This window comes from Marinomonas lutimaris (assembly GCF_019426345.1).
GTDB lineage: Bacteria > Pseudomonadota > Gammaproteobacteria > Pseudomonadales > Marinomonadaceae > Marinomonas > Marinomonas lutimaris.
The window spans coordinates 1-57671 of the sequence record NZ_JAHLLW010000001.1; the positions used below are offsets into that span (position 1 = coordinate 1).

The window sequence follows — 57671 nt, forward strand, 5'->3', positions numbered from 1 at the left end:
AGCCGGTTAATAAAGTGTCCAACTTTATGGGGTCACTTCACTTAGAGGGCTATTTAATTATTGCCTGTTAGGTATAACAATCAGTCAAACTGACCATCACCCATAGCAAGACGAATTTTCTTCATCGCATTCTTTTCAAGCTGGCGAATACGCTCAGCAGAGACACCGTATTCATCAGCCAAATCATGTAAGGTAGATTTAGCATCAGACAACCAACGCTGTACTAGAATATTTCGGCTACGCTCATCAAGATCAGCCATCGCCACTTCTAGACGCTGGTTGGAATCTTCTTCCCAATTACCATTTTCAAGCAAGGTGGCAGGATCTGAACGATGATCTTCTAAATACTGTGATGGCGCTTGGAAAGCACTGTCGTCATCATCGTCGGCTGAAGCATCAAACGCCATATCAGAAGAACTTAAGCGCCCTTCCATTTGACGAACCACCTCTGGCGTCACACCCAAATCACTAGCAACAGATTCAACTTCTGAGTTGCTGAACCAAGACAGAGTCTTTTTCGCACTGCGCAAATTAAAGAACATTTTGCGTTGTGCTTTTGTCGTCGCCACTTTAACAATGCGCCAGTTTTTCAGAATAAATTCATGAATCTCTGCTTTAATCCAATGCACAGCAAAGGACACAAGGCGAACACCAACTTCTGGGTTAAAACGTTTAACCGCTTTCATCAAGCCAACGTTGCCTTCTTGGATAAGGTCGCCTTGAGCTAAACCGTATCCAGAGTAACTTTTCGCAATATGCACAACGAATCTCAAGTGCGACATAACCAAAGTACGCGCTGCCTCAAGATCTTCTTGATAATAAAGACGTTCCGCCAACGCTTTTTCTTCGTCTGCGGTTAAAATCGGAATTCTGCTGACGGCTTGTATATAAGACTCGAGGTTCTGACCAGGAATCATCATATCCGTAGGCTGAAGAGCTTTACCCATCTCTATTTCCACCTTTCTAATTGTTCATACTGTGTATGACAAAATACTAACAAGTAAATTCTGCTTGTGTGTGACATAAATGTGAATAAACCATGGCTATTATCTTAGTAGTGATATTAGCCTTTCATTGTCACTGCAGTTCAATAGTTGTGATATGTCGGTTAACGGCAATCCATGCGCCAAACACACCAACAAATGCACTAATAGTTAAACATAAAACAATTTCATCCGCATTAAAAGTCTGCAGTTGAAAACCGCTTTGATAGAGATCAATCAACCGTTCTGCTGGAGCACTTACCCACCAGCTAAGCACGAGAATACAAAGGCTGGCGAAAAAACCACCCAGTACACCGAACCAAAACCCCATGTACAAAAATGGGCGGCGGATATAAGCATCGGTTGCGCCAACCAATTTCATCACCAACACTTCATCACGGCGACTTTCGACCGCCATGCGAATGGTATTACCGACAATCAGTAGTACAGCGACAACCAACAAAACCGACAAAGCATAGACAAATCGCTGCCCAAAACTCAGTATATTCGCAAGACGCTGTAACCATTGTGCATCAAGTTCTGCATAATCCACTTCTTTTTGCGCCGCTAGCTGGTCTCGCAAGGCCTGCAAACTTGATAATGTTGTGATATCGACCGCTTGTTTAGGAATAACACGTAAAACAATCGGCAATGGGTTCTCTGGTAGAGAAGACATAATCTGCTCATAACCACTCGAACGTTCAAAATATCGAAGCCCTTCTTCCTTAGAAATGTATTCCACCGACGCCACATCCGCTTGCGCAGAAAGACGGTGTGAAAGGGCAAGAGCTTGCGTGTCTTCTAGATTAGGAAAAAGATACAAGGTAATAACAGATTGCTGCTCCCATTGATCCGTCACAGATTGCACGTTTTTCAGCAAAACATACAAGCCACCCGGTAAAGACAAAGCAATAGCAATCACCATTATGGTCATAACGCTCGCCAACGGATAATTTACAAGGCGCATAAAGCTTTCGGTTAGCGTCGTTTGATGCTGACGAAAATATTTACTCGGACTAAAAGACGTTCGCGTCGGCCAATTATGCTTGGTTGCTTTAATTGATTCTCTTGTCGCACCGCGTTGATTTGGCTTCTGAACCATCAACCAAACCCTCCGTCATTGACCATTCGACCCTGATTTAAGGTCAAAACACGATGACGCATACGAGCTACCAGCGCTAAATCATGACTGGCTACTAAGACTGTCACACCAACGCGATTGAATTCTTGAAATAGGTTCATGATTTCTGCTGACAATTTGGGATCCAAATTACCCGTTGGCTCATCAGCCAACAAGAGTTGAGGCTTGTTCACGACAGCTCGCGCAATACCAACACGTTGTTGTTCGCCGCCCGATAATGCCATTGGATTGTATTTTTCTTTATCCAATAAACCGACCTTATCTAATGCTGCACGCACTCGCTTGGCAATTTGCTGAGAATCTGCTCCGCTTACCAGTAACGGCAAGGCAACATTATGGAAAACACTTCGATCTAATAGCAACTGATGATTTTGAAATACCACACCCACGCGACGCCGATGATGAGGAATCGCTCGGCGACTCAAAGTCCGTAAATCGACACCATCAACCAAAATTTGGCCTGAGGTTTGGCGCTCGATCATCATCATGAGTTTCATCAAGGTACTTTTACCCGCACCAGAATGCCCAGTAAGAAAAGCCATTTCACCTTGCTGCAAATGAAAGCTCACCTGCGACAATGCTTCTTGTCCACTCTCGTACTTTTTACCCACTCGTTGAAATTCGATTTCCACGCTAATCCAGCATCCTTAAATTAGAAAGAAGAAAGGTCTAATCACCACTTATTCGCTATCAAACTATTTATTATCAAACTATTCACTATCAAATAAGGCGTCGACAAACTCTTTAGCAACAAATGGACGTAAGTCATCCGCTTGCTCACCTACACCAATATAACGTATAGGAATGCCGAACTGTTTGGCGATGGCGAAAATAATACCGCCTTTTGCGGTTCCATCCAGCTTAGTTAGTGTGATACCGCTCACACCAACCGCTTCGGAAAACAGCTTAGCCTGACTGATAGCATTTTGACCAGTACCAGCATCCAAAACCAACATAACTTCATGTGGCGCGTTTTCATCTAGTTTTTTCATCACACGAACGACTTTAGACAGTTCGTTCATCAAATTCGCTTTGTTTTGTAGACGACCAGCGGTATCTGCAATAACGATATCGATGCCTTTAGCTTTGGCGGACTCAATCGCATCATAGATAACCGACGCTGAATCTGCACCAGTATGCTGCGCTACAACAGGAACATTATTGCGTTCGCCCCAGACTTGAAGCTGCTCAACCGCCGCAGCCCGGAAAGTATCACCTGCCGCCAACATAACACTTTTGCCTTCTGCCTGATATTTTTTGGCTAACTTACCAATGGTTGTCGTCTTACCAACACCATTTACGCCTACCATTAGAATCACAAAAGGACCGTCTTTACTGACAGGCTCAAGTACTTGCTGAGACTGGCTAAGAATACCTTCCATGTCGGCTTTTAAATGATTTAACAATGTAGCCGAATCTTTTAGTTCTTTGCGATTTAGCTTGTCGGTTAGCGCACTAATCAAGGTTTGTGTAGCATCGATACCAACATCCGCCATCAGCAACTGAGTCTCTAGCTCTTCCAGCAGATTATCATCCACTTTTTTATGACCACCGATAACAGAAGACAGACCATTACCTAGACCACTACGTGTGCGAGACAAACCAGATTTAAAACGCTGAGACCAGGATAACGTAGGCTGCACAGGCTCACTTGGTGCTTCTTCAACCGTTTTCGTTGTCGTTATGACGGCTGACTTATTAGCATCCGTGGTTTGATCGTCAGAAGTCAAAGTTTCCACTTCATCAGATTCATCCTGAACTGAATCTGGCGTATCTATATCCTTTTTCTTGGCAGCGGCAATATCTGCATTCATTTTGTTCACAAAACGACGGCGAACAACAAAAGCAATAATGGCTAAAAGTGTTCCAATCGCAATAGGAACATAACGCGCATATTCACCAAGATACGGTGTAAAAAAAGCAATAATTTGATTAACAACTTCCATTAAATCAGTCTCTTTATTTTGACTGATGCGATAAACATCAGTGAAATGCTATGATTAGACACAGCGCCACATACATGGACACTTAAAAACGATTATTTTAACATCATTCTGGCTCGCAAACAGGCTTAGTTTTAACCAAAATACTCTTAACACGCACCACTCAAGGCTCATTATGTCCGATGATAGCAAACCTCTATTTAGCCGACCCGTTCTGGCTGCGGTCATGTTGTTCTGTACTCTGGCTATTTGGTTATTAAATCTAACCGCTCCGAGCAGTAAATTACCCACACCACAAATTGAAACTTGGACGACTAAATCCGGTATTCCGGTTATCTGGTTAAAGCAAGCACAATGGCAAGGCAGTAACAAACTCGAAGTTCGTTTTTCATTTCGTTCGACTACCGACAACCTAGCATTGACCCAAGCGACCCTTGCCATGTTAATGAGTGATTCTCTACCACTTAGCACAGCATCGATAAACCAAAGATTAGCGCCCTTGGCAGCCAGCGCGAGTAGCTATTATGATCATGAAAATCAAACTATTGGTTTAACTCTGAGTAATGAACCTAGATATTTAGTGCCGACTCTTTCTTTGGCAGCCAACTGGCTCAAGCAACCAGATTTCAAACGCCGTACTTTTGATGTGTGGCAAACACAACAACAAGCTAACCCACCGGTTCAACATGAACTCGAGAATGTTTTGTTTTTTGATAAAACTCACGAACAAAATGACTCAACAGTACCTGTAGTATCATTAGACCAAATCGCAGACTACTACCAGAGCTTAAAAGCATCCACCGCTGCGATTTTTGTTGTGGGTGATATGTCGCCAGAAGCGAAACAAACAGTCCAAGATGCGATTAACACCATCAGCCAAGATTATCGACTATCAAACACTTCAGCCGAGGCCATTTATTACGAGTCAGTCAGTTCAACGATTCAACAAAATGAAGGTGAGCTTTGGCAAACCCGCAGCGCCATTGCATTAATGCAAGTGTCTTCAATCAAAGAATGGATCAGTTTGCAAATTTGGGGCGCAGACTTGGTTTCTACGCTCAACCAGCAACAACATATTGATTTTGTTCAACTAGCCTTAACGCTTTCGCCACAACGTCCTTGGGCATGGTGGAATATCCAATACGCCGATAACATCACAGAAACAGCGAACGACCCCAGCGATAATGACAGTCGCTTCATGAATGCTAAAAGCCTTGTATTTGTAGAACAAGTTCCCTCAGCAAACGACAAAAAAACCTTTGACACATTGCTGGATAATTTCAAACAACAACTCGAACAGCAAACACTATCACCAACATGGTGGAGCTATATTGCCACACAAGTCACTCATCAAGATGGCCCGCTCACCGTGAAACAATTCGCCGAAGGCTACAAAGAAGCCGTCGACAGCTTCACCATAGAAGATTATCAAGCGGCTCTACAGCACCTATTAAAGCCATCGTCCTATCAAGAGATTCAGGTTTACCAATGAAGAAGAAAGTTCTAAGTAACGTTTCGAATAAAAGCAAAGCAAAGGCATCAAGACTTCGTATCATCGCCGGTGAATGGCGCTCACGCCAATTGCCGATTCCAGATATTGAAGGCTTACGTCCTACTCCAGACAGAGTAAGAGAAACCTTATTCAACTGGATCAATGCTTACCTTCCAGGCGCGGTATGTGGCGACCTGTTTTGTGGCTCTGGTGCGCTAGGATTGGAAGCGCTATCACGTGGGGCAAAACACATGACCTTTGTCGATAACTCTCGCGTAGTGTCACAACAGATGCAAACAAACTTAGCGACATTAGACGCGACAGATAAAGCTAATGTGATCGCACAAAACGCGGCAGTCTTTCTTGATACGGTAACGCCACATGCTATGGATATTGTGTTTTTAGATCCACCATTCCGCAAAGGCTGGTTGGCACAAATTATTCCTTTACTTGAAACCGGTTGGCTCGCGGACCGTGCGCTTGTTTATATCGAAATGGAAAAAGAAGCCGACCTACCCGCACTACCAAGTCATTGGTCTTTATTGAAAGAAAAAGTTGCTGGTCAATTGGTCTATCGGCTATTTGAAATTTCTAAATAACAAAATCACCAAGCCCTATCCAAAAATAGGGCTTTCTGATTCACCGATACACGCACCGCACCAAAAATACGCAAAACTACCTTTTCCCTCCTATACTGCTTTCATCAAAACAAGCTATATCAGCCATCGTGATTTGAGCACGATACTTGCATAGCCTAGTAAAATATGTGCTCTGAATGAGCACTTCACAAAAACTTCGCCACGCGATGAAGGTGCCTATGCTGTCAAACCTATCCTTTAAGACAAAACTACTCATACTTCTTATCACCGCGATTATGGGATTAATTATCGTCACCTTTGTTGCAATGGAAGGGCTTTCTTCTCAACAAAGCGCTAATAATGAACTGAGAAACCTTTCAAAAATTCAGGCATCTAATGATCAACTCAGCATTCACATGCTAGAAATTGCAGATAGTCTGCGATCTATTTCTGTAGAAAACTATCAAGACTATGTTGCTAGCGCAAAAGAGCAAATTGCACAGAATGCCAACATCATCGCTACGAATATCGAAAAAGCTCAGAGCCAAAATTTAAAGCAAACCCTCGAAGAAAACCTAGTAGAACTCAATGACTATAGCCAAGCACTTATGGCTCTTATTGAAAAACGCTACATTATTGGCTTTGACTCGTCTTCAGGCTTACGAGGCAGCATAGATAAAATGGGCTCAGAGATAAGCGAAGACATTCAAAAGCTTAGCTTATTAAAACGCGAGTTTACCAATGTTCGTAAGGCTGAAGCAGGCTATCTATCAGATCCAACCGAAAGCAATCTAGAAGAATTCACCACAAGCTTCGACCGCTTTGATAATCGAATTCAAAACTTTGGTTTTCAAGATACTCACGGCGTTAAGGCCAACGCTTATCGTGATGCCATCTTCCAATACGGTAAGGAATACGCGTCACTTAGTGATACTGAGAACACGTTTACCACACAAAAAAATCGCTTCACAGAAAGCCAGCTAAAAGCCAATCAATTAATTGAAGACAAGGTTCAGCAAGCAGAAACCAGCGCAGAAGAAAGCTCGGCTCAAGCCAATGCCACCCTATTGGCCGTCAGTATCGCGATCATTCTCGTCGCAGCCCTTCTTATGCTTGCTATTGGCCGCAGCGTCAACAGCACCTTACAAAATATCATTACAGACCTTAATAAGGTCAAAAAAGGCGACATGTCATCGAAAGCGTCTGTTAATACCAAACGCAACGACGAATTCGATCAATTAAGCCAATCACTCAATGAAATGACAGGCGGTTTGGGTGATGTATTAAAAGACGTTGTCTCCACTACAGATAATGTCAGTACTATGTCCACCGATTTGAACAACACCATCAGTAGCATTGCCAGTAGCAACCACTTGGTTAATCAGCGCACACATTCATTAGCGTCCGCCACTGACGATATTTCGAGCCGTTTAACCGAATTGTCTAGCACCACCAATACGCTTCAAGCGCATTCCAATGAAACCTACCAATCAGCTAAGTCTGGTGCTGACACAATCAAGATGGTGTTAAGCAGCATCACCGACACAGTGAATATTGTAAACATGACTAGCCAGCAACTCGATGAACTTGGTCGTTTATCCAAAAATATCGACAGCGTCATTGCAATGATCAACGACCTTGCAAGCCAAACCAACTTGCTTGCGCTAAACGCCGCGATAGAAGCGGCTCGCGCCGGCGAAGCGGGTCGAGGATTCTCTGTGGTCGCAGACGAAGTACGAGCATTAGCAGAGAAAACCGTCGACGCAACATCAAAAATTACGGACATCGTCAATACCATTCAACAGTCGACCCAAACCGCGATAAGCACGATGGAAAGCGGACAAGATAACTTAAGAATCATCGGTGAAAATGGCAGTAAGGCCGAAGAAGCCATGCGTGACATCGAAAACAACGCCATGACAGGATCGAAATCCACAGACTCAATGGCAAGCGCCATTCAAGATGTTGCTAGCACCGCCATCCAAATGAGCACCGAGATGGAAGAAATTGCTCAACAGTTAAATCAAGATACACGCTCTATCGATATTTTAGCGGATAAAACCAAGCAAATTCAGCGTATTTCTGAACAACTTGCTGTTAAAACTCAGGTATTCACTCTCGTTTAACGCCTTATTACTCCATAGATATCAGTAATAAGTAAAACGCTTCTGTCATTAACAGAGACAGAAGCGTTTTACTTTCAGCCTTCTAATGCCATACACAGATTGATGGCGACATCCGCCTCTTGATGACACTGTACACAAACGCTAGACTGTGTAGCATCTTTCATCGATGAGCCTTCCCACGTTTCTTCACGGGAATTCGAGCACTTTCTTTAGGACTTTACTTTAGGATAACAACAAACCTATGCCGGACGTCATTCCAGCCGACTCTGTTGGTATTGTTACGCCACAGATTGCGCAATTCGACACACCGTTGGCGCTTTCCTGCGGACAAACCTTGTCATCGTACCAACTGATTTACGAGACTTATGGAACCCTGAATCAAAGCGCTTCCAACGCTATCTTAATTTGTCACGCACTGAGCGGAGATCATCACGCTGCAGGCTATCATGCCATGTCGGATACCAAACCAGGTTGGTGGGATACGGCAATAGGACCTGGCAAAGCCATCGATACAGATAAGTTTTTTGTTATTGCACTCAATAATTTAGGTGGTTGCTGTGGTTCAACAGGGCCAACCAGCATTAATCCAGAAACTGGACAACGATGGGAAGCCAGTTTTCCTATTGTCACAGTAGAAGATTGGGTTGAAAGCCAAGCACGTTTAGCCGATTTATTAGGTATCCAAACCTTTGCCGCTATCGTCGGAGGTAGCCTTGGCGGCATGCAAGTACTGGAATGGAGCATTCGCTTCCCCACTCGCTTGAAATCAGCGGTAATTGTCGCGTCAGCTCCGAAGCTATCGACACAGAATATCGCCTTCAACGAAGTCGCCCGTCAGTCTATTCGTCGTGATCCAGACTTTTTTGATGGCAACTACATAGACAACGATTCGGTGCCAACTAATGGCCTTGGGTTGGCGCGCATGCTAGGTCACATTACCTATCTTTCAGACGATGCCATGGGTGCTAAGTTTGGCCGTCAGATGCGCCATGACAGCTATCAATACAATTACGGCATTGAGTTCGAAGTGGAAAGCTACCTGCGTTATCAAGGCGAAGCATTCACAAAACGCTTTGACGCCAACACCTACATGTTGATGACCAAAGCGCTGGACTACTTTGATCCCGCCTCACAAACCAATGGCGACTTATCCGCGGTTCTAAGCCGCGCACAATGTGAGTTTTTATTGGTTTCCTTTACCACCGACTGGCGTTTCTCCCCAGAGCGCAGTGAAGAAATCGTCAACGCGCTAGTCAAAGCTGGCAAGCAGGTTTCTTACGCCAAGATCGAAGCGGCAGAAGGTCATGACGCCTTTTTGTTCCCAATACCGCGCTACATGGCCGTGTTAAACACCTTTTTATCCCGTGTTGCCAATAGCCTTACAACGGAGGTCAAATAATGCGCTCGGATTTAGAAATGATCGATGAATGGGTTCAGCCCAATATTCGAGTGCTCGATTTGGCCTGTGGTCCCGGTGAGTTGCTTCACCATCTCATTCAAAACAAACAGGTGAAAGGCTATGGTTTGGAAATCGGCCCTGACGATTTAAATACCTGTATCGAAAAAGGCATTCCAGTTTTAGAGCAAAACATCGACGAAGGTTTGCAAAACTTCGATGACCAAAGTTTTGACTTAGTCTTGATGACCCATGCTTTGCAACAATTTCGTCGCCCAGATTTGTTGATCGATGAAATGCTGCGCATCGGCAAAGAATGCATTATCACTTTCCCGAACTTCGGACATTGGCGAAGCCGTTTGCATTTGGCGTTAAAAGGCAGAATGCCAGTATCGGATTTCTTGCCGTATAATTGGTACGACACACCAAACATTCACTTTTTCACCTTTCAAGATTTTGAGCGTTTATGTCGTGAAAAAGACATTAAAATCTTACGTTGGGCTGCCGTAGACGGCCAACTAAAAGACCATTGGTGGATTCGCTCCATGCCTAACTTATTCAGTGAAACGGCTATCTTCCATATCAGTCGTTAACTCACCAACAGCAAATTAAATAGAACGATCAACAAGGCGGCGAATCAGCCGCCTTTGTTTTAGAAAATGAAGGAAAACCGATGAACAAGACCATCGTACTAGCCAGTAACAATGCTGGTAAAATCAAAGAATTCAATGCGTTATTGGGTGACATGGGCATTGATGTTAAACCGCAAAGCGAGTTTAACGTCGAAGAAGCCGAAGAAACAGGCTTGAGCTTTATTGAAAACGCTATTCTAAAAGCGCGCAATGCTTGTGCTCACACTGGCTTGCCTGCTTTGGCCGATGATTCTGGCATTGAAGTGGATTATCTCGACGGTGCACCAGGCATTTATTCGGCGCGTTTTGCAGGCGACCACGGTAATAACGCAGCAAATAACAAGCTGCTATTGGAAAAACTAGACGGCGTACCTGAACTAGAACGTACAGCTCGTTTCCATTGCGTATTGGCTTATATGCGCCATAAAGACGATCCAACACCACAAGTGTTTCATGGCGTCTGGGAAGGCCGTATTTTGACCTCTACAGAAGGCCAAGAAGGCTTTGGTTATGATCCCGTATTTTATGTACCGGAATGCGCTTGCAGTGCGGCTAGCCTACCAAAAGAAGTGAAGAACCAAATTAGCCATCGTGCCAAAGCCTTGAAACAGCTTTTCGCTGCTTTTCAGCAACAAGGTAAGTCATTTTGAGTTCTCAGTTACCACCACTAAGTTTGTACATCCATTTGCCTTGGTGTGTGCGTAAGTGTCCTTATTGCGACTTCAATTCCCATCAAGCAGACCGTTTTGAAGCCAATGGTAAACTGCCAGAAGAGGCCTATTTGGCGCAACTTTTGGCAGATCTAGATGCTGATCTACCTTATGTCGCTGGACGAAAAATCCAAACCGCCTTTATTGGCGGTGGTACGCCAAGCTTGATGAGCGAAGATTTCTATTATCGTTTAATGGATGCGCTACGCGACAAGCTAACTTGGACTGAAAATGCTGAAATCACCATGGAAGCCAACCCAGGGACCTTTGAGCAAGAAAAATTTCGCCATTTTCGCCAAGCGGGCATTAATCGATTGTCCATTGGTATCCAAAGTTTTCAGCCAAACCTGTTGAAAACCCTAGGAAGAATCCACAACCGTGAGGAAGCGATACACGCTGTGGATAAGTCTAGAGCCGCGGGTTTTGACAATATCAACCTCGATTTGATGCATGGCTTACCAGATCAGAGCCTAGAAATGGCGCTAGAAGACTTATCTCTTGCTATCGAATTGAACCCTGAACACTTGTCTTGGTACCAACTGACTATCGAACCAAACACTGAGTTTTATCGCCGCCCTCCAACACTTCCTGAAGACAATACCTTGTGGGGAATTCAAGACGCAGGGCAAGAGCTGCTAACCAAACATGGTTACGCTCAGTACGAAGTTTCAGCAAACTCGAAAGAAAATCGTCGCGCGGAACACAATCTTAATTATTGGCGCTTCGGCGATTACATAGGAATTGGGGCTGGCGCTCACGGCAAGATCACATTAATTAATGGTCAAATATTTCGTACACGAAAGACTCGGCATCCAAACCATTACCTAAACAACCTACCTGAAGCCTTGGTGATTAAAGAAGCCATCGAGCAAGAAGACCTGCCGCTTGAATTCATGATGAACCGTTTACGCTTGTTCGAAACCTTTGATTTAAAGGACTACGAGCGTTTTACTTATCAAAGCGTGCCAAGTTCTCTGGTCAAAGCCTGTGAAATAGCATTAAAACAAGGCTTGTTAGATGCCGATGAATGGAAAAATCAGCGCGTCAAAACCACTGAAAAAGGCAAATTATTCCTCAATGAATTGCTTGAATTATTCCTCCCGTAGCGCGTCATTTTATTTACTATAATTTGACATCTAAGCATTTAGATGTAACTCTTATTAAGTTAAGAACAAAAAAGGCCATCTTTGATGGCCTTTTTTGTTCACGTTAGCAACACAAAAAACTAGTGACTTTTTAACAAAAACGATCTTTTTAAACGAAAGAAATCGCCCATTGTTTCGTTCTAACTCAACAATTTACAGCATTCTATATCTCGTATTCTCGTTAAATTATTGAGACGCAATAAGGTGCTTACTTAACAAGCAAACTTATCAAACTAGATTATGTAGTAATTGTGAAAATAGGACAAAATACGTCGTATTAAGAACAATCCAGTAATAGGAATTCTTTTACGGTTAGGTAGCGGAATTGTGTAAAAAACGCTCATGTTGATTTTCGTTTAAAAAGATTTGAACAGACCGTTATAAATTCAGTGATCCAGCAAAGGTCTTGGGGAAAGTTTTCACTAATTCGGGAGAATGTTTATGAGTAATAAAGTACCTGACAATGGTCGGGCAGAATACAACACATCGTATAAGGTAGGCCAAGATAACATCAAGTTTCTTGGTCTTGACGTACTAAATCCAGTGTTTAGTACCAGCGCTCTTATTATTTTTGCATTTATCATTGGCAGTATTTTATTCCCTGCCGATGCAAGTGCAATTTTATCTGGCGCAAAGAATTGGTCGATTAATAATTTTGATTGGTTCTTCATGGTTGCTGGTAATATTTTTGTCCTCTTTTGTTTGCTTCTGATCCTTCTTCCTCTTGGTAAAATTCGCCTTGGCGGCACAGAAGCCAAATCAGATCACTCTACTATTACATGGTTCTCTATGCTTTTTGCAGCAGGCATGGGTATTGGCTTGATGTTCTGGAGTGTCGCTGAACCAGTTGCTTATTATACAGGTTGGTACGGAACACCATTTGATGTGGTTAAAAACACGCCAGAAGCAAGAGACTTGGCAATGGGCGCAACTATGTTCCATTGGGGCCTTCATCCTTGGGCCATTTACGCGGTAGTCGGCCTGTCTTTGGCCTTTTTTGCGTACAACAAAGGTTTACCTCTTACTATCCGCTCTGCTTTTTACCCATTATTTGGTGAAAAGGTGTGGGGGGTAATTGGTCATGTAATCGACGTTATTTCGGTTATTGCGACTATCTTCGGCTTAGCTACATCACTAGGTTTTGGCGCACTACAAGCAACAAGTGGTCTGCACTTCTTATTTGATATTCCAAATACGCTAACCACACAAATTTTGGTAATCTGCGGTGTAACCGCTGTTGCGATTTTCTCTGTAGCTCGTGGTCTTGAAGGTGGCGTAAAACTACTGTCTAACGTCAACATGATCATTGCTGCAGTATTAGCTATATTCATTGTGATTGTTGGAAACACAGGCGCTATCCTTGCTGCAATAGGTTCTTACTTCCTGAATTATGTTGAATACATTATTCCCCTAAGTAACTGGATTGGCCGTGACGACACAACTTTCTACCATGGCTGGACTGTGTTCTATTGGGCTTGGTGGATTTCCTGGTCACCATTTGTTGGTATGTTTATCGCACGCGTTTCACGCGGTCGTACTGTTCGTGAATTCATTGTTGCGGTTCTATTAGTACCAACCGTCGTTTCCCTAGTATGGATGGCTATTTTTGGTGGGTCAGCTCTAGACCAGTCTGCTAATGGCATTGGTGCTTTGGCAAACGGAATCTCTGATTCTTCTCTAGCTATGTTCCAAATGTTTGCAAACCTTCCAATGACGTCTGTGATTTCCTTCATCGGTATCATTCTAGTATTGGTGTTCTTTGTAACCTCTTCTGACTCTGGCTCTTTGGTTATCGATGGTATTACCGCTGGCGGTAAAACAGATGCCCCAATGATTCAGCGAGTTTTCTGGGCCGTTCTAGAAGGTATTATTGCGATTGCATTGTTAATTGGTGGTGGTTCTGAAGCACTTGGTGCAATTCAGGCTGCAGCAATCACTATCGGCTTACCATTTACCGTACTCATGTTAATCATGTGTGTGAGCTTGTGGAAAGGCTTGAATAGCGATATGCACCTCTATAAATAAGCGTAGATTTATAGCAATTTTATAGAGATCCATAACAACCCAAAAAACAGCGCGAATGACAATTATAGAGTGTTCGCGTTGTTTTCTTTTTGTAAGTACTCTATTATCAGCACCCTCTTAGGGGAGTAATCTTCTTTGCACATACCCATTGGCGTACTGCAAAGATTCTTTGTCAACATAATCGAGCCTCAAGCTCGTGGCAAAGAAGTCCTGATCCGATAAAGTATCGACAGGGTTGATGAGACTTAAGGCAATGACTTGGCTCAGGTGGGCTCAGGTTCGTTGTCTTTTGTTTATTGCCCACCTAGGACCTATCAAAAATGGAAGCACTACTCACTTCTATCTCTACTGTTGCCCTTGCTGAAATGGGAGATAAAACCCAACTTTTAGCCTTATTCCTTGCTACGCGTTTTGCGTCTAAATCTTCTATTGTTCTTGGTATTCTTGTTGCGACATTACTCAATCACGCACTGTCCGCATGGCTTGGCGTTGAAGTTGCTCAATGGATTCCAGAAAGTGCTATCAGTTGGGTCGTTGGTTTAAGCTTTATCGCCGTTGGCTTATGGTTATTGATCCCAGATAAAGACGACAGTGAAGACAATAACATGCTGAAATATGGTGCGTTTGGTGCAACATTTGTGTTGTTCTTTCTTGCCGAAATCGGTGACAAAACTCAAATCGCAACCGTCTTATTAGGCGCTCACTATGGCAGCGTCTGGATGGTCTTGCTAGGCTCAACAATAGGAATGATGTTGGCAAATGTACCTGTAGTGTTTGCAGGCAATTGGATAATGGAAAGAATCAATGCCAACCGCATGCGTCTGCTTGCTTGTTTACTTTTCCTGATCATGGGAATCGTGACAATAGCGACACCACTGCTTCAATAGGTAAATAGATAGGCATTTCATAAACTGGCTCGTTAAACCGCCTCTAATAAATAGGAATGAAATAATGGATGTCGAATTAACTGAAATACTCGAAGCACTTTGTCAGCACGCGCCATTCAATGAGATTGCTGACGATCCGCAGCTCAATGATATGACAAAAGAAATTGAAATTCGTTATGTTCGTACTGGGGAGTGGGTCATTGCACCGAGTGCGCCGAACAATACTCTTTTCTTTATTCGTAGTGGTGCTATTGAGGTTCTTAGTAAAGAAGATAAGTTAATTCGACGTATGAATGAAGGCGAATTATTCGGCTATTATTCCTTACTACGTGGCGGTAAATCTTCACAGTCCATGCGAACCATCGAAGACAGCTTATTGTATTGTATTCCTGCTCGATGGTTTCTTAAGCTCTATGAAGAAAACGATATTTTTTCTGATTTTTTCGAATTGGCTCGCGAAGTACGTTTGCGCGTTGCGATGGAATCGCAAAACTCAGATGTATCCTTAATGACCTGCCCTGTCGTTAGCCTTCTAAGACGGCCACCAATTAGCGCAGACATCAGCTCAAGCATTCTTAATGCTGCCCAAATTATGGCTGAACACCGTGTCTCTAGCCTGCTAATTACGGATAAAGATGAGTTAATTGGTATCGTCACAGATAGAGACTTACGCACTCGGGCCGTTGCCGAAGGACTTGCCTACGACACGCCCATTTCAGACATCATGACTCGCAATCCGATTGTCATGGACAGCGGAGACTACGCCTCTGAAGCGGTGTTAAAGATGATGGAACGCAACGTTCACCATATTCCCATCGTCAAGAATGGTCGTCCTATTGGTGTGGTGAGTACAGGAGACATCATCCAAAAAGAAAGTCACGGCAGTGTGTATTTGATTAGTGATATTTATAAGCAAACCAGTATAGAAGGCTTACAAAGTATCAGCCGTAAGATGACGCACACCTTCACCCAACTTGTGCTCGCGGATGCCAATACACAAATGATTGGCAACGCGATGTCGCACATAGGCACTGCTTTTGTGAAACGACTGTTGCAACTAGCCGAAGAGAAATACGGCCCTCCGCCAGTACCTTATTGCTTTATCGCCCTAGGTTCACAAGCAAGAGAAGAACAAACCATTAAAACAGACCAAGACAATGCGCTGATTTTGAGTGACAAATACAATAAAAAACTACACGGCGAGTATTTTGAAGCCCTGACAGATTGGGTTTGTAATAATCTTGATAAATGTGGTTATGACTTATGCTCTGGTGACATCATGGCATCGAATCCTCGTTGGCGCCAACCGCTCAGTGTTTGGAAAGATAACTTCAGTGAATGGATACAAAAACCTAAGGCCGAGGCGCTACTACGACTGTCTATCTTTTTTGATCTACGTGGTGTCTATGGCGATAAAACCCTTGCCCTACAGCTAAACCAGCACATACGTAAAGAGGCTCAAGAGCATTCGGGCTTTTTAACCTTTATGGCAAGAAATGCCAACCAACGTAAACCACCTCTAGGCTTTTTCCGGCAGTTTGTGTTGGATGGCGAAGGCGAACAATCACGTACTTTCAATCTAAAAGAGAGAGGCATTGCGCCAATTATCGATATCGTTCGAGTTCATGCCCTAGCTTGCGGTAGCGATAAGCTCAACACCCTAGAGCGCATTGAAGACATCGAGGCCGCTGGATTATTGCCAGGAGGACGAGCCAAAGACCTTACGCTTGCTTTAGAAATGATTGGTATGATTCGTATTCAACACCAAAGAGAACAAATCGAGAATGGTGAAGAACCGAATAACCACGTCAACCCTGAAAACCTGTCCTCCTTTGAAAAACGTAATCTTCGTGATGCTTTTCACATTGTTTCGCGCCAACAGGAATTTATTAAATTCCGTTACGCAGGGAAGCGCAGCTAAATGGGAAAGTTACTCATGAAGAATCAGTCCAAAGAAGGCATTCAAGACTGGCAAGCCATGTTTGCAGAGTGGGCAGAAGAAGCGCCAGAAGGCCCACTGAAACGCTATTATCAAGCGGGAATGATTGCGCCACAAACGGCATTAAAAGATACGCCTTTGCTGGCCTTAGATTTAGAAACAACAGGACTTGATCCGAGCCAAGACGAAATCATTAGTCTTGGGATAATCCCTCTCAACAACAAAACAATACGTTGCCAAGGTGCAAAATACTGGATGGCAAAACCCGAACGATCACTGAACGCCGAATCCGTCACCATCCATGAAATCACTCACTCTGAATTGGAAGAGGCACCACGACTTCATGCCATTTTAGATGAAATTTTAATGGCGCTCACTCATCAAGTCATCGTCGTGCATTGCGTTGCTATCGAACGTCAGTTTTTGCTGGAAGCGTCGATGAAAATCTATGGATTCCCACTGTATTTTCCTGTGCTAGACACCATGGACATTGAACGACAAGCCACTTTTAAACCTTGGTGGCAGCGCTTTGGCAGACGTCCTTCGTTACGCTTAGACGCATGTCGCCAACGCTATAAACTACCTCGCTACAAAGCCCATCATGCACTCACCGATGCTTTGTCATCAGCGGAATTATTACAAGCACAAATTTCCTACCACATGGACCCAAATGCCAATATTTCCAACTATTGGGTTTGAGCACTTTCACTTCGTTGCCAGCCCTATCGGCGTTTGCGATTAAGCAAGCACCGATTCGGCCGGTACGGATTCCACACTATCAGCAACAGATGGACAGCTCTCGCGAATCACTAACTCGGTTTCTAGCACAACGTCTTTGGCCTCTCGCAGCCCTAAAAATACCTCAGCGGCAACACGACCTTTTTCCACTGTGTGCTGGTGAATTGTCGTAATAGAGGGGTGAATGTTAGCGCTTTCAGCAATACCATCAAAGCCAACCACTTGCAGGTCTTCTGGCACACGCAAACCTAAATGCAAGGCGGCTTGCACCGCTGCAATAGCAATACAATCACTCATACAAAGTAATAGTTGCGGGCGCTTAGCCATAGTCAAAGCTTCACGGGCGGCCTGATACGCCAATTTATGGTTGTTCTCAGGAATATTCCAAATATGCTCGGATGCAACTGACAACTGATGCTCTTCCAAGGCTTGAAAATAACCATACAAGCGCTGAATAGAGATGGATGCGGCACGATCAAACAATTCGTCTTCACGTATGCGGCACACGCGATCTGTCGCTAGCAGACTCAAACCCAAAATAGCCACGGCTTCAGGCTTATGCTTTAAAGCATGACTAGCAATTCGATAGGCGCCACTGTGGTTTTCAATGTTGACCGACGTCGTACCAGGAATGAAACTATCGACGGTAATGATGTTCTTATTTGGCATCAGCCAAGGTGCATTAATACATTGCTGTGGTTTGTGACCATAAACAATAAAGCCATCCACCATAGAAGATTGCATACGGCTTTGTGCATCTTGCTCCACTTGATCCGAAGACAGTAGCAACATATTGTATTCGTTAGCTTCAAAGACTTCCGCCATGCCTTTTAGAAACTGATTCGCAACAGGATCAGTTAAGCTGTAACTAAGATCATCCGACAGTACAATTCCAACGATACCCGTGCGTCCCGTACGCAAACTACGTGCGGCGGCGTTTGGACCAAAGTAGCCCATTTTCTCGCATTCGCTCAAAATGTTTTCGCGCAAAGTCGCCGACAATTGATCTGGTCGATTAAAAGCATTTGAAATGGTTGCCGTGGAGACTTCTAATCGTTCAGCAACGTCTTTTAAAGTCAGTTTTTTTATGTTTTTTGTCATACTAACTACTCGCAAACCAAAAGAGCTTCGACAAACAAGCCGATTTACGCAAAACGCAAATCGGCTTGAGGTGACAAAGCTCTATTAAAAAGCTCAATGAACTAGGCTATGACCTAATGCAGCTTAGCAAAGAAAGCTTGATAAGCTGGTAGGGTCAATGCCTCACCATCCAAAGTCGATTCAAAACCATGCCCCTGCATCACTTCTGCAACATCAGCATTTAGCCTTGCTTGCTGTACTTCGCCTGTCATGTTCAAAACAACCAGAAGGCGAGAACCTTCGTATTCACGCACCAAAGCGATTAATTGCTCATTACCAAGATCAAGCTGAGACAATTCGCCATTCATTAAAGCTGGCTGTTGCTGACGCCAATGAATCAGCTGACGCACCTTATGCAACAAAGCCTCAGGATCGGCCTCTTGTTCAGCCACACTCAATGGCAACTGCTCTTTAGAAACAGGCAACCACGGCTCAACCGTAGAAAAGCCACCTAATGTCGATTTATCCCACACCATCGGCGTACGGCAGCCGTCACGACCTTTAAAAACTGGCCATAGCGGAATCCCATAAGGGTCTTGAATACGCTCAAACGGCACCTCAGCCTCAGGTAAACCAAGTTCTTCACCTTGATACAAACAAACACTGCCACGTAGAGACAAAATCAGCGCTAACGCGATTAGAGGATAAGCTTTGCCATCTTCGTCTGCACCCCAACGAGTGCGAGAACGCACCACATCATGGTTCGATAACGCCCAGCAAGGCCAACCATCACCCACAATGTTATTCATGTCCGCCAAGGTTTTGCGAATGTATTCAGGCGAATGTGGCTTATTCAAAAAATCGAAGGTATAAGCCATGTGCAACTTATCGCCACCAGATGTGTATTCCGCCATACGTTTCAAAGGGAAATCATCACCAATCTCGCCCACCATAGTGCTGCCTGGGAATTCATCCATCATGGCACGTAAATCCTTTAAGAAGTCCAAGTTTTCAGGACGACTCAAATCATAAACATGTCGTTGATAAGTGTAAGGATTATCGTGTGGCGCACCCATGGTTTTTGGCTCACCAGCTGGCACAGGTGGATTGTCTTCCAAGCCTTCACTGTGGAAATAGAAGTTCACCGTATCTAATCGGAAACCATCCACACCAAGCTCTAGCCAAAAACGCATATTATCTAAATGCGCCTGACGAACGTCTGGATTATGGAAGTTAAAATCTGGCTGAGACTCTAAGAAGTTATGCAAATAATACTGCAAACGACGGCTGTCCCATTTCCATGCACTGCCACCAAAGATAGACAACCAGTTATTCGGCGGAGAACCATCCGGTTTCGGATCAGACCATACATACCAATCGGCTTTCGGATTGGTTTTGTCTTGACGACTTTCTTCGAACCAAGGATGAACATCAGCCGAATGGCTAATCACCTGATCGATCATGACCTTTAAACCTAGCTCATGGGAGCGATCAACCAAGACTTTAAAGTCTGCCAACGAACCAAACATAGGATCGATGTCACAGTAATCCGATACATCGTAACCAAAATCTTTCATTGGAGAAGTAAAGATAGGCGACAGCCAAATAGCATCAACGCCTAATGAAGCAACATAATCCAGCTTGCTGGTAATACCAGCTAGATCACCAATACCGTCGCCATTTGCGTCCATAAAACTACGTGGGTAAATTTGATAAATAATCCCACCTTTCCACCAGTTCAGATTGGTTGTCATCAGACTCTCCAAAAAAGATAAAACGTGGAGCAATACCCAAAAAGTACTGCCCAATTAAAAGAATAACAGGCTGACTAGCCTATTAGCCTTTACGTAAATAAGACTGCTCGTTTTCATCAAACAAATGCATTTTTTCAGCAGGCGCGGACAAATATACTTTATCCCCACGCTTAATGTTCAATGTACCAGCTTGCTTGGCAATCACCATCTCGTCTGCGCCAGGGATTTTCACATACAGTAAAGTCGCTTCACCAAGGGATTCGACAAAGGATACGTCACCAGAAAAAAGACTTTCTTGCTCAGCAGAGACAACGACCAAATCTTCTGGACGAATACCAAAGAAGGCAGGTTTCGCTTGCTCACTTGATTCCGTCACGATAGGCGTTTGAATAGACGCAGAAGCCGACAAAGACACCAAGGTTTGAGCGCCAGTTTGTTCAATACGACAAGGCACTATGTTCATCGCTGGCGATCCTATAAATTTCGCAACAAAAACATTTGCAGGATGCTCATAAAGCTCCAATGGCGAACCCACTTGTTCAATATCACCGCCAGACAACAATACGATGCGATCTGCCAAAGTCATGGCTTCTACCTGATCATGGGTCACATAAATCATGGTTGAGTCAGGCATGCTGTCTTTCAAATTGGCGATTTCCATACGTGTTGCCACACGAAGTGCCGCATCCAAGTTAGATAAAGGCTCATCAAACAAGAAGACTTTCGGACGACGCACAATGGCACGGCCAATCGCCACACGTTGACGCTGACCACCAGAAAGCGCCTTAGGTAATCGATCTAAATACGGCGTTAATTGCAGCATATCCGCGGCTTTACGAACTTGTTGGTCAATATCAGCTTTACTTGTTTTAGCAATTTGCAAACTGAACGCCATGTTGTCATACACCGTCATATGCGGGTACAAGGCGTAGCTTTGAAACACCATCGCAATACCACGCAATGCTGGCGGCACGTCATTAACCACTACGCCATCAATTTCCAATGTACCAGCAGAGATTTCTTCTAATCCTGAAATCATCCGCAATAACGTAGATTTACCGCAACCGGATGGACCGACGAAAACAATAAATTCGCCCTGCTTGATGTCCAAATTGATGTCTTTTAATACTTCAACATTATTGGAATAAATTTTCTTAACATTGGTGAGTTTTACATCAGCCATGATTCTACTGCCTCAATCTAAATTCATACCTTAGGTGAGGAGCAAACGCTCGACTCACCTGCCTAGGTTTTGTTATTTCACCGAGCCTGCTAACAAACCGCGTACTAAATAACGCTGTAAGCCAAAGAAGACACACAAAGGAATAATGATGGTAATAAATGCAGACGCAGTCAGGATTTCCCAGTTACCGCCACGAGAACCCAACAATTCACGAAGCTGGCCCGTTAGCACCATGTGTTCTGCATCATTACCAAGGAATACCATGGCAATCAGCAAATCATTCCACACCCAAAGGAACTGAAAGATGGCAAATGACGCCAATGCAGGAAAAGACAGCGGTAATACAATCTTACGGAAAATATCAAAATCAGAAGCACCATCAACACGCGCTGACTCAATAATTTCTCTTGGTAAACCAACAATATAGTTGCGCAGTAGATAAATCGCCAACGGCAAACCAAACCCCGTATGCGCTAACCAAATCCCCACGTAAGTTTTCGACCCAACGCCAAAAAACTCACCGATCAAGTTATAAGTTTTCAATAGCGGAATCAGCGACATTTGTAGAGGCACAACCAACAAGCCCACCACAGCAGCTACCAGCAACGCTCGGCCAGGAAAACGCATCCACGCCAAAGCATAAGCCGCAAACGCCGCGACAAGAATCGGAATAATAGTCGCTGGAATAGTGACGGTTAACGAGTTTATAAACGACTTACCCAAACCTTCGGCATTCAAAACTTCACGATAGTTTTCTAAGGTAAAGCGCGGTGGAATCTCGGCCGTATAGAAAATACGGTCGCCTCGAGAACCTTTCCACTCCACAGGAGAAGAAAATGCGTAGTCGCCGTTTTCCATGACTTGCAAAGTCTCACCTTTTTTAAGCTCAGCCACGGTTCCAACCTCAAACTCATCCGGTCGTAACGAACTAGAACCAAATTGAGTGATTACCCCTGGCGCCCCTTCGAATAGGTTTCCGCGAATAACAAAGCGATCACCCTCTTGAACTTGTTTTTTCGGTTCATGGGCACGCGCCACAAGGCGCTGCTCTGAGGTCGCCAGTGCAGTCCACCAGCCAGACGTAGAAAGCTGATTTTTATCTCGAATAGAAGAGATGAACAAACCCGCTGTCGGGATCGTCCAGATAATCACCAGGAACAAAACTGTTGCATGAACTAAAAAAGTTAACGGAGTGCGTTTAGATGACGTAATCATATTAACGCCCCTCCATTTCGGCATTAGCGCGGCGAATATTCCACACCATAATTGGGATAACCAGAACCATAATAACCAACGCAATCACCGCGCCACGACCAAAGTCGCCACCGCCATTAAACATCCAACTAAACATCTGGTTGGCCAACACTTGGGTGCCCCATTGAGCATTCGTCATAGCCAATACGATATCAAATACTTTCAAAACCAAAATGGTAATCGTGGTCCAGACCACCGCAATGGTTCCCCAAATTTGCGGTACCATAATTTTGTAGAAAATCTGAAAGCCATTGGCGCCATCTAACACTGCCGCTTCAATGGTTTCATCTGGAATACCACGTAATGCAGCCGATAAAATAACCATGGCAAAACCGGTTTGAATCCAGATCAAGATGACCATCAAGAAGAAGTTGTTCCAAATCGGAATCGTTAGCCATGTCTGAGGTTCTCCACCGAAGAAGACTACCAAAGCATTTAACAAACCAATTTGATCTTCGCCGCCAGTACGAAAATCGTAAATAAACTTCCAAATAACCGACGCGCCTACAAAGGAAATCGCCATCGGCATAAAGATCAAGCTTTTCGCAATATTGCCCCACCAAATGCGGTCTGTCATGGTCGCGATAATCAAACCAAAAAACGTTGCCGCCGTTGGTACAACAATTAACCACAACATGTTATTACGAAAAGATTCATAGAACTCATCGCTACCAAATAGCCATTTGTAGTTCGCTAGGCCAACAAACTCTTCGCCACTGCGGCCATAAAAAGACAAACGAATAGAATCAATAACAGGATAGAAAAGATAAAACGTCAGTAGTAAAACCGCTGGCCCCAAAAACAACCAAGGACGAATATTGTTCGCTACACGTAAATTACGAGCGACAACAGCAGCAGCGCCACTTTTGGTTGGGAACAGTTTATCTAAAAGGAAATTTGAACCGTAAAAATACGCGGCACATCCCATAACACCTAGAATCATGGTCACTAACGCCGAGGCAAGCTGTCCCATAGAATCTCCAAAATATTAATACAGTGACTATTAAAAACGGTCAACCGCTTTACTTAAAACAAAAAGCCCTAGAGCGAGAATGCGCTCTAGGGCTTTTAAAAGAATTACTTTAAGGCATCCCATGTTTTTTGGATGTCATGAGCCACTTCTTTAGCGTCTTTACCGCCAGTGTAGTCAACCATCCCAGTCCAGAAAGAGCCAGCACCGATTTTACCTGGCATCAAGTCAGAGCCGTCAAAACGGAACGTCGTCGCGTAGCGTAAGATCTCGCCTTGTTTTTTCGCCGCTTCACTTGAGTAAACTTCAGGGTTTGCTTTCAAGTGTGCAGAGATAAAGCCAGTTTGCGCCATCCACAACTCATGAGCGATTGGTGAACGAATGAAGTCGATAAAAGCGCGTGCGCCTTTAGAATCATTCGTCACACTCATCAAGGTTCCAGCACCCAATACTGGGTTACCTAAATCTTTAGACGCATAAGATGGGAAGTAGAAGAAATCAGCGTCTAGACCCAGTTTCGTTCCTTCAGGGAAAAACGCAGGAATGAACGACGCTTGACGATGCAGGTAACATTTAGGCGGAGATTGGAACAAGCCTTTAGGGCTATCGCGGAAGTCAGTAGACGCTACAGCGCCTGCACCACCATCAACAAACTTGTCATTACGAGCAAACCAACCAAATTCTTCGATGGCGCCCACTACGCGTGGATCATCAAACTTAATTTCGTTAGTTACCCATTTATCATAAACCGACGCTGGCTGTGTACGAAGTAGTAAATCTTCAACCCAGTCAGTTGCTGGCCAACCTGTCGCCGCACCAGAACCCAAACCAATACACCAAGGCGTTCCACCGTCTGCGACGATCTGTTTGGTTAAAGCTTTTAAGTCTTCCATGGTTTCAGGAACTTCGTAACCAGCATCTTCAAAGTTATCTGGTGAATACCAAACCAATGACTTCAAATCTGCACGATAGAAAACACCGTAAAATTCTTTTTCACCTTTCTTGTCTTTAAAGGTCGCTAGGTCCACCCAAGACTGGCCCGCTGCGTAATCTTTTTTCACGCCATCTTTTACAGTATCGCTAAGTGGCGTTAAAAAGCCTTTTGCCGCTAAATCTGCTGCCAAACCTGGTTGAGGGAAAACAGAAATATTAGGAGCGCTGCCCGCTTGAGTATCAATAACGATTTGTTGTTCAAAAGAATCAGAACCAGCGTATTTCACTTTGGCGCCTGTGGCTTCTTCGAAGTAAGCAACCACTCGCTCAAAATTAGTTTTTTCGTCACCAGTCCAAGGACCAAAAATAGAAACAGTTTCACCAGACAGCTTGGTAGATTTCAGAGCTTCATAGCTGCTCCAACTAAAACGAGAATCTTCACCAGGCTTAAACAAGAGGTCAGCTGCGTGCACAGCGTTTGCGGAAAGTGTCAGGGCAACAGCCACAGACAAAAGAGATTTTTTCATCATTGCTCCTTACAGGCCCGCTTGGGAAAACCCTAGCACGCCTTTGTTTTTATTATCGTAGGTCGAAACAAGGTAAACATATCTTCTATAAGGATTAAGAAGGAATTAGATTATTAACAAACAAAACCCGCGCTTCAAGCGCTTCACCTCCTTAATATTGACTTAATTATTTTTAAAATTTAGTAAATGTACCAAAAATTACAAATCTTATTTACACAACCCAAACAGTATAAAAAACCAACAAAATCAGGTTTTCATCATGAATTCAGCAAGTTAATGAACAATTTTCAACCAACTAACGCTTCTTTAATTCTTTATTTTTACTCAATTAAAGGGCTTTTTTTAGACATAAAAAAAGCGTGGCTAGCCACGCTTCTTGTTAGTATAAATAGACTTAATATTCTCTTAACCGTTTTACCAAAATCTAAGCAGAACGCGCCTTACTTAAAACTGGCTTAACTGCACTTGTGCTTCACTCAAGGAGGGCAAAGAAGGATACGCCCCCAATTTCGTCACAGAATTCGCACCACACGCTGCAGCAAAGCGCACAATATCCACTAGCTGTTGTTTGGCTAAAGCAGATAACGCAGCACGATCACCACCTTGTTCTGCCAGTTTATAAAGCAAACCGCCAACAAAAGCATCACCTGCCGCTGTGGTATCTTTCACTTCAACTTTTGGCGTAATTACTTCGCTTACGCCATGAGTCGCGGTATAAAAACGAATTGAGTTGCCGCCATCAGTTAACACGAACAAAGTCACGCCAGCAGCAAGAGACTGCTCAATTAGCGCAAATGGATCTTCTGCTAATACAGTCAACTCTTCTAGGCTGGCTTTCACCACATCACCGCTTTGCATCCAATCGATGACGCGTTTTGTATCCACTTGCCCGTTTGGCCAAAGGTTCATGCGCAAGTTTACATCGATACTCACGATCCAATTCGACGCACGAGCCATGCTCACACCCGCCAAAGTAGCCTTAGTAATATCTGCATCGGTCAGAGTGTTAGAACAAGTATGGAACACACCTTTGCTGTCTGCAAACCAAGTCGCATCAAAATCACTTTCGCGGAACAGAATATCCGCAGAAGGGCTACGATAAAATTCAAAGCTACGCTCGCCAGTTTGATCTAAACTGACAAACGCCAGCGCTGTTTTGGCTTCTTTGGTCATCAGCATATTGCTCGTATTGACGCCGTAGCCATCAAGAGACTCTTTTAAGAAATGACCAAACGCATCGTCACCTACTTGGCCGACGAAGTGACTATTGCCACCTAAGCGAGCCACAGCAACGGCAACGTTCGCTGGCGCACCGCCAGGAAATTTAGTAAAAGATTCAAGCTCTCCCGCTTTAGTTGCTCCATTAGAAAGGAAATCGATCAAGGCTTCGCCGAACGCCATTACTTTTGTTGTCATTATTGTGTTCTCTTGTTGATTCGCAGACTAAGCTACGCTGATAAAATAATATTAGGCGAAAAATTATGCAGGGGAGAAAGCATTAAATCAATTTAATTTATTTAAAGGCTATTTCTCTCAAGCTTATTATGGGCAATTGGTTCACTGTAAGTTTCTTGCTAGACTCAAAGCCTACATAACAATTTTTATAATTACTTTCTTATAATAACTAACAGACCTTAACCTTCCACTGAGCAAGATAATGACCAACGCAAAATGTATCTATGTTGTAGACGATGACGACGAGATTCGCTCCCTGCTCAAAACTTACTTAGAAAAACATCAGTTTACGGTGCTAACAGCCGATTCTGGTGAAGCTTTTTTAGCCAATTTTCGAGCTGAGCAAGACGTTGACCTTGTCATTTTAGACATCATGCTACCAGGGCAAGATGGTTTTGCGGTTTGTCGCTCTCTACGAACGCAGTCACAAGTTCCGGTTATCATGCTGACGGCAAATTCCGATGAAATGGATCGCATTATCGGCTTAGAGATTGGTGCTGATGACTATCTTGCAAAGCCCTTTAATCCGCGAGAGCTTTTGGCTCGGATTAAGGCTATTTTGCGTCGTATGGAACACACCGAAGTCATCGAAGCTGCACCGGTTGCTCATCGTTTCTATCGCTTTGCGCAATTTACTTTAGATACGCTGTCGCGTGAACTGCACTTTAAAGACGAAAAAGAGTCGTTATCCGGCGCAGATTACAACCTTTTAATGCTGTTCTTAACTCATCCTGGAGCTGTGCTCACCCGCGAACTTATCGCCGAAAACACGCGTGGACGCGACAGCGCCCCACTGGATCGCTTCATCGATGTCCATGTTAGCCGCTTGCGTCAACGATTACGCGAAGATGCTCGCCAACCACAGTTGATCAAAACCATTCGTGGTCAAGGTTATATATTAACCGCTAGCGTCGAAGCCATTAGTGATGCCCGTTAATACACCGATCAGTAAACGCTCACGGATTAAGCGCTGGTCACAATCGCTTACGGGGCAAATTCTAATCATCATGGCGCTGGGTGTTGCCAGCGCCCAGTTCATCAGTTCAACAATCTGGTTGCGCCAACTGGAATCCGATACCGAAGAAAACGTGCGAGAAGTGTCTAAACACATGGCATTTCGTATCGCCGCGACCGTCAGCTATTTCACCTCTTTACCAACCAATTATCGCCATATTGTCATCGATCAATTGCAAGATATGGGTGGTACGCGCTTCTTTGTAACACTAAACAAAGAAGAAATTCGTATCAATAACATCCCTGATTCTGCGCTTAAAGACATCGTCAAAAATGAAGTTCAGTCGACTTTGATTAAACAGCTGGGAATCCATAATGCCAAAATTGCCTTTTCCAGCCCAAGTGATTTGCATGTTATCAACAACCAGATACGCCTTGTAGACTTGCCCGAACGTTGGGGGCACCACAGTTTATTGGTCAAACCTCTTACGCCACCGATCATTGTTATTCAAATCCCCATCAACGACAAAGATTGGCTGTATTTGGCGAGCCTTATGCCAGATCCGTATTTTCTGGATGGTAACTCAGCGCTAACTGGCGACCGTTTGTTTTCCATGGCAATGTCTGTGGTGACTGTGCTACTTCTTAGCATCATCATATTAAGACGCGTCACTCGTCCACTGGCTACCTTGGCGCGAGCTGCAGAACGTTTTGGTCAAGGTGATTGGAAACCCATAAAAGAAGTAGGCAGTGTTGAAGTGCGTAATACAGCTAAAGCCTTTAACGATATGCAACGGCGTATTCAACGTTATCTCAATGATAGGGAAAGGCTGTTTGCGTCAATATCCCACGATTTAAAAACCCCCATCACTCGCTTACGGCTGCGCGCTGAAATGTTGGACGAAGACGATACTCGTGATGCCATGATCCGTGATCTTGAAGATTTGGATATGTTGGTAAAAGGCGCTCTACAGAGCGTAAAAGAAACCGATATTCATGAAAATCGTATTGAAGTAAACATTTCTAGAATGCTCAGGGACATGCAATCCACAGCGAACTTACACGGCATCACACTAACCGTGGTAGGTGAGTTACAGCACCCTTTTATTGGTAAACCTCTTGCTATAAAGCGCTGCCTTGGCAACCTTGTCGACAATGCCTTGTATTACGGAAAAACGGCCATTGTGTACATTGAAGACGATGAAGATGAAGTCTGTATTCGTGTTTGTGACCAAGGGCCAGGTATTCCGATAGATAAAATGGACAAAGTTTTTCAGCCTTATACACGTCTCACACCAGATCATTCAGGACACCCTGGCGGCATGGGATTAGGATTAAGCATTGCACGAAACATTGCCCGCGCTCACGGTGGTGAAGTCACCTTGAGTAACCATATACAACAAGGCTTAGAAGCCAAACTATGGTTACCAAGACATTGATTTTGAGCCATCAAGGCGACTTGTTTAGTGATCTAAAAACGAAATAAATAGGCATGTAAAAAGCAAACAAAGGTCACGCCAAAAAGCATTCTTGCAAGACTTTGTTACAATTGGTTGCTCTACTTTACCCTCCCTTGTCAAATCCTTTGCTAAATTCAGTAACTCGAACACTCGCTTAAGCTGACCTTCAGGAAGCGAAGTCGACATAAAAAATAACGCGACATCAAAGTCTATAAAATGTCTTTGATTGGATGATATAACAATAACAAAGGTTCCTATCATGAAAAAAATTGCTTTCGGTTTAACCACAGTTGCACTTTCTCTAGCCGCGGCTACTGCTCAGGCTGGTGAAGTAGAAGTTCTACATTGGTGGACATCAGGTGGCGAAGCCGCTGCGATCAATGTACTTAAAGAAGAAATGGTAGAAGCTGGCCACACTTGGAAAGACTTTGCAGTCGCTGGTGGCGGTGGTGAATCTGCCATGACAGTTCTAAAATCTCGTGCTATTTCTGGCAATCCTCCTTCTGCCGCTCAAATCAAAGGCCCAACCATTCAAGAATGGGGTGATTTAGGCTTCCTAACAAATCTTGATGATGTTGCTAAAGCGGGCGAGTGGGACGTTATCCTTCCTCAAGTTGTTAGTAACGTAATGAAGTACGACGGCCACTACGTAGCGGCTCCAGTAAACGTTCACCGTGTAAACTGGATGTGGGCTAACCCTGAAGTATTCCGTAAATCAGGCGCGTCTATCCCAACTACTTGGGAACAATTCATTGTTGAAGCGAAAAAGATCAAAGCAGCTGGTTTCACACCACTCGCTCATGGTGGCCAAAACTGGCAAGACGCTACTTTGTTCGAAGCAATCGCTTTGTCTAAAGGTTCTAAATTCTACAACAGCGCGTTTATCGGATTGTCTGACAAAACCCTTCGTAGCCAAGACATGATTGACGTGTTTGATACTTTCAAGAAAATGCGCGAGTTCGTTGATCCAGGTTTCTCTGGTCGCGATTGGAACATCGCAACGTCTATGGTTATCAATGGTGATGCAGCAATGCAAATCATGGGGGACTGGGCGAAAGGCGAGTTCACGGCAGCAGGCAAAAAAGCCGGCATCGATTACGTTTGTTACCCAGCGCCAGGCACAAGCGGTTCTTTTACTTTCAACATCGACTCTCTAGCCATGTTTAAAGTGGATGGCAAAGACAAGCAAGCGGCTCAAAAAGACCTTGCGCGTTTGATTCTTGAACCTAAGTTCCAAGAAACATTCAACTTGAACAAAGGCTCTATTCCAGTTCGCTTGAATATGCCTCGCGATAAGTTTGATACTTGTGCACATTCTTCAATGGATGCGTTCCTAGCAAGCTCAACGACTGGCAACCTAGTACCAAGTATGGCTCACGGCATGGCTGTGAACTCTATGGTTCAAGGCGCTATCTTTGACGTAGTGACTAACTTCTTCAATGACGAGTCTATGACGTCTAAAGAAGCAGTAGACAAGCTAGCTCGTGCTGTTAAAGCAAGTATGTAATATCTAAATCTGCAAAGTCCTCGTTTGCAGTAAACATACGAGGCTGGCATCTGGTCAGCCTCGTCTTAATACCTCCGAATAGTGAAGCATCAACTATGAATACTAAAGCCGCCAATTCTGGGTCAGGACAGACTCAGTCAGGACGTCCTGCGCGCCTAAGCTTGGCCGATTGGATGCCTAAAATCGTCATGGCACCAACGGTACTGGTTACCTTAGTGTGCATTTACGGCTATATGATTTGGACAGCCGTACTCTCTTTCACTGGTTCTCGCATGTTGCCGTCGTACAATTTTGTCGGCTTCGAACAATACGAGCGCCTATTCAACAACGACCGCTGGATGGTAGCCCTATCCAACCTTGGTATTTTCGGCGGCCTGTTTATTGGCATCTGTTTGTTCCTTGGCGTTACCTTAGCTATTTTCTTGGATCAAAAAATTCGTGCTGAAGGCGCGATCCGTACTATTTATCTTTACCCAATGGCGATTTCCTTCATCGTGACAGGTACCGCTTGGAAATGGTTGCTTAATCCGACCAACGGTTTAGAAAAAATGATGATCGACTTTGGTTTTGTAAACTTCAAGTTCGACTGGTTGATCAATCCAGATATGGTTATTTACTGTTTGGTTATCGCGGCTGTTTGGCAAGCATCTGGGTTCGTTATGGCGCTGTTCTTAGCTGGCCTGCGTGGTGTTGACGGCGATCTTATCAAAGCGGCACACCTTGATGGTGCCAGCACATTTACCACTTACCGTCGTATTATTCTGCCTTCTTTGAAGCCAGTATTCTTTAGCGCCTTGGTTGTTCTGTCGCACATTGCCATTAAGAGTTTCGACTTGGTCGCGGCATTGACCAATGGCGGACCAGGTTATGCATCTGATTTGCCAGCTAACTTCATGTATACCTACACATTTACTCGTAGCCAAATCGGCTTAGGTTCGGCGTCTGCTATGGTGATGCTAGGTTGTGTATTGGCGATTTTGGTTCCTTATTTGTACTCTGAATTGCGAGGTAAACGCCATGAGTAACCTTAATTCTACAAGTAAAAATGCCGTTGGCCGTAAAACGTCTGGCCTAGACAAACTATTACGCGTTGCCTTGTACACTGTACTAATCGTCGTTGCGGCGTTTTATCTGATGCCGTTTATCGTCATGTTGATTACTTCCCTAAAAGACGTTGAAGAAATTCGTACAGGTACGCTACTTTCTTTGCCTGCTTCCTTGCATTTCGACTCTTGGTCAAAAGCGTGGTCAAGCGCTTGTACAGGTAGTAGTTGTGGTGGTATTTCGCCTTATTTCATGAACTCGTTTCAAATCGTGTTACCGGCAGTGGCGATTTCTACTTTAGTGGGCGCCATTAATGGTTATGTTATTTCCCTATGGAAATTCCGTGGTAGTGACTTTTTCTTTGCGGCGATGCTTGTAGGTTGTTTCATTCCGTTCCAAGTTATTTTGTTGCCAATGGCACAAACACTAGGCTGGTTAGGTATTGCCAATACCACTTCAGGTTTAGTCTTCGTGCACGTGGTTTACGGTGTGGCATTTACGACTTTGTTCTTCCGTAACTTCTACCAGTCTATTCCTGGTGAATTGGTAAAAGCGGCTCGCCTAGATGGCGCTGGCTTCTTTACCATTTTTTACCGCATCATTTTGCCCGTTTCTACGCCTATTATTGTGGTAACAGTGATTTGGCAGTTTACGCAGATTTGGAATGACTTCTTATTTGGTGTGGCGTTCTCTGGTTTTGACACTCAACCAGTAACGGTTGCCTTGAACAACTTGGTAAACACCAGCTTCGGTGGCAAGGAATACAACGTCGATATGGCCGCAGCCATTATCGCCGCTCTACCAACACTGGCCGTTTACGTGTTTGCAGGAAAATACTTCGTCCGAGGCTTAACAGCTGGCGCGGTAAAAGGCTAATAACGCTGCTAAGCAACCTAGCGAACATCGATAAAGACAAAATGCACTCGTGCCTTTTTACCTAACACAGTACGAGTGAACTAAAAAATTCGGAGTAATAACATGGCAAACCTAGTCATTGATAATGTTAAAAAACGCTACGGCGAGACTGAGATCTTAAAAGGCATCAATATTTCTATCAAAGCAGGTGAATTCCTGATTTTGGTTGGCCCATCTGGTTGTGGTAAATCCACGCTGATGAACTCAATTGCCGGTCTTGAAGACGTCACTGAAGGCCGCATTCTAATCGCCGACAAAGACGTGACTTACACTAGCCCAAAAGATCGTGATATCGCGATGGTGTTTCAGTCTTACGCCTTGTATCCAAATATGACCGTAGAGCAAAACATCTCTTTCGGTTTGGAAATGCGCAAAGTGCCAAAAGAAGAGCGTGACGTGGAAGTACAGCGCGTCGCCGAGCTTTTACAAATTAGCCATTTGCTAGACCGTAAACCAGCGCAATTGTCTGGTGGTCAGCGTCAACGTGTTGCCATGGGGCGCGCCTTAGCGCGTCGCCCTCAGCTTTACTTGTTTGATGAGCCATTGTCTAACCTAGACGCTAAATTGCGCGTAGAGATGCGTACAGAGATCAAGAAGCTACATAAAAAGCTGGGCACAACCATCGTTTACGTAACCCACGATCAGATCGAAGCCATGACACTGGCGGATCGCATCGCGGTAATGAAAGATGGGCAAGTTCAACAACTTGGTACACCACAAGAAATCTACGACAACCCAGCGAACTTGTTCGTTGCAGGCTTCATGGGTTCACCAGCGATGAACTTCATTCCAACCAAGGTCGTCGAACAAGGTGGCGTACCTATGTTGGAACTGGCCACCAGCACAACCGTTGCACTGCCATTCCCAAAACCAGAATCACTAAAAGATTACGTAGGCAAAACCATCCTACTTGGCTTGCGCCCTGAAATGATCACTGAGCCTCAGCCGCACAAAGAAGGTCAGCCTTTTGTGACAACGACAGATGTCGAAGTCGAAGTGACTGAGCCAATGGGTGCTGACACCATGATTTTGACTCGTGTTAACGATGCCGAAATCAACTGTCGCTCTAACCCAATGTACCCAGCGGATGCTGGCTCAATCATCAAAATGATGTTTGATACGTCCAAAGCGGTTGCCTTTGACAAGGAATCTGGCCGACGTCTGGATCTTTAATCGCTCACAAAGCTAACGGTTAGACACTTTTAAGCAAGCCTGCCACAGAATGTATTTCACTGCGGCAGGCTTTTTTTTGTGAAAAACGTCAGGTTTTTGCACAAATGGTCAAAATTACTGCACAGTCTCTCGAACTTGTCACAAATTTGAGATACATTTTGAGAACTGTAATCAAAAAAGCGACTCCATAGTGGCATTTGGTTATCTCGAATCGAAAAACTGCCGACTAATATCATGTAAAGGAATCAAACCATGAAATTTACCAAGCGTTTTATCACGCAACTGGCCATTACTGGTGTCGCATTATCTGTGACAGCATGCTCTATTATGGGGCCACAAAAGCCAGATTGGAAAGAAGACAAAGAATATCGAGTCACCATCTTACACACTAATGACCATCACGGTCGTTTCTGGCAGAACGACAAGGGCGAATACGGCATGGCCGCTCGTAAAACCTTGATCGATAACATTCGTGAAGAAGTAGCGCTAGACGATGGTAACTCTTTGTTGTTATCCGGTGGTGACATCAACACGGGTGTACCTGAATCTGATCTACAAGACGCCGAGCCAGATTTCCGCGGCATGAAAATGCTCAAGTACGATGCGATGGCGTTGGGTAACCACGAGTTCGACAATCCACTTTCTGTACTGAAGAAGCAACAAGAATGGGCTGGCTTCCCTTTCCTTTCTGCCAACATTTTAGATGCGAAAACAGGCAAACCTTTGTTTGACGCCTATAAAATTTTCCAAGTTGATGACCTAAAAATAGCGGTTGTTGGATTCACTACAGACGACACGGCTAAGCTAGGTAACCCTGAGTTCCTAGATGGCATCAAGATCGAATCTCCTATTACTGTCGCGAAAAAACTGATTCCTGAACTCCGTAAAAAAGCTGACCTAGTCATTGCGGTCACTCACATGGGGCATTACCAAGATGGTAACTACGGCGGCAATGCACCTGGCGATGTAACGCTAGCCCGCACTGTTCCTGGTATTGATGTAATTGTGGGCGGTCACTCACAAAATCCTCTGTTCCAGCCTGACGAACAAAACGGCACCCTAATTCTACAAGCGCACGAATGGGGCAAATACGTTGGCCGCCTAGACTTCGTCTACAAAAATGGCGCGATTGTTTGGTCTCAATACAAACTTATTCCAGTTAACTTGAAGAAAAAAGTCACCAATGCTGATGGCAAATCTGAGCGTGTTTTCATCGAAGACGAGATAGTCCAAGATCCAACCATGCTTGAGATGTTAACGCCATTCCAAGAAAAAGGTCAGAAAGAGCTTAATATCGAGATTGGCTTCTCTAATACAGATTTTGTTGGTGACCGCGATATCGTTCGTACTCAAGAAACCAACTTAGGTAACTTGATTGCTCTAGCAATGAAGCAAAAAGTGAATGCGGACATAGGCGTCATGAACTCTGGTGGTATCCGTGACAACTTAGAAAAAGGTGTCGTTACTTATAAAAGCGTTTTGAAAGTTCAGCCTTTCGGCAACATGGTGTCGTATGTTGATTTCACGGCTGATGAGCTAACGGATTATCTTTCTGCTATTGCAGCGAAACAAGCGGGAACTGGCGCATTTGCTCAGTTCAGCGGTGTCGCTCTGACACTAAAAGATGACAAAGCGACTAACATCATGGTGAACGGTAAAGCGCTAGACGCAGGTAAAACTTACCGCATCGCGATGAATAACTACTCTGCATCAGGCGGTGATGGTTACCCAAAAATCGTGGATCATCCAAACTACGTTAACTCAGGTTATGTAGATGCAGACGTTCTAGTGGAATATATCCAAAAGAATTCACCACTTGATGGCGCTAAATTCGCTCCAACAGGTGCTGTGAAGCGTTAATAGAAAGGCAAAGCCCACAAGAAAGCCCCAATAGGCATCTATTGGGGCTTTCTTATTAGTCACCTTAAGAGAAACGGCTTAGCAAAAGAGTTACTCTTTTTTATAGGATAAGGACCATGTCAAAGGTGTCGGTAGTTTTTCAGATTCTAACTTCACTGTGAACAGCAATTCATCATCACTTACTTGTTTCCAAGTATTGGTGCGTTTACCTCGCTCGGACTCAAGAATCACCACCACGGAATCAGCTGTTTGCTGGTAGGTGCCTGATATCTCAATATCTTCTTCGTCTTTCTTAATCACTTCGCCATTAGCGGTAAGCGGTATGTTATCGGCTTTAGCATCGTCACACTGCCACTGGAACTGTTCGGTTTGCCAACCTAAAGTCCATTGCTGACAAATTTGCGTTTGCTTTTTCAACACAGGTCGCGCCAAAGCACGAATAAAAAAATTCATCTCTTGCGCCACATTTTCAACCGCTTCGTCCAACTTGGCCTGCGTGCTATCTGCGTCTTGCAATATCCACTTCCCTGCCAAAACATCGCCCGATGCTTGCGCACCTGAACTAAGCGCCATAGCGGCAACTATTCCAACACCAATCAGTTTCTTCACCTTGCTTCTCCTTATTTTTATTGTGAATAGATAATCGCAGAGTCAAAGAAGCTTGTAAGGCGCAAAAACGCGCACAATGACTGACATTTAACGCCATTCTTGCTATTAAGCGTTTTGGGACTGCAATGGAAACGTGATATCGCCAGAGAGATATTGTGTTGCAGTGTCGGCTTTTACAGGTTTAGAAAAGAAATAACCCTGATATTTCGAGCAGCCCATGTTTTCCAGAATGTCCTTTTCTACTTGATGCTCTACGCCTTCAGCCAGTACTGATAAGTTCATATGCGTCGCCATAGACACGATTGTATTAATGATCACATGGCTCTGTGGATCGCTCGTTAAATCACGTACAAACGATTGATCGATCTTTAATTGCGTAATAGGAAAGTGCTGCAAATAACGCAATGAAGAATAGCCCGTGCCAAAGTCATCTATGGAAAAACGTATATTGTGTTCTTTGAGTTGCCACATTTTTTCAGCAACAGAAGCAATATTTTCGACCAACATACCTTCGGTGATTTCTAAATCGAGCAAGCTTGAATCAACTTCAGAGCGAGCGATAACATCGCAGACGCTTTCAACAAAGCTCTCCTTAACAAACTGATACGGACTGATGTTTATTGCCACGCCTTTAAAAGTCGGCGGAAGGCCAATATCTTGCCACGCCTTTAATTGCTGACAAACATTGTCTAACACCCAATTACCAACACCATAAATTAAACCGACCTCTTCAGCGACTGGAATAAATCGATTGGGTGGCACTAATCCAAGCTCATCATTAAACCAACGAATAAGCGCTTCGAAACCTATTAATTGTCCGTCTTGGTTTACTTGTGGCTGATACTCCAAGTAAAACTCATTGTTGCCAATCGCGCTGTGTAAGGCTTTTTCCAACTTAGCTCGCTCGGCAACCTGCTGTTGCATTTCTTGTCGATAAAAACGGTAAGCATTACGACCACTTTCCTTAGCTTCATACATGGCAGTATCGGCTTGGCGTAAAATCTGGGCATCGTTCGCCCCCTCAAACGGAAACAGGCTGATGCCAATGCTCGCAGATATAAATAAGTCAGTTTGCTCTAAACGGAACACCTTAGACAACTGTGACAACAAGGTTTCCGCCAACAAAGTCACTTTGCTTTGTGCTTCTTCGAACGTCCTTCCCAACATAGGAATCAATAACACAAACTCATCGCCGCCCATTCGAACCGCAATATCCGCTTCCGACAAACAGGCCATAAGGCGTTTTGAGGTTTCAACCAAAAGGGCATCACCAACATGATGTCCCATGGAATCATTAATGCTTTTAAAGCGATCTAAGTCGATAAACAACAAGCCACCAACATGATCATTATCCTGTGCGGTGGTGATGACATTTTCAATATTCTGATTTAAAAATCGTCGATTTGGCAAATTGGTCAGAGCATCGTAATAGGCCAAAAACTGAACCTGTTCTTGATCTAATTTTCGTTGCGTAATGTCTCGAAAAGACGCCAAGAAATGCGCTTCATGATCCAAAGTAATAATGTTTCCACACACTTCAACCGGGAAATCGATGCCATTACTTCGACGATAGTTAGTCTCATAAACTTTAGCCTCACCTTGAGATCTTTCGGCCCACTCTTTCAATCGCTCCGGTGTATGATCAAAATCGATCTGTTGGATTTTTAACGTCAACAAAGCGGATTTATCATAAGCCAATAATCGACACGCCTCGCCATTGCAGTCGAGAATTTGACCCTTTAGGTTAGCCAGCAACATACTCTCACTAGACTGATGTAAAACAGCTTTAAAATAGGCTTCGCTTTTTGCCAGCTCAGTTTCGACCTTTCGCCGTTTATGCCAAAGTGCAGTAATAGTACGAGCTAAAATCCCCAACTCATCTTCTCGAGCGGTTTGCTTAAATTGCAGTTGAACAGGATCGTTACCGTCTTTTTCTAACCAACTCAACTGATCAATTAGTCGAGAAAGAGGTCGAGATATTTGCAAATAAAAGAGAATAAACATGGCAGCGCCGAGTAGAAACGCCGACAAAAGCGAAGTGCTAATTAAGCGGATATTACGACGTAAGAAAGCATTCGTTACCGCACCGCTATCAATCGAGACTATAACGGTTCCCACAGACAAATGAGCATTCCGCATTAACGTCAGCCGGAAGTCCTGCGGCAATTCCTTAAAGACTTTTTCAGATAAGCCCCGCAGAAACATAGGCTGCAAAGGACGATATGTACTTGCCAACTCATTACCCAAATCATCTTCCAAACGCGTTTTATAAAAACTCCCCGAACGCATCAGTCCTGTAAGTACTTTTTTGGCTAAGCCCTCATCCAATAAATAGGCCGCTTCCGTGGCCGCATTCTCGGCAATGTACAATGTCGACATTACTTGGGATTGAATAGTGGCCTTCTCCTCTTGCCAATCGACAAAAATTTGCAAAGCACTCATCGATAGACTAAGCAACAATATCAGCACTAATGCCCATTTAGCTTGTTTGTAAGATAGACGCTTGCGCAGTGGTAACATAATCCCTCACGATAACTAAACGGCTAATTAAGCTCAGAAGAAATTCCATATCGCTTGAATATTTCATCTCTTTTGCCGCTTTCATCCAATTCTTTTAAGCCTTTATTTAATACATCTCGCCACTTTTCTGCATCTGGGTACTTTTTGCTAAAACAGACCGCATAATAATCCGCCCCGACACCTGCAACATCATAAAAACTTAACTGATCCATTACGCCCATACGTTTTGCCGCAAACATCGCACTATCACGTTCGGTCATAAAAATGTCTTTATTACGGCGCAATATGAGTTTGATTCCTTGCTCTAATCCTGAGACCGAAGCAAAAGGAATTTTAGCGCTTTCCAATATAGACGTTTGCGCCCAACCATTGACTGCTGACACATGAAATTTGTTTAGTATCGCCAAGGTTGTAGCATAACCGTCTAAAAAAGAACGACGCGTTACAAAGGCATTAGCAGAATGACTAAGAGGCGTTGAATACAACGCGAACTTCTCACGTACTGGAAGTCGACGACAAGACACAGCTCCCAGCACCAACCCCGCCTCAACGTCTCGCATAATTCGCTTCCAGGGCGTTAATTCAATTCGAACTTTTACGCCTTGCGTTGCGTATGCGGCCCGTAAAATATCCACATCAAAACCATAAACATCTTCGGCATCTTCAAAATTCGCAGGGGGAGACAACTCAGCGGAATCAATAATGTGCGGAGGCAAATGAATGGTATGAAGAACAATTTCTTCGGCTCGAACGGATGGCAGGAACAAGAACACAAACCCCAAAAGACACGAGTGCAAAAATCGTTGGACTCCTATCATGAAATTCGCTTCTCCTCTCTTCTATTATGAAGATAAAACCATCACCACCTAATTTAACATTGTTCAAATATGCAGCAGAATGCAAGCCGACTCAAGCTTTAAACCGCCACCAGCTTACCTGTTTGCAAATTGTTACATTACACATGCCGACGACAACCTTTCAGGCAAAAAAAATCTAGCCGAAACTAGATTTTATAAAACGCGTTAACGCCTAAAAACAGTAATTACTTATCAAACAAAGCCGCACGTTGTATTTCCATGATTTCAGCAATGCCTTTACGCGCCACAGCCAACATGCCCATCATCTGCTCATCACTAAAGGCTTCACCTTCGGCAGTGCCTTGGATCTCAATGAAACCGCCTTTGTCGTTCATAATAACGTTCATGTCTGTTTCAGCGTTTGAATCTTCTGGGTAATCCAAATCCAACACAGGCACGCCTTTATAAACGCCCACAGAAATCGCTGCAATTTGCGATACGATTGGATTCGCTTTGATTTTTTTGTTCTCAACCAAAACACGCATAGCATCTGCCAAAGCGACAAAACCACCGGTAATAGACGCAGTACGTGTGCCGCCATCGGCTTGAATCACATCACAGTCAATGGTGATGGTATTTTCGCCTAACTTTTTAAGATCCACTGCCGCACGCAACGAACGGCCAATCAAACGCTGAATCTCAACCGTACGGCCGCCTTGCTTACCTCGGGCGGCTTCGCGATCCACTCGACTGTGTGTAGAACGCGGCAACATACCGTATTCCGCTGTAATCCAACCTTGGCCCTTGCCTTTCAAAAAACGCGGCACGCCATGAACCACAGTCGCCGTACAAATAACTTTCGTGTCGCCACATTCGATCAGCACCGAGCCTTCGGCATGTTTGGTAAAATTACGCGTGATTTTCAGGGGACGTAATTGATCTGCTTCTCTTCCGCTTGGACGCATACTTGCTCTCTCTATCGATAAACATCATAAAGGCGCAATTATAACGAACCCACATAAAATTGCGCCCCCAGCGACGGGAAAACATGACATTTAGCAAACCTGTCGAACACAGTCTGGTTAGGCTACAATATCGCCTTTGTTTTTCTTTATTTACTGATCTTTTTTATAGGTACTCAACATGACAGCAAGCATGACCGCCTTCTCACGCCAAGAAGCCGTATACGATTGGGGCACCATCAGCTGGGAAGTTCGCTCAGTGAATCAGCGTTACCTAGAACCCAGCTTTCGTCTACCAGAAAACTTCCGCGAGCTTGAGTTTGCTTTTCGTGACGTGCTGCGTAAAAAGATCAACCGAGGCAAACTAGAATGCCAACTACGCTTCCAAGGCGTAGACAAAGCCGCTACCAATCTGACAATCAATCCAAATAACGCCCAAGCCTTAGCAAACGCCATAGAAACGCTTGGCACATGGTTCAAAGATCTGGATCCTGCCAATCCTCTCGACATCCTGAAATGGCCTGGCATCCTTAGTGATGAAGGCAGCGACTTTGAAATGATGAAAAAATCCGTCGTAGAGCTCTTTAATAAGTCTGTCGACGAAATGATCCAAGTTCGCCTACGTGAAGGTGCGCAACTAAAAGACATTATCGAACAACGTCTTGATGCCATAGACGCCATCGTTGTAGAAGTGCAAGCCAAACTGCCAGAGATCATCGCTGCCCAGAAACAGAACTTACTGGATAAACTCGAAGCCGCCAAAGTCGACCTAGACCCAATGCGCGTCGAAGCAGAAATCGTCTTACTGGCCCAAAAAGCCGACGTGGCCGAAGAACTGGATCGCCTAACGACGCACACCAAAGAAGTCCGCCGTCAGCTACAACAAAAAGGCCCCATCGGCCGCCGACTTGACTTCCTAATGCAAGAACTCAACCGCGAAGCCAACACCCTGTCGTCAAAATCCATCGTCGTGGAAACCACCCAAAGCGCCGTGGAATTGAAAGTTCTGATTGAACAAATGAGAGAGCAGATACAGAATATTGAGTAAATTTTACACTTTAGAAGATGGCCGTATTACACGTTACTTTATTAGAATTTGCATATGTCAAAGTAAAATACTCTGTAATATATTAGGTTGTTAGAAAATTTTATTAATTAACCTTTTTAAAATACCGACCAAATCAATAAGGAAGTAAAGCTATGGTAAGCTTTTTTGGTTTAAAACGTTATGACGTTGAGCTGTCTCCTCCAGTAAAAGGAAGAATCACTGATAATGGAAAGCCAGTAGCTGGAATAGAAGTTGAGCGTAGGCTTTTTTATAGCGGATACAGTAAAGAAGCAATATTTGACTATGCAACAACTAATGCTGATGGTGAATTCTCATTTGAAGAAAAAATAGTGAAGTCTCGTGCTCCAGGAGATATTTTTGGACAAAACGCCCCTATTTCTCAAAAAATTTATATAGAAAAAAATAAAAGTATAAACGATGAAAATTATTGCTTATGGAGAGTAAGTAAAGGCCATAGTCCAGTACCACCTTTAAGTCTTTTAATGTCAAAATTAAATGCCGACTTACAAAGTAATGAATTTGAATACACTATCGATACATCAGGATATAATGTAAGAAATGAGCAAATGGTAGTTAGTATCTGTGATTGGACGGATAAAAAAATTCTAGAGAAATTTAATAACGACGATTTTAACGATTAATCTAATACGTTATCACTTCTATTTTAAGGACAAAATATGACAGAACTATCGCCAAGATTGGCCTCTCAGCTAGCTTTACTCTCTTATCAAATAGAGCAAGGCACTACAGATATAGAGGTACCTAGATTTATAAGAAATAATTTCACATTAAATAATGTACAACGAGGAACATCCGGAGGTTTCTTTTATCGAGTAGAAACCGGTTTTGCTTTAATTGGCCATGGTAATGGAGAAACCTATAAGAATGATCATGTTATTGCAATAAGAGGAACAAATACAAAAGCCGATGCAATTACAGATATAACTTGTCACAGCACCAACAGTGATTCTGGAAACTCAGTTCATAAAGGGTTTCAGTCAACATTTTCTTCTCTTAGAGACGGCATTAAAACATACATGGATAAACCAGACGTTCTGAATGGAAACGGCGTTATTCATTGTGTTGGTCATAGCCTAGGTGGAGCCGTAGCAACGCTTGTAGCAGATTGGATCAAAGTCACCTACAACAAAACCGTTTACTTATACACTTTTGGTAGTCCCCGTGTTGGTAAAAAAGACTTTGCTACAAAAGCCAGCACACGTATTGATAAAATATTTCGCTGCGTACATGCCTCGGATCCAGTTACTAAAGTACCTGTTTGGCCTTATTTTCACGCTCCTATCAATGGCACTGAGTTCATATCTTTAAAGGTTCAGGATATTAATCCTGCGACCCATTCTATGGAATTTAATCCTGGATATGTTACAACCGCAGCACATGATCAATGGGATAACATCTCCAGCCAAAAAGGCATATCTATCTCCCAGAGAGTTATTCTAAATTATGAAGATCGCCTTCATGCTTTTTATTCAACACACTGGGCAGATAAAATCATGGCCGCTTTGATCACTGCATTATGTGACGGTGGCTATACAGCTTTAGTTGGTTCACTACAAGCAAGTGCAGCAGCTATAGGAACCGTATATGACCTAATGGCACAAGCAGTTACGAAGGTTGCTGCCTTGGCGGGATATGATGAGCAAGTGAGGGGGCTTTTAGGTCATATGATAGTATTCGCTGGGCTAGGTGCGGGAATTCCAATTAAGCTTACTTATTCTTTTATAAAGTGGGTATTTGAAAATACCATAGCCAGACTACTTAAAACGGCTAGAATTGCATTACAAGCTATCGCCTAGCAGTAATTATGTGTAGTCATACCAACCAAACTAGGTGGGTATGACTACCATTCATCATTGGATTAATGCAAGAACTCAACCGCGAAGCCAACACCCTTTCGTCAAAATCCATCGTCGTGGAAACCACCCAAAGCGCCGTGAAATTGAAGGTGTTGATTGAGCAAATGAGAGAACAGATCCAAAACATCGAATAGGTTTCTGGGTAGAAAGTTACCAATCCAAGAACGTCTTAAAGCCATGTATTACCTTATGAAGAGCATTGAAAATACAGGGCTTTTTTGTTTTTTCCGTCCAAACCGGTTTGCTGATGTCCGTTGCAAACTACCTGTTAAGTGGTAGTCAGCCATTATTGCCCTCCATTATTTCAGCAACTATGAAGTAAACACGGGAAAACTCACAACAAAGCCGAACCAAAAAAAATATTTAGACGGTGAAGAGCTGTACTTTTACGTCAGCAAACGAGGCTAACTTTATTGGATGATCAGCTACACCACAGCCAAATGAAGACGAGAAGCAACTCCTTTAATATCTCTAGCGGCCGCTAGAATTGCTTTCGAAAGGAAGTACGTGACGGCATAGATCCTCTTCTGGAAAAACAGAAAATAGAGTTACCTGACATTGAAACCGTGGATAAGTTGTCCCTCGACTGGTATCAAACAGATATTAGCCGAAGATACTAATAACCTCGATTCCATTCAAATTTAAACGCCATGCCCAACGGACATGGCGCTAGCCGATTCAGATGCAAGATATAAACTTCCTGCTAATCTGTTTCGATCATGATTGCCTAGGCCAACGGCGGGTAGTCTATGTAGCCTTCTTCTCCACCACTGTAATAACTAGAAGTATTCGCAGTTGCCAATGGAGCATCCTGACGGAAGCGTTCCGGTAAGTCAGGATTACCAATGAACAGGGTGCCAAATGTGACGGCATCAGCCAAGCCATTTTGCAGCGCCTGTTCCGCAGACTCTCGGTCATAGCCAACATTCAAAACGAAAATTCCTGAGAATCGCTGACGAGCACCTGGCGCAAAAGCTTTAAGACCTTCCGGCAAGGTCGCTGGCTCCATGAAATGCAAAATACCAACATTTTTCTTTTCCAGTGCCTCCACTGCGTACATGTAGGTCTGCTCAAGATTAGAATCGCCCATATCGTTGTACGGAATGCGCGGTGACAATCTAACCGAGACTCGGGAAGGCCCGAAGACCTTTATTGCAGCATCTGTGGCCTCAAGCAGGAAACGTGCTCGCTTCTCAACAGTACCACCATACTCATCGGTTCGCTTATTCGAACCATCTTCCAGAAACTGCGCAGGCAGATAGCCATTGGCACCGTGGACTTCGACACCATCAAAACCCGCTTCTTTTGCGGCCAACGCTGCCTTTTCATAGTCATTAATGGTGGACTTGATTTCATCAAGAGTTAGTTCGCGTGGAGTCACAGAGGGTTTGACACCTTCTGGTGTGAACGCCTGACTATTAAAGGGAACGGCTGATGGTGCAACGGGAAGTTCTCCACCATGGAAATCAGGGTGAGACGCTCTCCCTGTATGCCAAAGCTGAGCAAAAATAAGACCACCAGCTTCATGAACCGCTTGGGTTACCTTCTTCCATCCCGCAATTTGCTCGGGAGTATAAATTCCAGGAGTATTCGTCCACCCCACAGCTTGAGCACTGATCTGGGTACCTTCAGTGAAAATGAGTCCTGCCGATGCGCGCTGCGTGTAATAGGTTGCAGTCAATTCATTGGCCACTTGATCCTTTGAACGAGCCCTGGTCATCGGCGCCATAAATACCCGATTCTTGAAAGTGAGCTCTTTATTACTCAACGGTGCTAAAAGCTTTAGGTTTTCCATATATTCCTCATAGTCTTGAATTTAATTGATGTACGCCCACACTTGACGATTAGTCAGGTACGGCTTGACTAAAGAGGCTGAGGCTCTTTCAGTCTAGCAAAGCAATGACGAAGTGCAACTCGCTGACAAAAGGGTTAGTTGCCAATAAGCAGGGGCAGATACCAAGGTATCAAATAAACCTAGTATCAATTAGGTACTTTGAGTCGTCCTAGTAGGTTTGAGGAAACCTAGCTCTCCGAAATAAACGTAGAATGTTTGGCTATCGAACTAACGACTAAAGCCTTGTGTGTAAGCAGTACCAAGACTCTGTGTCCCTAAATTGAGCGGAACTACTTATTCTACGAATTTGTTGTTTCGTTCGCAGTCGCGTCGAACGCTTGCCTAGCAGCATCAACCTCTGGCAGCTTAGTGACTGTCCATTCATGCAGCGCACGAAAAGGCTGTTGTAGCGTTTGACCCAGCGGCGTAATTTGATATTGCACTGCGACTGGTGAAAATGAGATCACTTCTCTCGATACTAATCCATTACGTTCCAGCCGTCGCAGGCATTGAGTGAGCGATTTTTGGGTGACACCTTGCAGGCGACGACGGACCGCATTGAAGCGTTGTGGACCATCATCAAGCACAGCCAGCACCATCATCGACCATTTGTCAGCGATCTGGTCAAACAAAGCTCGGCTAGGGCAGTCGGACGAGAAGCAGAGCGGTTCGATTTCAAGCATAATGATCTCCTTTTGAGTACTTAGGCGACCTACAGCGCCTGATTTACCCAAAGTATACAAGATATACCGACAATATCTATCAGCACTATCGAATGCCTTATTATCCCTCATTGCAATACAAGCAAACTGTATAGTCTCTTCACCATCCAGGTAAAACCGAATTATGACAACCTCAACGACACGACACATCGATTCATTCCTGAGAGCATTTCGGGCTCAATCTACTGCCAAGTCGGTGAGTTTAGATAGGCTTATTGCGCACGCCCCACTAACGATTTAGCGTAGCGGTATACTTCGTAAGTGTGTTTCAATTGCTTCAATCATCGCCTTAGTAAGCGGTAAATGCGCTTTTTCTTTCGCCCATATTTCATGGAAACCTGCCACGGTTTGTTTGGCGGTATCCAACACCAATTTTTCTGGCAGCATGGCTTTAGCGGCTAAGTGTGATAATTCATCCAGCGTGAAGTCACTGAACTTTTTGCTACGGCTCACCTTCAGCGACGCACTATCGTCGGGGATATAGGGAATGGTCGAGACAAAGTCATAGGCAGGCGCAATGGATGCGGTGCGTTTGTCTTTGTAAATCACAGACCAATTCTTCAAATGCATATCGGCATTGCCAATGAGTGTATTGAACACCAATCTGCGCGTAAATTCTGCGATGTCTTTGTCTTGACCTTCGATGCCGATAACCTGAGCAATATTACGCATACTGGCTTTTTTGTATTTATCTTGAGGATAAATGCCAAACACTTGCGCAAAGTCTTCAATGTGTACCGCTTGACCATCAACACGGTCAAAGCGTTTGATCGCAAACGCACTAGTGCCGAATTTGCCAATCCCTGCTGGGATATTAGCAATCTGATCAATGGAGAGCAGCTGAGTCTCTGGCACGTCCATGCCCAACATTCGGGCCAATTCCATCATCGAATATTCGTTTTCTGGCACAGCGTCAAAGCGAGACGACGGCAATTTCACAATCCAAGAGCCACCTTGACCCGTAGCAGGGATCGTCAAACCGCCATTTGCCTGCTGCACAGCTGAAAACTTCAATTGCACTCCCGCCAATGAAAAGCGCATGGGGGCTTCAATTTTCGTCTCATCGTCAATGTCTTGATGCACATTAGGCGGCAGCGCTTCACCATCAGCCGGTTCAACCGTGATCGCACCTGCTAAATCCTGTCCAAGTACCCACAATAGAAAAAATTCTCGCGCGGGGTTCACTCCGGCACGCTCTGCCAGGTAATGGCGCATGGTTTCTTCTGGCAAAAGGTTAGAGAAAAATGGCGTTAACTTAGTTTGGGTCGGTTTGAAGTTAGTCAGCAAGCCACCCAGTGTATCTTTAAAACCAAGCCCTAACACGGGCCGTGATTCGTCATTAATGTACGAATCCATAAAGGCAAAAAGTGTTCTATCATTACCCACGTTGGTGATGGTTGCGATGGGTTCACCGTAGAGCAAAACGTTGAGCGTAGAGACATTGTTAGTCATCGTCGTCTTCCTCTAACTGATATGCGGGCGACATCTGCTCATCTTCATCGCTGAGACCTTGGCTGCTTCGAATAATCGACTTAATAGCAGGAACAGACTTTTTAGGCGCAACAAACAGCTCTAGGTCGAGTACACGGGCAAGTGCTATCAAACTGGACATTCTGAGATCAACGCCACCAGACTCGATTTTCGAAATATGGCTTTGCGGTACACCCGAACGCGCACTTAACTCTCTCTGGCTAAACCCCTTTCGTACCCGAGATTCTCGAAGACTTTGTAGTATCTGCTCTGTTACATAACTCATATTGATACGCCTTGATATATCAAGAGATAAATTTTATATATAAAAACATATCACTCCACTACAAAGAGCACAAGAAGCATTATCTACAATAGTAGATCAAAGAATATATTCCGATATATCATTATAGATAAGTGAGCAATTTGCTCACTTATCTTGGGCAGATGGGGGAGTTGAGCCTCGCCTATGCTCCATTACTCACTACCAAGACTTCGTCATTATTCCCTTGGTTTGTTCATGTCTTGGCGCAGTGCTTGTAATTCCTGTTGAAGCTGCTGCATTTGCTCTAGTAACTGTTGCTGGGTGGCTTTTTCTGTGTCGATATCTTCTTTGTGTTCGTCGTCGTGCATGGTTTGCACGGCGTTAACGATGACAGCGATGAAGAGGTTGAGCATGGTGAAAGTGGCGATGAGTATAAACGGAATGAAGAACGCCCAAGCGTAAGGGAAGGCTTCCATGACGGGACGCGCGATGCCCATGGACCAGCTTTCTAGGGTCATTACTTGAAACAGGGTGTATAGCGAAGCGCCTAGGCTACCAAACCATTCAGGAAAAGCGTCACCAAATAATTTGGTCACCATAACGGCGGCCACGTAATACACCAGCCCTAATACCATGGCGATGGACAACATACCGTTCAATGATTTGATTAACGCGCCGACAATTTTTCGCATGGATGGTACAAAGGTCAGTACGCGTAATACTCGCAATACTCTGAGCGCACGCAATACCGCAAACGGCCCACTGGCTGGTACTAGGGCGATCCCTACGACGACGAAGTCGAACACATTCCAACCGTCTTTGAAAAAGGCAAAACGGTGCACAAGCAAACGAATAGTGAGCTCAATAACAAACACCGCCAATATAGCCTTGTCCAGTGCAATTAAAAACGAGCCAGCTGTTGCCATTACCTCAGACGAAGTTTCTAATCCGAGAATAACAGCATTGACTAAAATCAACGCCAATAGAATACGCTGTATCGTCGAGTTCTCAATAAACGCCTTTAAACGCTGGCGCGTTGAATTTGTTGGAACAACCGATGTACTGGGCATGTATCACCTCAATCCTAAACTATCCCAAGCAGGGTTAAATTGACGTCATTCTATGACAGAGCTGGATAAGGTCAATCTATTTTGCTGTCAATACATGGACCTGCTTAAGGATTTTTCCTATAAGGTTTACAGTAAGCTGGGAATAGAAAACAGTCTGTAAAAAAACCATATATTCTAAGTTAAATCAAAATAGTGGATCATTCTTTACAAAACTTTTTGCTAATCTGTAATGACTCATATTAAAGAGAGGTTTAAACATGAAGTTTCCATTATTAGTCATTGCGGTAACACTTGCATTAGCTGGCTGCGCAAATACTTGGGAAGGCGTGAAAGAAGACTCCTCAAAAGCGTACAACAGCACGAAAGAAACGATTCATGAAGCGACTGAATAAATCGATTTTGTAAGTCATGACAGTATTTTAAAGCCCACTTTTACGTTATGTAAAAGTGGGCTTTTTCACATACAAAGGTCCGCAGAAAACGCATTTTTACAAGCATCAAATAACCATTGGTAAGCGGGGCCGCGATTCGCGCCTTTTTTGGAGACCAAATCCACAGGAACGGACCAAGGCTTGTGGTCAAAAGTCACGTCGATTTTATGAATATCACCGGTTTCGATGAATGGTTGAACCAAGGATAAGGGCAAATACGCCCAACCTATTTTTTGTTGTATCAACTCTAAAACCGCGTAGTTACTTGTACACCACCATGCGTTTGGCGTCATGCTGATTAAGGCTTGCGACTCTTTTTTAAAAAAGCCACGAACGGCTATTTGCCGATAGGGTGCAAGGTCAGATTCCGACAATAAGCTCAGCTCTGCCAAAGGAAAGTCCCAGTGGCAAACAGCAATAAAGTCCACACCGCCCACGTAGCAGAAATCGACTTGCTTGTTCGCTTCTACTTCTGAAAACATAATCCCCATATCAATATTTCCATTCGCCACGGCTTCGGTAATATCGGGAGAAGCAAGGGATACGATGTCTAGCTGGACATAAGGAAATTGCTGAGCAAATAGCGCAAATATCGACGACACATGAGGGGCGATTAACGCATCATCAATGGCAATAGTGAGCGCACTTTCTTCGCGCCGATGAATGGATTCGGCAATTTTTTCAAATTCATGGGACTGGGCTAAAAGCGCTTTCGCACTGCGAATTAAGCGCTCCCCTTCTGACGTTAGCTTTGGACTGCGAGAGGTGCGATCAAACAGTTCAACCCCCAAGTCTATTTCTAAGCTGCTGATGCCGTGGCTCACGGCTGACTGCACCTTGCCTAGTTTTCTCGCGCACGCTGAAAAAGACCCTAATTCAGCGGACAACACCAGCATATTAATTTGTTCAAGACTTAACATATGAAAAATATCGATAGTTAATAACTTTTTATCATCATAAATATCGATACTATAAAAAGCAACTTCGCCCACATGAGTGCGAATATTTTTAGTATGGAGTAATGGAAATGAGTTGGTTGTATTTGCTACTGGCAGGATTAACAGAAATCGGTTGGCCTGTTGGGCTAAAGATGGCGCAATCTGGTGGTTCAAAAGTATTGGGCATTGCCATTGCGGTGGGTTTTATGGCAGTCAGTGGTACCTTGCTTTGGTTGGCACAGAAAGAAATTCCGATGGGTACCGCCTATGCGGTTTGGACAGGAATCGGTGCATCTGGTACGTTTTTGCTAGGTATTTGGTTTTATGGCGATCCGACATCCTTGCTTCGCTACATGGGCGTGCTGCTGATTATTCTTGGCGTGGTGGTGTTAAAGTTTGCCCATTAAGTTGGGCAATTTACCTTGCGTTATGGTGAGTAAAACCGAAAAATAAGCCGACCACTCTTCAGCCTGTGAGCCTATCGAGATGATCCACCGTGTTAACCTAAATTTGTTGCGTTCATTAAAGGTGTTGCTAGAGGAGCGCCATGTTAGCCACGCGGCCAATAAATTGAATCTAACGCAATCTGCGGTTAGCCGTCAGCTTAGCCAGCTTAGGCATTTATTTGCGGATCCATTGCTTATTCGCGAAGGCAATACTCTGATTCCCACACCTAAAGCGCTAATGCTGCAAACGAAGCTGACTCATTGGTTTCTAGAGTTGGATGATTTACTGGTAGAAGAGGCATTCGAACCAGCAAAATGGCATGGCGAGTTTGTGCTCTCATCCAGCGATTATGTGGCGCAGTATATTTTGCCTGATATTGTCGAAGCCTTGGCAACTCAGGCGCCCAATGTATCAATGCAGTATCGTTTATGGCAGCCAGATTTATTGCCTCAGCTTGCCACCTCCGATATTCAGTTGGCATCAAGCATGTCTCCAACGCAACCAGAAGGTGTGTCTTCTGTTAAAATAGGTGAAGACTCCCCTGTTTGCGTGATGAGCCATGCTCACCCTTTGGCAACACAAGACACCCTGAGCATTGACGATCTTCTCGCCTACGCTCATATTAAAGTGATCGGCGGTGGCGATAAAGACAGTTACGTGGATGAGGCGTTAGCCAAACTAGAAAAGCAACGCCGCTTTGCGCTGAAGGTGCCATTTTTCTATGCGGCAGCGCAATCACTGTGTCAAAGTCAGCACCTTTTGGTGATTCCAGAACACATTGCTCGAAATTTAAAAAAACACTTTTCTCTTACCTATAAACCGCTTCCCATCCCCACACCTCGTCATAAGTACTGGCTGATTTGGCATGCAAAATACGATAATGACCCCTCTCATCTGTGGATGAGAAATCTCGTTTTGCAAGTGATGTCGAAAGCCGCTTATTCTATAGGCTATGATTCAAGATCATAAGCACTATGAGAAAAGATGATTTCATTTGATACTAAGGGCTTGCTAATCTGCTTCGATCATTAAGGAGCAGCGTATGTCACTGTCTATTTGGTTTTCCCTGTTTACCATTTGTTTGCTTGGTGCTATCTCACCAGGTCCGAGTCTCGCGATGGTCATTAAACACAGTTTGGCGGGTGGTCGAGCAAACGGTTTAGCCACGTCTTGGGCGCACGCAACAGGCATTGGCTTGTACGCGCTACTATCCATGCTTGGCTTAGCGGTGATTTTTCATCAGTTTCCTTTGCTATTTCATGCCATCAGTTACGCAGGGGCAGCGTATTTGGCTTACCTTGGTGTGAATGCTCTGCGTTCCAAAGGTGGCATTGCGGCCAAACTGGAATCCGGCACTCCCGTTAGTGTGTTTCAATCGGCAAAGGAAGGCTTTCTCGTGTCGATTTTAAGCCCCAAAATCGCCTTATTTTTTGCCGCGCTATTCAGCCCTTTCGTTGCCGAAGTTCATCAGGTAAGTGGAAAAATGCTCATGGTAGCAACGCCTTGGCTGGTGGATGGTCTTTGGTACACCTTGATTGCGTGCCTGCTATCGAATGCGCGCTTCTTGGAAAAGTTGCGCAGCCAAGCCATGTGGATTGATCGCTTATCTGGCTTAGCATTAATTTTCTTAGCGCTGTATATTCTCACGACGATCTAAGCGAACCGTAACGGGCGCTCTGTCATTCCTTGCCCCAACGTTCAATCCGATACTGCCTTGGCGATTTCCCCAGCGCTTTTTTAAAGAAGGTGATGAAAGCGCTGACGGAGTCGTAGCCCAGCTCTTCGGAGATGGTTTGAATGGGCATGTTGATCGCCAATTTTTGCAGCGCGAGAACAATGTGAAGCTGGCTTCGCCATTGACCAAAAGTGAGTTGTACATGACGTTTGATCATCCGTGCCAGTGTGCGTTCGCTCATGGCGAAGTCGCAGGCCCATTCACCTAGGGTGCGTTTTTCATTGGGTCTGGCAATCAGCTCAAGAGCGAGGCGGTTGAGGGTTGGTTCATCAGGGATAGGGAAATCAAACTCTTCTCGCTCAAGTTCAATAAGCTGGTCGATAAGTACGTCGACGAGCCGATCTGTGGCAAGGTCGGTTTCTTCATAGCGTTGTTGCGAGTGCAGATGCAATATCAGTTCACGTACAAATGGCGTAACCGTCAAGGTACAAGCCACTTCTGGCAAAGGTAAATCACTACCATCGACAAACAACATGCAGACATCGGCATTGGGTGATATCTGATTGCGATGCATAACATTGCTGGGAATCCAAACCGCGCAACGCGGTGGAACAAGCCACATTTTGTCGTCAATAAAGCTGGTCACAACCCCAGTTAGCGGTAAAACCAGTTGGCCTTTTTGATGTTTGTGCCAAGGCGTTTCCTCACTATGTGGTACCGATTGCGAGCGCAATACGAGAACGCGATGTGGATAATGATCCGCAAAACAAAGGTCGGTCAGTGTCTCAAAAATGCTTTTGTCTGTATTTCGCAATTTATTGTCCAAGTCGCTTAATTCAGCAAGCAGAGTAACCCATATAATAGCGAATCGACAATATCTCCCGAAAACCTCTTTTTCGAAATGGACGCCATGAAACGATTACTTAAATTAGCGCAACACGACGCGGCCTTTTTACTCTTGTTTATCTTTTTGGTAGCGCTAAGTTTGCGTGGCCCCGTGACAGGTTTGCCACCCTTGTTAGATAGAATCAGTACGGATCTGCATTTAAGCAGCTCGCAATCCGGTTTGCTTACTAGCTTGCCACTGTTGGCGTTTGGCTTTTTTGCGCCTGTGGCATCTTGGTTAACTCGCCACTTTCGTATTGAGCGCATTTTGGCGTCGGGCGTTGGCTTGATTGCCATTGGTATGATTATTCGTACTTTTGGTTCGATCAGCACCTTGTATATCGGTGCGATATTTATTGGCGCCGGAATTGCCATTGGTAATGTCTTGCTGCCAAGTTTACTGAAACGCGAGTTTCCGCATTACGTGGTTCAGCTCACGGCGATTTATGTGCTGATGATGAGCATCGGCGGCTTTTTGATGTCGAGCCTTGCGGTGCCATTGAGTTTATATGCCGAACAGCCAAGCTTTGACCTGCCAATGAGTGGTTGGTCATTTGCTCTGGCGTGTCAAAGTGTGTTGATTCTGTTGCCTTTGGTGGTGTGGTTTAGCTGCAAAATAACCCAGCATCAACCGCCACAAACCGGTAACGTTGAAATATCAACGTCCGTTTGGCGATCTGTAACCGCATGGCAAGTAGCAGGATTTCTAGCAGTAAACTCGCTGGTGAATTATGTGGTCGTCGCTTGGGTTCCGGCTATTTTAATGAGCAATGGCTACACCGACTCGACCGCTGGCTTATATCAAGGTTATTTGCAATTGGCAGGAGCGGTTCCTTCGTTGATTTTAGCGCCGTTTATCCATCGCTTAGGCAGCCATAGACGCTTATGCTTGTTTGCCACTGGATTAACAACGTTAAGCTTAGCTGGCTTTTTATTCATTCCTAGTTGGTCTGGTGTTTGGTCCGTATCTTTTGGTTTCGGCGTTAGTATGGGCTTTATTTTAGGTTTGTCATTCGTCAGTTTGCGAACGAATAGTCCAAAGCAAGCAGCGGCCCTGTCTGGTATGGCACAATTAATTGGTTATACACTTGCGGCCATTGGTCCGGTGTTGATTGGTGCGCTTTACGATTGGCACCAATCCTGGACTGCGCCACTTTATGTCATGCTGAGCATTGGCGTAATTTGGATGGGATTAGGCTGGATGGCAAGCCCAAAACCAAGTCGTTAAGCTTTTAGTCAATTCTTCTCTAATTAAGTAAGAAGCAAGATTTTCTCTACCGCTTACTGATTTTTATCTCGGTATTGGCCATTTATTGAGTGCTATAATCACCAGCAATTTAGGTATTTTAGGATAATCACAATAATGTATCAGAGTCGAATGCGACCTCTTGTGGTCACGTTAGCGATCCAAATATTTTTTATCGTCTTGATATTAATGCTTGGTCGCTATTTTATGCTGCAGTATTTTGCAACTCCTGCGGAGCTAGCAAAACATGGTGAAGATGTTACACGTATGTGGTCTATTGGCGTTCGCTACGATTTTCGTATCGGCAGTATGTTCATGGTTCCCTTCTTCTTAGTCGGCTTATTATTCTGCGCGAACAAAATATCGTGGCGCTTTTTGAAAGCCATTAGCCCCTTTTTAATGGGCTTGATTATGTTCACTGTAGTTATGGTGACCATCAGTAACTTTTATTATTACCAAACGTATCATAACCATTTTGATATTTTCGCTTTTGCTTTAGCAGATGACGATACAAGCAGCATATTGCTCAATATCTGGCAAGATTACCCTGTCATCAAAAGCTTAACAGCCTCCTTATTTTTCGGTTTTATCTCATATCGCTTAGCCAAATACACCCTACGAGATACCCAACGTAAACCTTGGCATCTTAGTGTTTTTATTGTTTATGTATTAATCGCATTCATTGTTTTCTTTATTGCGGCACGGGGCAGTGTCGGAACGTTTCCATTACGCAGGGGTAATGCACAAGTTTCTCAGTTATTGATTCTTAACAAGCTGTCTCCAAATGGCTTTATGGCGTTAGATTGGGCTGTTAAAGACAAGAAGATGGATGAGTCTTTCGCGCCTGTTAGTCGTGAAAAAGGCGAGTCCTTAAAAGCACAACTTGGCATTAATAGCTTGGATGAAAGAACACCAGTCAATCCCTGGCTTGAGACAAACAAACCAAACGTTGTCATGACAGTCATGGAAAGTTTTGGTAGTAACATGTTGGCGTTTGATGACCCTGAAACAAATGATCTTTTAGGAGAGCTGCGCCCGCACTTTAAAGAAGACTTTGTTTTCAAACGTTTTTTGTCTGAAGACAATGGTACTGCGCCATCGTTAGCCGCTCTGCTTTTTCATAGCCCATTTGAAAACATCAGCCACAGCTCTGAGCAAAAAGTGAAACTGCAAGGCGTGCCCTTCAATATTTATAAAAAAGCAGGCTACAAAACTGTCTTCATCTCGCCTGGTAATATGTCATGGCGCAACTTGGTAAACTATTTGCCTTTGCAAGATGTAGACACTGTTTACGATCAAAATACTCTGACGCAGATGTATCCTGAGTCAGCCGCCGAAGCTGGTGCTTGGGGGGTTCCTGATGATTATGCCTATCGCTTAGCTGAGCGGGTGCTTAAAGAAGCGACTGAACCAACCTTCATCACTATTTTGACCATTACAAATCACCCGCCTTATATGACGCCAGCACGTTATAAAGCAGCACCTTTTGATGTGACAACCGAGGTTGCCAAGCACTCTAGCGATGATGAGGCAGCTCAAAAAGCACTGCTAAAAACCTATCAGTTTGCAGCTGATGCTTTCGGGAAGTTTATCACGGCCGTTGAAGGTTCAAGTGCAGGCAATAAGACCATCATTGCGGCCACTGGAGACCACCAGATGCGTCGTTTGAATGCGTTTTATCCTCAAGAACAAGTGTTAGATCGTGCCGTCCCATTTTACCTACATGTTCCTAAAGACATTCTGGAAAATACGAACTGGAAGTATGATTCAAACCGAGTGGGATCACACAAAGATATTTTCCCAACTTTGTACAATCTAAGCCTGTCAGACACGCCCTATCAAGCGATTGCAGGCCGTAATATGCTAGCGCCTATCGATGACGAAAGTCGTGCGTTTGGTTACAACGTCACGCTATGGATTGATAATGACGGAGCTTATCCAATGGTAGGTAAAGCGGCTTTTTATCCGTGGGAAAAAGGCACAGAACTTCGTACAGCAACCAACAGCGAACATCCGAGTCAACAACAGCAAGAGCGTCAAAAAGCCTTGCCTGAGTTACTCCGCTGGCAGTTAAATTCACAAGTGCGTGGCTTTACTGATAAATAATCTGTTCACCTTCTAGGGAAGCTGAAAAGCTCCGGTGACTATGAGCATTGGAGCTTTTTATAAATGATGGTTAAACATCCATTTCTACATCTGCGACATAAAGTGGGATGGTTAGTGTAAAAGTTGTTCCAACACCTAGCTCTGATGTAACTTCTATACGTCCATTCATTAATTTGTTAACCCACTGACTCACCAGATGTAAGCCCAATCCTGTATGTTGCTTAGTTCTACCTGTGGTGAAAAAGGGTTCAAAAATATGCATTTTAATTTCTGGAGAGAGTCCTCTGCCATTATCGCTAATGACCAGAATTAGATGGTCTTGCTCTTTTTTAGCAGTAAGGGCAATCACGCCTTTATCCAGGCGTTGAAAAGCATGATCCAGTGCATTATCGACAAGATTCTGAATGATCTGAGAGATAACGCCAGGGTAACCCAGCATATCAATGTCTTCTGGACATTCACTCTCTATATGAATATCAGCACGTTTTTTCAAGACTGGCTTATAGGTGAATAAAATGTCATTGACGACATTATGAAAGAAAAAAGCCTGCATATCCTGAACGGTTCTATCCGATACAATCCGTTTAAAGCTGGAAACCACATCGAGAGCACGGACGAGGTTTTTTTCTGCAATAAGCAAAGAGCTATCTATTTTTTCTAGACCATCTGAGGGATGCTGTTTAATCTCCTTATCCAGCCATATTTTACATGAAGATAAAGCCATTCTGACGCCGCCAAGAGGCGTATGCATTTCATGAGCTAGCCCAGCAACCATCAAGCCTAGCGAAGACAATTTGCTACTTTCTACCAACTCATCCTGAAGATCCACCAAACGCTTATTCGTTAAATTCAATTTCCGGTTAACCTGTTCGGCTTGGTTTTTTTCTTGTTGCACAAGTTTAAGCAGTCGATAGGTTTCAAATTGCGCTGTCGTTTGACGCCAA

50 protein-coding genes, 1 pseudogene and 1 riboswitch (1 of these 52 running past the window's edge) are annotated in these 57671 nt (G+C 44.2%); of the genes and pseudogenes, 28 read left to right on the top strand and 23 right to left on the bottom strand.

The annotated features are described in order from the left end of the window. Nucleotides 1–80: 80 nt before the first annotated feature. From rpoH to ftsY, 4 genes are all read right to left on the bottom strand, one after another. Entirely contained in the window at nt 81–947 is an 867-nt protein-coding gene (gene rpoH, locus KPL72_RS00005) for an RNA polymerase sigma factor RpoH (protein ID WP_212916947.1), read from the bottom strand. 130 nt (nt 948–1077) lie between these two features. Beyond that, entirely contained in the window at nt 1078–2085 is a 1008-nt protein-coding gene (gene ftsX / locus KPL72_RS00010) for a permease-like cell division protein FtsX (RefSeq protein ID WP_212916948.1), read from the bottom strand. Continuing rightward, nucleotides 2085–2756, bottom strand: coding sequence for a cell division ATP-binding protein FtsE (ftsE, locus tag KPL72_RS00015; protein WP_212916949.1), 672 nt, complete (start codon nt 2754–2756; stop codon nt 2085–2087). Before ftsE ends, ftsX begins: the two co-directional genes overlap by 1 nt. 78 nt (nt 2757–2834) lie before the next feature. Further along, entirely contained in the window at nt 2835–4070 is a 1236-nt protein-coding gene (gene ftsY / locus KPL72_RS00020; protein ID WP_219701020.1) for a signal recognition particle-docking protein FtsY, read from the bottom strand. 172 nt (nt 4071–4242) lie between these two features. Here ftsY and KPL72_RS00025 point away from each other — a divergent pair, with 172 nt between their 5' ends. The 11 genes from KPL72_RS00025 to KPL72_RS00075 all read left to right on the top strand — a co-directional run bounded on the left by KPL72_RS00025 (nt 4243) and on the right by KPL72_RS00075 (nt 17696). Next, nucleotides 4243–5559 (top strand): peptidase M16 family protein, encoded by a 1317-nt coding sequence (locus tag KPL72_RS00025; protein ID WP_219701027.1) that lies wholly within the window; start codon nt 4243–4245, stop codon nt 5557–5559. After that, on the top strand, nt 5556–6158 hold the full coding sequence (gene rsmD / locus KPL72_RS00030) for a 16S rRNA (guanine(966)-N(2))-methyltransferase RsmD (protein WP_212916952.1): 603 nt from the start codon (nt 5556–5558) through the stop codon (nt 6156–6158). Before KPL72_RS00025 ends, rsmD begins: the two co-directional genes overlap by 4 nt. Nucleotides 6159–6334: 176 nt before the next feature. Continuing rightward, nucleotides 6335–8263, top strand: a complete 1929-nt coding sequence (locus KPL72_RS00035; RefSeq protein WP_249422024.1) for a methyl-accepting chemotaxis protein — start codon at nt 6335–6337, stop codon at nt 8261–8263. 241 nt (nt 8264–8504) lie between these two features. After that, nucleotides 8505–9662, top strand: coding sequence for a homoserine O-succinyltransferase MetX (gene metX, locus KPL72_RS00040; RefSeq protein WP_219701029.1), 1158 nt, complete (start codon nt 8505–8507; stop codon nt 9660–9662). After that, complete coding sequence (gene metW / locus KPL72_RS00045; protein WP_072839443.1) at nt 9662–10252, top strand: methionine biosynthesis protein MetW; 591 nt, start codon at nt 9662–9664, stop codon at nt 10250–10252. The genes metX and metW overlap by 1 nt, the downstream gene beginning before the upstream one ends. Before the next feature lie 80 nt (nt 10253–10332). Next, nucleotides 10333–10941 carry an RdgB/HAM1 family non-canonical purine NTP pyrophosphatase gene (gene rdgB, locus KPL72_RS00050; protein WP_219701031.1) on the top strand — a complete coding sequence of 203 codons (609 nt, stop codon included), beginning with the start codon at nt 10333–10335 and terminating at the stop codon, nt 10939–10941. After that, the gene (hemW, locus tag KPL72_RS00055; RefSeq protein WP_212916955.1) at nt 10938–12107 is read left to right on the top strand and encodes a radical SAM family heme chaperone HemW; all 1170 of its coding nucleotides are present in this window, start codon (nt 10938–10940) and stop codon (nt 12105–12107) included. The genes rdgB and hemW overlap by 4 nt, the downstream gene beginning before the upstream one ends. A 480-nt stretch (nt 12108–12587) precedes the next feature. Next, on the top strand, nt 12588–14171 hold the full coding sequence (locus tag KPL72_RS00060; protein WP_219701032.1) for a BCCT family transporter: 1584 nt from the start codon (nt 12588–12590) through the stop codon (nt 14169–14171). A 108-nt stretch (nt 14172–14279) separates the two neighbouring features. Beyond that, nucleotides 14280–14483: riboswitch (yybP-ykoY riboswitch) on the top strand. An 8-nt stretch (nt 14484–14491) separates the two neighbouring features. After that, entirely contained in the window at nt 14492–15058 is a 567-nt protein-coding gene (locus KPL72_RS00065; protein ID WP_212916957.1) for a TMEM165/GDT1 family protein, read from the top strand. A gap of 64 nt (nt 15059–15122) precedes the next feature. Beyond that, on the top strand, nt 15123–16979 hold the full coding sequence (locus KPL72_RS00070) for a DUF294 nucleotidyltransferase-like domain-containing protein (protein ID WP_212916958.1): 1857 nt from the start codon (nt 15123–15125) through the stop codon (nt 16977–16979). Nucleotides 16980–16994: 15 nt separating this feature from the next. Further along, nucleotides 16995–17696 (top strand): 3'-5' exonuclease, encoded by a 702-nt coding sequence (locus KPL72_RS00075; protein WP_249422025.1) that lies wholly within the window; start codon nt 16995–16997, stop codon nt 17694–17696. A gap of 39 nt (nt 17697–17735) precedes the next feature. Here the strand turns inward: KPL72_RS00075 and KPL72_RS00080 are convergent, their stop codons facing one another. The 7 genes from KPL72_RS00080 to KPL72_RS00110 form a co-directional block, all read right to left on the bottom strand. Then, complete coding sequence (locus KPL72_RS00080) at nt 17736–18836, bottom strand: LacI family DNA-binding transcriptional regulator (protein ID WP_212916960.1); 1101 nt, start codon at nt 18834–18836, stop codon at nt 17736–17738. A 113-nt stretch (nt 18837–18949) separates the two neighbouring features. After that, nucleotides 18950–20569, bottom strand: a complete 1620-nt coding sequence (locus KPL72_RS00085) for an alpha-glucosidase family protein (RefSeq protein WP_219701036.1) — start codon at nt 20567–20569, stop codon at nt 18950–18952. Between the two features lie 82 nt (nt 20570–20651). Beyond that, complete coding sequence (locus KPL72_RS00090) at nt 20652–21752, bottom strand: ABC transporter ATP-binding protein (protein WP_219701038.1); 1101 nt, start codon at nt 21750–21752, stop codon at nt 20652–20654. Between the two features lie 72 nt (nt 21753–21824). Beyond that, nucleotides 21825–22967, bottom strand: coding sequence for a carbohydrate ABC transporter permease (locus KPL72_RS00095; protein WP_219701039.1), 1143 nt, complete (start codon nt 22965–22967; stop codon nt 21825–21827). 1 nt (nt 22968) lies between these two features. Then, nucleotides 22969–23979: a carbohydrate ABC transporter permease gene (locus KPL72_RS00100; protein ID WP_212916964.1), complete on the bottom strand. Its 1011-nt coding sequence runs from the start codon at nt 23977–23979 to the stop codon at nt 22969–22971. A 104-nt stretch (nt 23980–24083) separates the two neighbouring features. Continuing rightward, a complete protein-coding gene (locus tag KPL72_RS00105; RefSeq protein WP_219701040.1) occupies nt 24084–25436 on the bottom strand; it encodes an ABC transporter substrate-binding protein in 1353 nt (450 codons plus the stop codon). Nucleotides 25437–25880: 444 nt separating this feature from the next. After that, nucleotides 25881–26852 carry a carbohydrate kinase family protein gene (locus KPL72_RS00110; protein WP_219701041.1) on the bottom strand — a complete coding sequence of 324 codons (972 nt, stop codon included), beginning with the start codon at nt 26850–26852 and terminating at the stop codon, nt 25881–25883. Between the two features lie 241 nt (nt 26853–27093). Here KPL72_RS00110 and KPL72_RS00115 point away from each other — a divergent pair, with 241 nt between their 5' ends. The 7 genes from KPL72_RS00115 (at nt 27094) to ushA (ending at nt 35804) form a co-directional block, all read left to right on the top strand. Further along, nucleotides 27094–27828 (top strand): response regulator, encoded by a 735-nt coding sequence (locus KPL72_RS00115; protein WP_249422026.1) that lies wholly within the window; start codon nt 27094–27096, stop codon nt 27826–27828. Continuing rightward, complete coding sequence (locus KPL72_RS00120; RefSeq protein WP_212916967.1) at nt 27818–29284, top strand: ATP-binding protein; 1467 nt, start codon at nt 27818–27820, stop codon at nt 29282–29284. Before KPL72_RS00115 ends, KPL72_RS00120 begins: the two co-directional genes overlap by 11 nt. A gap of 280 nt (nt 29285–29564) precedes the next feature. Then, nucleotides 29565–30812: an ABC transporter substrate-binding protein gene (locus KPL72_RS00125; protein WP_212916968.1), complete on the top strand. Its 1248-nt coding sequence runs from the start codon at nt 29565–29567 to the stop codon at nt 30810–30812. A 95-nt stretch (nt 30813–30907) separates the two neighbouring features. Further along, nucleotides 30908–31837 (top strand): carbohydrate ABC transporter permease, encoded by a 930-nt coding sequence (locus KPL72_RS00130; protein ID WP_212916969.1) that lies wholly within the window; start codon nt 30908–30910, stop codon nt 31835–31837. Then, a complete protein-coding gene (locus tag KPL72_RS00135) occupies nt 31830–32732 on the top strand; it encodes a carbohydrate ABC transporter permease (RefSeq protein ID WP_212916970.1) in 903 nt (300 codons plus the stop codon). Before KPL72_RS00130 ends, KPL72_RS00135 begins: the two co-directional genes overlap by 8 nt. 102 nt (nt 32733–32834) lie before the next feature. After that, a complete protein-coding gene (locus KPL72_RS00140) occupies nt 32835–33944 on the top strand; it encodes an ABC transporter ATP-binding protein (RefSeq protein WP_212916971.1) in 1110 nt (369 codons plus the stop codon). A 252-nt stretch (nt 33945–34196) separates the two neighbouring features. Continuing rightward, entirely contained in the window at nt 34197–35804 is a 1608-nt protein-coding gene (ushA, locus tag KPL72_RS00145; protein ID WP_219701042.1) for a bifunctional UDP-sugar hydrolase/5'-nucleotidase UshA, read from the top strand. 90 nt (nt 35805–35894) lie between these two features. Here ushA and KPL72_RS00150 read toward each other — a convergent pair whose 3' ends face one another. From KPL72_RS00150 to rph, 4 genes are all read right to left on the bottom strand, one after another. Further along, a complete protein-coding gene (locus KPL72_RS00150; RefSeq protein ID WP_212916973.1) occupies nt 35895–36413 on the bottom strand; it encodes a hypothetical protein in 519 nt (172 codons plus the stop codon). Between the two features lie 105 nt (nt 36414–36518). Then, nucleotides 36519–38933, bottom strand: a complete 2415-nt coding sequence (locus KPL72_RS00155; protein WP_219701043.1) for a putative bifunctional diguanylate cyclase/phosphodiesterase — start codon at nt 38931–38933, stop codon at nt 36519–36521. A 23-nt stretch (nt 38934–38956) separates the two neighbouring features. Then, the gene (locus tag KPL72_RS00160) at nt 38957–39751 is read right to left on the bottom strand and encodes a substrate-binding periplasmic protein (protein WP_219701044.1); all 795 of its coding nucleotides are present in this window, start codon (nt 39749–39751) and stop codon (nt 38957–38959) included. A gap of 224 nt (nt 39752–39975) precedes the next feature. Next, entirely contained in the window at nt 39976–40695 is a 720-nt protein-coding gene (gene rph, locus KPL72_RS00165) for a ribonuclease PH (RefSeq protein ID WP_219701045.1), read from the bottom strand. A gap of 178 nt (nt 40696–40873) precedes the next feature. Here rph and KPL72_RS00170 point away from each other — a divergent pair, with 178 nt between their 5' ends. The 4 genes and pseudogenes from KPL72_RS00170 to KPL72_RS00185 all read left to right on the top strand — a co-directional run. Next, the gene (locus tag KPL72_RS00170; RefSeq protein WP_219701047.1) at nt 40874–41740 is read left to right on the top strand and encodes a YicC/YloC family endoribonuclease; all 867 of its coding nucleotides are present in this window, start codon (nt 40874–40876) and stop codon (nt 41738–41740) included. Between the two features lie 152 nt (nt 41741–41892). Further along, on the top strand, nt 41893–42402 hold the full coding sequence (locus KPL72_RS00175; RefSeq protein ID WP_219701048.1) for a DUF4198 domain-containing protein: 510 nt from the start codon (nt 41893–41895) through the stop codon (nt 42400–42402). Between the two features lie 36 nt (nt 42403–42438). Then, complete coding sequence (locus KPL72_RS00180) at nt 42439–43578, top strand: lipase family protein (protein ID WP_219701050.1); 1140 nt, start codon at nt 42439–42441, stop codon at nt 43576–43578. A 62-nt stretch (nt 43579–43640) separates the two neighbouring features. Then, a pseudogene (locus tag KPL72_RS00185) lies at nt 43641–43772 on the top strand (endoribonuclease YicC domain-containing protein); the annotation flags it as partial. A gap of 593 nt (nt 43773–44365) precedes the next feature. On the opposite strand, the gene KPL72_RS00190 reads toward KPL72_RS00185, so the two are convergent. The 5 genes from KPL72_RS00190 to KPL72_RS00210 all read right to left on the bottom strand — a co-directional run bounded on the left by KPL72_RS00190 (nt 44366) and on the right by KPL72_RS00210 (nt 48999). Next, on the bottom strand, nt 44366–45433 hold the full coding sequence (locus tag KPL72_RS00190; protein WP_219701051.1) for an alkene reductase: 1068 nt from the start codon (nt 45431–45433) through the stop codon (nt 44366–44368). Between the two features lie 338 nt (nt 45434–45771). Next, nucleotides 45772–46155 (bottom strand): winged helix-turn-helix transcriptional regulator, encoded by a 384-nt coding sequence (locus tag KPL72_RS00195; protein ID WP_219701052.1) that lies wholly within the window; start codon nt 46153–46155, stop codon nt 45772–45774. A gap of 276 nt (nt 46156–46431) precedes the next feature. Next, nucleotides 46432–47646: a type II toxin-antitoxin system HipA family toxin gene (locus KPL72_RS00200; protein ID WP_219701054.1), complete on the bottom strand. Its 1215-nt coding sequence runs from the start codon at nt 47644–47646 to the stop codon at nt 46432–46434. Continuing rightward, nucleotides 47639–47950: a helix-turn-helix domain-containing protein gene (locus KPL72_RS00205; protein WP_219701057.1), complete on the bottom strand. Its 312-nt coding sequence runs from the start codon at nt 47948–47950 to the stop codon at nt 47639–47641. Before KPL72_RS00205 ends, KPL72_RS00200 begins: the two co-directional genes overlap by 8 nt. A 215-nt stretch (nt 47951–48165) precedes the next feature. Beyond that, nucleotides 48166–48999, bottom strand: a complete 834-nt coding sequence (locus tag KPL72_RS00210; RefSeq protein ID WP_219701058.1) for an ion transporter — start codon at nt 48997–48999, stop codon at nt 48166–48168. A 257-nt stretch (nt 49000–49256) separates the two neighbouring features. Between KPL72_RS00210 and KPL72_RS21315 the strand changes: the two genes are divergently transcribed. Further along, the gene (locus KPL72_RS21315; RefSeq protein ID WP_110577088.1) at nt 49257–49391 is read left to right on the top strand and encodes an entericidin EcnAB; all 135 of its coding nucleotides are present in this window, start codon (nt 49257–49259) and stop codon (nt 49389–49391) included. A gap of 65 nt (nt 49392–49456) precedes the next feature. Here the strand turns inward: KPL72_RS21315 and KPL72_RS00215 are convergent, their stop codons facing one another. After that, nucleotides 49457–50350, bottom strand: a complete 894-nt coding sequence (locus tag KPL72_RS00215) for a LysR family transcriptional regulator (RefSeq protein WP_219701059.1) — start codon at nt 50348–50350, stop codon at nt 49457–49459. A 107-nt stretch (nt 50351–50457) separates the two neighbouring features. Here KPL72_RS00215 and KPL72_RS00220 point away from each other — a divergent pair, with 107 nt between their 5' ends. From KPL72_RS00220 to KPL72_RS00230, 3 genes are all read left to right on the top strand, one after another. Next, nucleotides 50458–50775 (top strand): DMT family transporter, encoded by a 318-nt coding sequence (locus KPL72_RS00220; RefSeq protein WP_137170626.1) that lies wholly within the window; start codon nt 50458–50460, stop codon nt 50773–50775. Between the two features lie 79 nt (nt 50776–50854). Next, nucleotides 50855–51784, top strand: a complete 930-nt coding sequence (locus KPL72_RS00225; protein WP_219701061.1) for a LysR family transcriptional regulator — start codon at nt 50855–50857, stop codon at nt 51782–51784. A 73-nt stretch (nt 51785–51857) separates the two neighbouring features. Next, on the top strand, nt 51858–52472 hold the full coding sequence (locus tag KPL72_RS00230) for a LysE family translocator (protein ID WP_219701063.1): 615 nt from the start codon (nt 51858–51860) through the stop codon (nt 52470–52472). 22 nt (nt 52473–52494) lie between these two features. On the opposite strand, the gene KPL72_RS00235 is transcribed toward KPL72_RS00230, so the two are convergent. After that, nucleotides 52495–53304, bottom strand: coding sequence for an AraC family transcriptional regulator (locus KPL72_RS00235; RefSeq protein ID WP_249422027.1), 810 nt, complete (start codon nt 53302–53304; stop codon nt 52495–52497). Between the two features lie 96 nt (nt 53305–53400). On the opposite strand from KPL72_RS00235, the gene KPL72_RS00240 reads away from it, so the two are divergent. Both KPL72_RS00240 and KPL72_RS00245 read left to right on the top strand, forming a co-directional pair. Further along, nucleotides 53401–54603 (top strand): MFS transporter, encoded by a 1203-nt coding sequence (locus KPL72_RS00240; RefSeq protein ID WP_249422028.1) that lies wholly within the window; start codon nt 53401–53403, stop codon nt 54601–54603. 135 nt (nt 54604–54738) lie between these two features. Further along, nucleotides 54739–56727 carry an LTA synthase family protein gene (locus KPL72_RS00245; protein ID WP_219701072.1) on the top strand — a complete coding sequence of 663 codons (1989 nt, stop codon included), beginning with the start codon at nt 54739–54741 and terminating at the stop codon, nt 56725–56727. Between the two features lie 70 nt (nt 56728–56797). Here the strand turns inward: KPL72_RS00245 and KPL72_RS00250 are convergent, their stop codons facing one another. After that, nucleotides 56798–57671 carry the 3' portion of a sensor histidine kinase gene (locus tag KPL72_RS00250; protein ID WP_249422029.1) on the bottom strand. The gene runs 1055 nt beyond the window's last position, so only the last 874 of its 1929 coding nucleotides appear in the window; the start codon falls outside the window, past its right edge — the gene reads right to left on this strand; its stop codon occupies nt 56798–56800.

What these genes read in the sequence shown, in the direction of transcription:
- rpoH (WP_212916947.1), bottom strand. Translation starts at nt 947, where the DNA reads ATGGGTAAAGCTCTTCAGCCTACGGATATGATGATTCCTGGTCAGAAC.
- ftsX (WP_212916948.1), bottom strand. Translation starts at nt 2,085, where the DNA reads ATGGTTCAGAAGCCAAATCAACGCGGTGCGACAAGAGAATCAATTAAA.
- ftsY (WP_219701020.1), bottom strand. Translation starts at nt 4,070, where the DNA reads ATGGAAGTTGTTAATCAAATTATTGCTTTTTTTACACCGTATCTTGGT.
- KPL72_RS00025 (WP_219701027.1), top strand. Translation starts at nt 4,243, where the DNA reads ATGTCCGATGATAGCAAACCTCTATTTAGCCGACCCGTTCTGGCTGCG.
- rsmD (WP_212916952.1), top strand. Translation starts at nt 5,556, where the DNA reads ATGAAGAAGAAAGTTCTAAGTAACGTTTCGAATAAAAGCAAAGCAAAG.
- KPL72_RS00035 (WP_249422024.1), top strand. Translation starts at nt 6,335, where the DNA reads ATGAGCACTTCACAAAAACTTCGCCACGCGATGAAGGTGCCTATGCTG.
- metX (WP_219701029.1), top strand. Translation starts at nt 8,505, where the DNA reads ATGCCGGACGTCATTCCAGCCGACTCTGTTGGTATTGTTACGCCACAG.
- metW (WP_072839443.1), top strand. Translation starts at nt 9,662, where the DNA reads ATGCGCTCGGATTTAGAAATGATCGATGAATGGGTTCAGCCCAATATT.
- rdgB (WP_219701031.1), top strand. Translation starts at nt 10,333, where the DNA reads ATGAACAAGACCATCGTACTAGCCAGTAACAATGCTGGTAAAATCAAA.
- KPL72_RS00060 (WP_219701032.1), top strand. Translation starts at nt 12,588, where the DNA reads ATGAGTAATAAAGTACCTGACAATGGTCGGGCAGAATACAACACATCG.
- KPL72_RS00065 (WP_212916957.1), top strand. Translation starts at nt 14,492, where the DNA reads ATGGAAGCACTACTCACTTCTATCTCTACTGTTGCCCTTGCTGAAATG.
- KPL72_RS00070 (WP_212916958.1), top strand. Translation starts at nt 15,123, where the DNA reads ATGGATGTCGAATTAACTGAAATACTCGAAGCACTTTGTCAGCACGCG.
- KPL72_RS00075 (WP_249422025.1), top strand. Translation starts at nt 16,995, where the DNA reads ATGAAGAATCAGTCCAAAGAAGGCATTCAAGACTGGCAAGCCATGTTT.
- KPL72_RS00080 (WP_212916960.1), bottom strand. Translation starts at nt 18,836, where the DNA reads ATGACAAAAAACATAAAAAAACTGACTTTAAAAGACGTTGCTGAACGA.
- KPL72_RS00085 (WP_219701036.1), bottom strand. Translation starts at nt 20,569, where the DNA reads ATGACAACCAATCTGAACTGGTGGAAAGGTGGGATTATTTATCAAATT.
- KPL72_RS00090 (WP_219701038.1), bottom strand. Translation starts at nt 21,752, where the DNA reads ATGGCTGATGTAAAACTCACCAATGTTAAGAAAATTTATTCCAATAAT.
- KPL72_RS00095 (WP_219701039.1), bottom strand. Translation starts at nt 22,967, where the DNA reads ATGATTACGTCATCTAAACGCACTCCGTTAACTTTTTTAGTTCATGCA.
- KPL72_RS00100 (WP_212916964.1), bottom strand. Translation starts at nt 23,979, where the DNA reads ATGGGACAGCTTGCCTCGGCGTTAGTGACCATGATTCTAGGTGTTATG.
- KPL72_RS00105 (WP_219701040.1), bottom strand. Translation starts at nt 25,436, where the DNA reads ATGAAAAAATCTCTTTTGTCTGTGGCTGTTGCCCTGACACTTTCCGCA.
- KPL72_RS00110 (WP_219701041.1), bottom strand. Translation starts at nt 26,852, where the DNA reads ATGACAACAAAAGTAATGGCGTTCGGCGAAGCCTTGATCGATTTCCTT.
- KPL72_RS00115 (WP_249422026.1), top strand. Translation starts at nt 27,094, where the DNA reads ATGACCAACGCAAAATGTATCTATGTTGTAGACGATGACGACGAGATT.
- KPL72_RS00120 (WP_212916967.1), top strand. Translation starts at nt 27,818, where the DNA reads ATGCCCGTTAATACACCGATCAGTAAACGCTCACGGATTAAGCGCTGG.
- KPL72_RS00125 (WP_212916968.1), top strand. Translation starts at nt 29,565, where the DNA reads ATGAAAAAAATTGCTTTCGGTTTAACCACAGTTGCACTTTCTCTAGCC.
- KPL72_RS00130 (WP_212916969.1), top strand. Translation starts at nt 30,908, where the DNA reads ATGAATACTAAAGCCGCCAATTCTGGGTCAGGACAGACTCAGTCAGGA.
- KPL72_RS00135 (WP_212916970.1), top strand. Translation starts at nt 31,830, where the DNA reads ATGAGTAACCTTAATTCTACAAGTAAAAATGCCGTTGGCCGTAAAACG.
- KPL72_RS00140 (WP_212916971.1), top strand. Translation starts at nt 32,835, where the DNA reads ATGGCAAACCTAGTCATTGATAATGTTAAAAAACGCTACGGCGAGACT.
- ushA (WP_219701042.1), top strand. Translation starts at nt 34,197, where the DNA reads ATGAAATTTACCAAGCGTTTTATCACGCAACTGGCCATTACTGGTGTC.
- KPL72_RS00155 (WP_219701043.1), bottom strand. Translation starts at nt 38,933, where the DNA reads ATGTTACCACTGCGCAAGCGTCTATCTTACAAACAAGCTAAATGGGCA.
- KPL72_RS00160 (WP_219701044.1), bottom strand. Translation starts at nt 39,751, where the DNA reads ATGATAGGAGTCCAACGATTTTTGCACTCGTGTCTTTTGGGGTTTGTG.
- rph (WP_219701045.1), bottom strand. Translation starts at nt 40,695, where the DNA reads ATGCGTCCAAGCGGAAGAGAAGCAGATCAATTACGTCCCCTGAAAATC.
- KPL72_RS00170 (WP_219701047.1), top strand. Translation starts at nt 40,874, where the DNA reads ATGACAGCAAGCATGACCGCCTTCTCACGCCAAGAAGCCGTATACGAT.
- KPL72_RS00175 (WP_219701048.1), top strand. Translation starts at nt 41,893, where the DNA reads ATGGTAAGCTTTTTTGGTTTAAAACGTTATGACGTTGAGCTGTCTCCT.
- KPL72_RS00180 (WP_219701050.1), top strand. Translation starts at nt 42,439, where the DNA reads ATGACAGAACTATCGCCAAGATTGGCCTCTCAGCTAGCTTTACTCTCT.
- KPL72_RS00190 (WP_219701051.1), bottom strand. Translation starts at nt 45,433, where the DNA reads ATGGAAAACCTAAAGCTTTTAGCACCGTTGAGTAATAAAGAGCTCACT.
- KPL72_RS00195 (WP_219701052.1), bottom strand. Translation starts at nt 46,155, where the DNA reads ATGCTTGAAATCGAACCGCTCTGCTTCTCGTCCGACTGCCCTAGCCGA.
- KPL72_RS00200 (WP_219701054.1), bottom strand. Translation starts at nt 47,646, where the DNA reads ATGACTAACAATGTCTCTACGCTCAACGTTTTGCTCTACGGTGAACCC.
- KPL72_RS00205 (WP_219701057.1), bottom strand. Translation starts at nt 47,950, where the DNA reads ATGAGTTATGTAACAGAGCAGATACTACAAAGTCTTCGAGAATCTCGG.
- KPL72_RS00210 (WP_219701058.1), bottom strand. Translation starts at nt 48,999, where the DNA reads ATGCCCAGTACATCGGTTGTTCCAACAAATTCAACGCGCCAGCGTTTA.
- KPL72_RS21315 (WP_110577088.1), top strand. Translation starts at nt 49,257, where the DNA reads ATGAAGTTTCCATTATTAGTCATTGCGGTAACACTTGCATTAGCTGGC.
- KPL72_RS00215 (WP_219701059.1), bottom strand. Translation starts at nt 50,350, where the DNA reads ATGTTAAGTCTTGAACAAATTAATATGCTGGTGTTGTCCGCTGAATTA.
- KPL72_RS00220 (WP_137170626.1), top strand. Translation starts at nt 50,458, where the DNA reads ATGAGTTGGTTGTATTTGCTACTGGCAGGATTAACAGAAATCGGTTGG.
- KPL72_RS00225 (WP_219701061.1), top strand. Translation starts at nt 50,855, where the DNA reads ATGATCCACCGTGTTAACCTAAATTTGTTGCGTTCATTAAAGGTGTTG.
- KPL72_RS00230 (WP_219701063.1), top strand. Translation starts at nt 51,858, where the DNA reads ATGTCACTGTCTATTTGGTTTTCCCTGTTTACCATTTGTTTGCTTGGT.
- KPL72_RS00240 (WP_249422028.1), top strand. Translation starts at nt 53,401, where the DNA reads ATGAAACGATTACTTAAATTAGCGCAACACGACGCGGCCTTTTTACTC.
- KPL72_RS00245 (WP_219701072.1), top strand. Translation starts at nt 54,739, where the DNA reads ATGTATCAGAGTCGAATGCGACCTCTTGTGGTCACGTTAGCGATCCAA.